The 57,482-nt window shown below is 73.0% G+C and carries 47 protein-coding genes and 1 tRNA gene (2 of these 48 cut by a window edge); 28 read left to right on the plus strand and 20 right to left on the minus strand.

What is annotated here, in order from left to right; genetic code table 11:
- Together ACIQTO_RS21000 and ACIQTO_RS21005 are read left to right on the plus strand one after the other, a co-directional pair.
- Positions 1–5,488: the 3' portion of an RHS repeat-associated core domain-containing protein gene (locus tag ACIQTO_RS21000; protein WP_402389979.1), read on the plus strand. 1,568 nt of this gene lie to the left of the window's left edge; 5,488 of the gene's 7,056 nt are visible here — the last part of the coding sequence; its start codon lies off the left edge, out of view; it ends in the stop codon at positions 5,486–5,488.
- Positions 5,489–5,556: 68 nt separating this feature from the next.
- Positions 5,557–5,916: a hypothetical protein gene (locus ACIQTO_RS21005; RefSeq protein ID WP_402389982.1), complete on the plus strand. Its 360-nt coding sequence runs from the start codon at positions 5,557–5,559 to the stop codon at positions 5,914–5,916.
- Positions 5,917–6,028: 112 nt separating this feature from the next.
- On the opposite strand, the gene ACIQTO_RS21010 is transcribed toward ACIQTO_RS21005, so the two are convergent.
- Entirely contained in the window at positions 6,029–6,457 is a 429-nt protein-coding gene (locus ACIQTO_RS21010; protein ID WP_402389984.1) for a hypothetical protein, read from the minus strand.
- 64 nt (positions 6,458–6,521) lie between these two features.
- On the minus strand, positions 6,522–6,920 hold the full coding sequence (locus ACIQTO_RS21015) for a YybH family protein (protein ID WP_402389987.1): 399 nt from the start codon (positions 6,918–6,920) through the stop codon (positions 6,522–6,524).
- 48 nt (positions 6,921–6,968) lie between these two features.
- Between ACIQTO_RS21015 and ACIQTO_RS21020 the strand changes: the two genes are divergently transcribed.
- The 4 genes from ACIQTO_RS21020 to ACIQTO_RS21035 all read left to right on the plus strand — a co-directional run bounded on the left by ACIQTO_RS21020 (position 6,969) and on the right by ACIQTO_RS21035 (position 10,805).
- Complete coding sequence (locus ACIQTO_RS21020; protein ID WP_402389989.1) at positions 6,969–7,343, plus strand: winged helix-turn-helix transcriptional regulator; 375 nt, start codon at positions 6,969–6,971, stop codon at positions 7,341–7,343.
- A gap of 91 nt (positions 7,344–7,434) precedes the next feature.
- Complete coding sequence (locus tag ACIQTO_RS21025; RefSeq protein ID WP_402389992.1) at positions 7,435–7,980, plus strand: hypothetical protein; 546 nt, start codon at positions 7,435–7,437, stop codon at positions 7,978–7,980.
- Positions 7,981–8,149: 169 nt separating this feature from the next.
- Entirely contained in the window at positions 8,150–8,686 is a 537-nt protein-coding gene (locus tag ACIQTO_RS21030) for a hypothetical protein (RefSeq protein ID WP_402389995.1), read from the plus strand.
- A 154-nt stretch (positions 8,687–8,840) separates the two neighbouring features.
- Positions 8,841–10,805: an alkyl/aryl-sulfatase gene (locus ACIQTO_RS21035; RefSeq protein WP_402389998.1), complete on the plus strand. Its 1,965-nt coding sequence runs from the start codon at positions 8,841–8,843 to the stop codon at positions 10,803–10,805.
- Between the two features lie 73 nt (positions 10,806–10,878).
- On the opposite strand, the gene ACIQTO_RS21040 is transcribed toward ACIQTO_RS21035, so the two are convergent.
- On the minus strand, positions 10,879–11,430 hold the full coding sequence (locus ACIQTO_RS21040) for a GNAT family N-acetyltransferase (RefSeq protein ID WP_402390001.1): 552 nt from the start codon (positions 11,428–11,430) through the stop codon (positions 10,879–10,881).
- A 20-nt stretch (positions 11,431–11,450) separates the two neighbouring features.
- On the minus strand, positions 11,451–12,158 hold the full coding sequence (locus tag ACIQTO_RS21045; protein ID WP_402390003.1) for a TetR/AcrR family transcriptional regulator: 708 nt from the start codon (positions 12,156–12,158) through the stop codon (positions 11,451–11,453).
- A 133-nt stretch (positions 12,159–12,291) separates the two neighbouring features.
- Between ACIQTO_RS21045 and ACIQTO_RS21050 the strand changes: the two genes are divergently transcribed.
- The 3 genes from ACIQTO_RS21050 to ACIQTO_RS21060 all read left to right on the plus strand — a co-directional run bounded on the left by ACIQTO_RS21050 (position 12,292) and on the right by ACIQTO_RS21060 (position 16,365).
- A complete protein-coding gene (locus ACIQTO_RS21050; protein ID WP_402390006.1) occupies positions 12,292–13,818 on the plus strand; it encodes an APC family permease in 1,527 nt (508 codons plus the stop codon).
- A gap of 93 nt (positions 13,819–13,911) precedes the next feature.
- A complete protein-coding gene (locus ACIQTO_RS21055) occupies positions 13,912–15,549 on the plus strand; it encodes an amidohydrolase (RefSeq protein WP_402390009.1) in 1,638 nt (545 codons plus the stop codon).
- Positions 15,550–15,675: 126 nt separating this feature from the next.
- Complete coding sequence (locus ACIQTO_RS21060) at positions 15,676–16,365, plus strand: SDR family NAD(P)-dependent oxidoreductase (protein WP_402390011.1); 690 nt, start codon at positions 15,676–15,678, stop codon at positions 16,363–16,365.
- Between the two features lie 212 nt (positions 16,366–16,577).
- Here ACIQTO_RS21060 and ACIQTO_RS21065 read toward each other — a convergent pair whose 3' ends face one another.
- Both ACIQTO_RS21065 and ACIQTO_RS21070 read right to left on the minus strand, forming a co-directional pair.
- Positions 16,578–17,459: a carbon-nitrogen hydrolase family protein gene (locus ACIQTO_RS21065; protein ID WP_402390014.1), complete on the minus strand. Its 882-nt coding sequence runs from the start codon at positions 17,457–17,459 to the stop codon at positions 16,578–16,580.
- A 6-nt stretch (positions 17,460–17,465) separates the two neighbouring features.
- Positions 17,466–19,073 carry an APC family permease gene (locus ACIQTO_RS21070; protein WP_402390017.1) on the minus strand — a complete coding sequence of 536 codons (1,608 nt, stop codon included), beginning with the start codon at positions 19,071–19,073 and terminating at the stop codon, positions 17,466–17,468.
- 124 nt (positions 19,074–19,197) lie between these two features.
- Here ACIQTO_RS21070 and ACIQTO_RS21075 point away from each other — a divergent pair, with 124 nt between their 5' ends.
- Positions 19,198–19,812: a TetR/AcrR family transcriptional regulator gene (locus tag ACIQTO_RS21075; protein WP_402390020.1), complete on the plus strand. Its 615-nt coding sequence runs from the start codon at positions 19,198–19,200 to the stop codon at positions 19,810–19,812.
- A 212-nt stretch (positions 19,813–20,024) separates the two neighbouring features.
- Here the strand turns inward: ACIQTO_RS21075 and ACIQTO_RS21080 are convergent, their stop codons facing one another.
- Positions 20,025–20,483: an ATP-binding protein gene (locus tag ACIQTO_RS21080; protein WP_402390023.1), complete on the minus strand. Its 459-nt coding sequence runs from the start codon at positions 20,481–20,483 to the stop codon at positions 20,025–20,027.
- Positions 20,484–20,615: 132 nt separating this feature from the next.
- On the opposite strand from ACIQTO_RS21080, the gene ACIQTO_RS21085 reads away from it, so the two are divergent.
- From ACIQTO_RS21085 to ACIQTO_RS21110, 6 genes are all read left to right on the plus strand, one after another.
- Complete coding sequence (locus ACIQTO_RS21085; RefSeq protein ID WP_402390026.1) at positions 20,616–21,488, plus strand: helix-turn-helix domain-containing protein; 873 nt, start codon at positions 20,616–20,618, stop codon at positions 21,486–21,488.
- Positions 21,489–21,490: 2 nt separating this feature from the next.
- A complete protein-coding gene (locus tag ACIQTO_RS21090) occupies positions 21,491–21,676 on the plus strand; it encodes a DUF397 domain-containing protein (RefSeq protein WP_402390028.1) in 186 nt (61 codons plus the stop codon).
- A 161-nt stretch (positions 21,677–21,837) separates the two neighbouring features.
- Positions 21,838–22,803, plus strand: a complete 966-nt coding sequence (locus tag ACIQTO_RS21095; RefSeq protein ID WP_402390030.1) for a DUF4331 family protein — start codon at positions 21,838–21,840, stop codon at positions 22,801–22,803.
- A gap of 129 nt (positions 22,804–22,932) precedes the next feature.
- On the plus strand, positions 22,933–23,766 hold the full coding sequence (locus tag ACIQTO_RS21100) for a DUF1206 domain-containing protein (RefSeq protein WP_402390034.1): 834 nt from the start codon (positions 22,933–22,935) through the stop codon (positions 23,764–23,766).
- A 128-nt stretch (positions 23,767–23,894) separates the two neighbouring features.
- On the plus strand, positions 23,895–24,086 hold the full coding sequence (locus ACIQTO_RS21105) for a hypothetical protein (protein WP_402390036.1): 192 nt from the start codon (positions 23,895–23,897) through the stop codon (positions 24,084–24,086).
- 99 nt (positions 24,087–24,185) lie between these two features.
- A complete protein-coding gene (locus ACIQTO_RS21110) occupies positions 24,186–24,539 on the plus strand; it encodes a cupin domain-containing protein (RefSeq protein WP_402390240.1) in 354 nt (117 codons plus the stop codon).
- Positions 24,540–24,627: 88 nt separating this feature from the next.
- On the opposite strand, the gene ACIQTO_RS21115 is transcribed toward ACIQTO_RS21110, so the two are convergent.
- The 3 genes from ACIQTO_RS21115 to ACIQTO_RS21125 all read right to left on the minus strand — a co-directional run bounded on the left by ACIQTO_RS21115 (position 24,628) and on the right by ACIQTO_RS21125 (position 26,251).
- Entirely contained in the window at positions 24,628–24,855 is a 228-nt protein-coding gene (locus ACIQTO_RS21115; protein WP_380572260.1) for a DUF6458 family protein, read from the minus strand.
- Between the two features lie 57 nt (positions 24,856–24,912).
- Positions 24,913–25,587, minus strand: a complete 675-nt coding sequence (locus ACIQTO_RS21120; protein WP_402390040.1) for a hypothetical protein — start codon at positions 25,585–25,587, stop codon at positions 24,913–24,915.
- A 130-nt stretch (positions 25,588–25,717) separates the two neighbouring features.
- Complete coding sequence (locus ACIQTO_RS21125; RefSeq protein WP_402390042.1) at positions 25,718–26,251, minus strand: hypothetical protein; 534 nt, start codon at positions 26,249–26,251, stop codon at positions 25,718–25,720.
- A 243-nt stretch (positions 26,252–26,494) separates the two neighbouring features.
- Between ACIQTO_RS21125 and ACIQTO_RS21130 the strand changes: the two genes are divergently transcribed.
- Together ACIQTO_RS21130 and ACIQTO_RS21135 are read left to right on the plus strand one after the other, a co-directional pair.
- The gene (locus ACIQTO_RS21130; RefSeq protein ID WP_402390045.1) at positions 26,495–27,256 is read left to right on the plus strand and encodes an alpha/beta fold hydrolase; all 762 of its coding nucleotides are present in this window, start codon (positions 26,495–26,497) and stop codon (positions 27,254–27,256) included.
- Between the two features lie 115 nt (positions 27,257–27,371).
- Positions 27,372–27,836 carry an OsmC family protein gene (locus tag ACIQTO_RS21135; protein WP_402390047.1) on the plus strand — a complete coding sequence of 155 codons (465 nt, stop codon included), beginning with the start codon at positions 27,372–27,374 and terminating at the stop codon, positions 27,834–27,836.
- A 36-nt stretch (positions 27,837–27,872) separates the two neighbouring features.
- Here ACIQTO_RS21135 and ACIQTO_RS21140 read toward each other — a convergent pair whose 3' ends face one another.
- Positions 27,873–31,046 (minus strand): putative bifunctional diguanylate cyclase/phosphodiesterase, encoded by a 3,174-nt coding sequence (locus ACIQTO_RS21140; RefSeq protein WP_402390050.1) that lies wholly within the window; start codon positions 31,044–31,046, stop codon positions 27,873–27,875.
- A gap of 345 nt (positions 31,047–31,391) precedes the next feature.
- On the opposite strand from ACIQTO_RS21140, the gene ACIQTO_RS21145 reads away from it, so the two are divergent.
- Entirely contained in the window at positions 31,392–34,775 is a 3,384-nt protein-coding gene (locus tag ACIQTO_RS21145) for an amino acid adenylation domain-containing protein (RefSeq protein WP_402390053.1), read from the plus strand.
- Positions 34,772–35,539, plus strand: a complete 768-nt coding sequence (locus ACIQTO_RS21150) for a leucyl/phenylalanyl-tRNA--protein transferase (protein ID WP_402390056.1) — start codon at positions 34,772–34,774, stop codon at positions 35,537–35,539. Before ACIQTO_RS21145 ends, ACIQTO_RS21150 begins: the two co-directional genes overlap by 4 nt.
- Before the next feature lie 72 nt (positions 35,540–35,611).
- Here ACIQTO_RS21150 and ACIQTO_RS21155 read toward each other — a convergent pair whose 3' ends face one another.
- The 7 genes from ACIQTO_RS21155 to ACIQTO_RS21185 form a co-directional block, all read right to left on the minus strand.
- Positions 35,612–36,103 (minus strand): PH domain-containing protein, encoded by a 492-nt coding sequence (locus ACIQTO_RS21155; RefSeq protein WP_402390059.1) that lies wholly within the window; start codon positions 36,101–36,103, stop codon positions 35,612–35,614.
- Positions 36,104–36,306: 203 nt separating this feature from the next.
- The gene (locus ACIQTO_RS21160) at positions 36,307–37,452 is read right to left on the minus strand and encodes an FAD-dependent monooxygenase (protein ID WP_402390062.1); all 1,146 of its coding nucleotides are present in this window, start codon (positions 37,450–37,452) and stop codon (positions 36,307–36,309) included.
- A gap of 95 nt (positions 37,453–37,547) precedes the next feature.
- Complete coding sequence (locus tag ACIQTO_RS21165; RefSeq protein ID WP_402390065.1) at positions 37,548–38,162, minus strand: GTP-binding protein; 615 nt, start codon at positions 38,160–38,162, stop codon at positions 37,548–37,550.
- 3 nt (positions 38,163–38,165) lie between these two features.
- Positions 38,166–38,591, minus strand: a complete 426-nt coding sequence (locus tag ACIQTO_RS21170; RefSeq protein WP_402390067.1) for a DUF742 domain-containing protein — start codon at positions 38,589–38,591, stop codon at positions 38,166–38,168.
- 7 nt (positions 38,592–38,598) lie between these two features.
- Positions 38,599–39,030, minus strand: a complete 432-nt coding sequence (locus ACIQTO_RS21175; RefSeq protein ID WP_329490371.1) for a roadblock/LC7 domain-containing protein — start codon at positions 39,028–39,030, stop codon at positions 38,599–38,601.
- The gene (locus ACIQTO_RS21180; protein WP_402390070.1) at positions 39,027–42,272 is read right to left on the minus strand and encodes a nitrate- and nitrite sensing domain-containing protein; all 3,246 of its coding nucleotides are present in this window, start codon (positions 42,270–42,272) and stop codon (positions 39,027–39,029) included. The genes ACIQTO_RS21175 and ACIQTO_RS21180 overlap by 4 nt, the downstream gene beginning before the upstream one ends.
- Positions 42,273–42,560: 288 nt before the next feature.
- Positions 42,561–45,629: a hypothetical protein gene (locus ACIQTO_RS21185; RefSeq protein WP_402390073.1), complete on the minus strand. Its 3,069-nt coding sequence runs from the start codon at positions 45,627–45,629 to the stop codon at positions 42,561–42,563.
- A 282-nt stretch (positions 45,630–45,911) separates the two neighbouring features.
- Here ACIQTO_RS21185 and ACIQTO_RS21190 point away from each other — a divergent pair.
- A tRNA-Glu gene (locus tag ACIQTO_RS21190) sits at positions 45,912–45,980 on the plus strand.
- Positions 45,981–46,003: 23 nt separating this feature from the next.
- Here the strand turns inward: ACIQTO_RS21190 and ACIQTO_RS21195 are convergent.
- Positions 46,004–47,410 carry an MFS transporter gene (locus tag ACIQTO_RS21195; RefSeq protein WP_402390076.1) on the minus strand — a complete coding sequence of 469 codons (1,407 nt, stop codon included), beginning with the start codon at positions 47,408–47,410 and terminating at the stop codon, positions 46,004–46,006.
- 133 nt (positions 47,411–47,543) lie between these two features.
- Between ACIQTO_RS21195 and ACIQTO_RS21200 the strand changes: the two genes are divergently transcribed.
- Positions 47,544–48,194, plus strand: coding sequence for a helix-turn-helix domain-containing protein (locus ACIQTO_RS21200; protein ID WP_402390079.1), 651 nt, complete (start codon positions 47,544–47,546; stop codon positions 48,192–48,194).
- Positions 48,195–48,288: 94 nt separating this feature from the next.
- Here ACIQTO_RS21200 and ACIQTO_RS21205 read toward each other — a convergent pair whose 3' ends face one another.
- Positions 48,289–48,807, minus strand: a complete 519-nt coding sequence (locus ACIQTO_RS21205; RefSeq protein WP_402390082.1) for a GNAT family N-acetyltransferase — start codon at positions 48,805–48,807, stop codon at positions 48,289–48,291.
- 638 nt (positions 48,808–49,445) lie between these two features.
- Between ACIQTO_RS21205 and ACIQTO_RS21210 the strand changes: the two genes are divergently transcribed.
- From ACIQTO_RS21210 to ACIQTO_RS21235, 6 genes are all read left to right on the plus strand, one after another.
- On the plus strand, positions 49,446–50,696 hold the full coding sequence (locus tag ACIQTO_RS21210) for an aminotransferase class I/II-fold pyridoxal phosphate-dependent enzyme (RefSeq protein ID WP_402390085.1): 1,251 nt from the start codon (positions 49,446–49,448) through the stop codon (positions 50,694–50,696).
- Positions 50,693–52,297 carry a carboxyl transferase domain-containing protein gene (locus ACIQTO_RS21215; RefSeq protein WP_402390088.1) on the plus strand — a complete coding sequence of 535 codons (1,605 nt, stop codon included), beginning with the start codon at positions 50,693–50,695 and terminating at the stop codon, positions 52,295–52,297. Before ACIQTO_RS21210 ends, ACIQTO_RS21215 begins: the two co-directional genes overlap by 4 nt.
- A gap of 8 nt (positions 52,298–52,305) precedes the next feature.
- On the plus strand, positions 52,306–54,444 hold the full coding sequence (locus ACIQTO_RS21220) for an acetyl/propionyl/methylcrotonyl-CoA carboxylase subunit alpha (RefSeq protein WP_402390090.1): 2,139 nt from the start codon (positions 52,306–52,308) through the stop codon (positions 54,442–54,444).
- A 127-nt stretch (positions 54,445–54,571) separates the two neighbouring features.
- Complete coding sequence (locus ACIQTO_RS21225; RefSeq protein WP_402390093.1) at positions 54,572–55,834, plus strand: ATP-grasp domain-containing protein; 1,263 nt, start codon at positions 54,572–54,574, stop codon at positions 55,832–55,834.
- On the plus strand, positions 55,831–57,129 hold the full coding sequence (locus tag ACIQTO_RS21230) for an MFS transporter (protein ID WP_402390096.1): 1,299 nt from the start codon (positions 55,831–55,833) through the stop codon (positions 57,127–57,129). Before ACIQTO_RS21225 ends, ACIQTO_RS21230 begins: the two co-directional genes overlap by 4 nt.
- A 299-nt stretch (positions 57,130–57,428) precedes the next feature.
- Positions 57,429–57,482 carry the 5' end (the start) of a helix-turn-helix transcriptional regulator gene (locus tag ACIQTO_RS21235; protein ID WP_402390099.1) on the plus strand. It continues 762 nt past the right edge of the window, so 54 of the gene's 816 nt are visible here — the first part of the coding sequence; its start codon is at positions 57,429–57,431; its stop codon lies off the right edge, out of view.

Below are 57,482 nucleotides of genomic sequence, written 5' to 3' on the forward strand. Positions count from 1 at the left end.
CGCCCCCGAGACCAACTGGTACGCGCGCGGCGGCGGCCAGAACCCGGGCGCGGGGGTGAACACCCTCTACACCCGTGGCGGCACTCTCGCCTCGATCGGCTACGGCCAGCTGGACTCGGACCAGATCGCCGCCGGCGGTGCCTACCAGCCCGCCTCGAAGATCGACTTCGAGACGGGGGAGCGGTGCTTCGGCGCCAACTGCGACCCGTCGCAGCGCACCTCGGCGAACGCCGCCTACTGGCCGGACGTGCCGCTGGACAAGCAGTGCGTCCAGTCGGGCGTCTGCTCCAACACCGGTCCGAGCTACTGGTCCACGAAGTGGCTGAATACGATCACCACCAGTGTCCGCTCCGGTGGGACGTACCGTCCGGTGGACGGCTACGAGCTCGTGCACAGTTTCAAGACGCCCCAGAACTCGACCGAGAACACCATGATCCCGTGGCTGGAGTCGGTCCGCCGGATCGGCAAGGACACCTTCAACGGTCCTGGGGAGAAGGACCTTCCCCAGGTCACCTTCGCCAGTGCGATGCTGCCCAACCGCGTCGACGGGCTCGTGCCGGCACGCCCGCGGTACAACCGCCCGCGCATCGAGGTCATCACCACGGAGACCGGCGGCACCGTCTCGGTAAGGTACGCGCTCGACTCGTGCTCCCGCACCGCCGGCCGGATGCCCGCGTCCGCCGACACCAACACGATGAGCTGCTACAACGTGAAGTGGTTCGACGCGGGCATCAAGGTTGCGGCCGACGACTGGTTCCTGCGCTACCCGGTCGAGTCCGTCACCGTGGACCCGAACGGCAACCTCGTCCAGGGCTCGGTGCCGAAGACCACCACCTACGCGTACGGTCCGGCCGCGTGGCACCGCAATGACGGGGCCCTGGCCGACTCCGACTACCGGACGTGGGATCAGTTCCGCGGCTACGCGAGTGTCACTGCGGTGACCGGCTCCGGCACGGACGGCGCCAAGTCGAAGTCCGCCACGTACTACTACCAGGGCATGGACGGTGACCTCAGGGCGAACGGCCAGACCAGGACCGCGACGGTGGCCGGTCCGAAGAGCGGCGCCCAGGCCGACAAGGACTGGCTGTCGGGGCGGGTGCTGGAATCGGACAGCTACACCGATGCCGGGGCCGCCGTCACCGATCCCGTCGGCTACACGGTGAGCACCAGCTCCGGTGAGCAGCCGACCGCCACGCACGCTCGCAGCGGCCTGCCGGACCTGGTGGCCCGCTACGCGGCGACCACCTCGACCGCCGTCAGCACGGTGAAGACCACCGGTGGCACCCGCAGTACGTCCACGGTGACCAAGACCGACAAGGACTTCAACAACCGGGTCAAGTCCTCGCTCAGCACGGCGGACGGGACACCCGACGTCTGCACCCGTACCGGCTACGCGGTCGGGAGCAACCCGCAGATGACGGGTCTGGTCGCCGAGGTCCTGACCGTGTCCGGCAGCAACGCCTGCGACGTCACGCCGACCGCGGCCAACACGGTCTCCGGCAGCCGTGCCCTCTTCGACGGCGCGGCCTTCAAGGTGGCCGGCACCAAGGGTGAACCCACGGGCGCTCAGGTGCTCGACCGCTACGACGGCTCCGGGGCGGCCCAGTACGTGACCAGCGGAGCCCGCACGTACGACGTGTACGGCCGCGTGGCCACCGTCACCGACCTGACCGTCTCCGACAGCGCGAACCCCAACGGCGCGGTGGTGACCACCGCGTACAGCTCCGCCAACCCGGGTGAGCTGCCGAACCGCACGGTGACCGGAACTCCGGCACCGGCCGGCGCCCCGGATGCCGGTGCCCGGCGTGAGACCACGGTGACGTTGAACCCGGCCCGGAGCCTGCCGATCACCACCACCGACCCCAACGGCCGCAAGGTCACCCAGTCCTACGACGCGCTGGGCCGACTCAAGGCGGTGTGGACCCCCGGCCGCGATGCCGCGCTGAGTGCCAACTACACGTTCGACTACGCGGTGAACGGCACCTACGCGCCTTCGACGGTCAGCAGCAACACGCTTCGCTCAAGCGGCAAGTACGGCACCGCCACACAGATCATCGATGGTCTCGGCCGGGTGATCCAGACCCAGGGCCCGGCGGCGATTTCCGCCTACCACGGGCGACTGATCACGGACACCTTCTACGACTCGCAGGGCCGCGCCAACCAGGCCTACAACAGCTACTACGAGGACACCAACGGCCCCGGCACGACCCGCTGGAGGCCGGACGGCGCGATGGTGCCGAACCGGACGGCCACCCAGTTCGACGGCATGGGTCGACCGGTCAGCACCCAGGTCATCGCCCTCGGCGTGCTGCAGTCCACCACCACGACCGCCTACCCGGGCGCGGACCGGGTCGATGTCACCCCGCCCGCCGGGGCCACCGCGACCAGCACCGTCACCGATGCCCGGGGCCGTACCGCGCAGCTCTGGCAATACCGGACGCCGACCGCGACCGGCAACCCGGCCGACGCGGACGTCACCAACTACACCTACACGCCGAGCGGTCAGGCCGCGACGCGGGTCGACGCGGCCGGTAACTCCTGGAGCTACGGCTACGACCAGCGCGGCCGCCAGATCCGCGCCGACGACCCGGACACGGGCGTGTCGACCCGCGGCTACGACAGCGCCGGCCGGCTCGCCTCCACGACGGACGCGCGCAACCAGACCGTCGCGATCACCTACGACCTGCTCGGCCGCAAGACCGGTACCTACAACGGCACGGTCGCCCCGACCAACCAGCTCACCGGCTACAGCTACGACACCGTGGCCAAGGGCCAGGCCGCCTCGTCGACCCGGTACGTGGGTGGTGCGGGTGGTGCGGCGTACACCAAGGCCGTCACCGAACTGGATGCGGCCTACCGGCCGAGCGCGACGACCGTGTCCCTTCCCGGAAGTGAGATCGGCAAGACCGGGCAGGTGACCTTCGGGTACCGAGCTTGGTACGACGAGATCACCGGTGCGTTGGAAACGGAGAACCGAGCCGCCGCCGGAACCCTGGCCGACGAGTCGATCACGTACAACTATGAGGACTACGGCCTACTGCACGACATCGGCGGTGCCGGGGTCGGTTACCTCCGCCAGGCCGACTGGGACGCTTACGGGCGCAACATCCGCTCCACGATGAACCCGTGGGGCACCCAGATCGTCACCACCAACACCTATGACGAGCCGACCGGCCGCCTGCTGAACCAGTACATCGACAAGCAGACGGCGGCCACCGGCTCCGTCCAGAACACCGCCTACGCCTACAACCAGGCCGGCCAGATCACCGCGATCAGGGCGATCCCGAACAACACCCCGGCCGCGACCGACCTGCAGTGCTTCAGCTACGACTACCTGGGCCGTCTCACCACCGCGTGGAGCGACACCGGGCAGCTCAACCAGCCGACGCCCTCGCTCGGCGGGCAGGGCAACTGCGCCAACGCCACCCCCACCAGTGGGGCGGTCGCGCCGGCGAAGACCACCGTGGGCGGCGGCGCCGCCTACTGGCAGGACTACGGTTACGACCTGGCCGGCAACCGTACCAAGCTGATCAATCACGACCCCGCCGGCGACCCGGCCAAGGACCTGAAGGTCGACCAGACCTTCCCGGCCCCCGGCACCCGGAACACGCCCACCGCTGCCGCCGGCACGGGTGGCGGCACCGGTGGTCCGCACGCGCTCGCAACCGGTAAGGCCACCTTCGGCGTCGCAGCCGGTGTGCAGGGAACGGACGAGTACGACGCGGCCGGCAACACCACGAAGATCAACAATCCTGGTGGCAGCAAGGACCTCAAGGCGGGGTTCGTGCTCAACTCCGGTGAGTCGGTGCGCTCCAACAGCGTCCAGCTCGCCATGCAGGCCGACGGCAACCTGGTGCTCAGCTCGCTGCGCACCGGGAAGGCCATCTGGTCCACCAACACCCAGGACCACCCGGGTGCCTGGGCGATCATGCAGGACGACGGCAACTTCGTGGTCTACGACCCGCAGCGCGTGCCGCTCTGGTCCTCCAAGACCTGGGTCGGCACCAACAGCGGCTACTTCGCCAAGGTGCAGGACGACGGCAACTTCATCATCTTCACGTCGAGCTGGCAGGCCAAGTGGAGCAGCTCCACCTGGAACGCCGTCGATGCCGCCAACGCCACCACGCTCACCTGGGACATCGAGGGCAAGCTCGCCTCACTCACCCAGGGCACGGCCACCACGACGTACGTCTACGACGCGGACGGCAACCAGTTGGTGCGCCGCAACCCGGGCAAGGTCACGGTCAACCTCGGCGGCGGTGACGAACTCTCCTACGACACCAGCACCGGGACCAGCACCGGTGCGCGCTACTACAACATCCCCGGCGGCATCACCCTGGTCCGCGAGGGCCCGGGCAAGCTGGCCTACCAGTTCTCCGACCATCATGGCACCAACTCCCTGTCCATCGACTCCGCGACCACCAACGAGTCCCGCCGCACCTTCGACCCCTTCGGAGCCACCCGCGGCCCCGGCTCCCTCGCCACCCCCTGGTCCGGCGACAAGGGCTACGTCGGCGGCCTCAAGGACGACGCCACCGGCTTCACCAACCTGGGAGCCCGCCAGTACCAGCCAGGCACCGGCCGCTTCCTGAGCCCGGATCCCCTGATCCTTCCCGAGGATCCGCAGCAGTGGAACGCCTACGCGTACAGCAACAACAACCCGGTCAACAAGACCGACCCCACTGGCATGGCTCTCGAGGAGTGCGCAAGTGGGATGGCCAAGTGTTCGAACATGGGCACCAAAATCGAGGGTGACGGCCCGAACTACCAGAAGATCACCCAACAGATCCAGGCAGAGGCGCCCGCGCGGAAGGCTGGATACGTGAAGTTCCTGGTGGCCACGGGGCTGCAGCCGGGGCCGGGATGGGCTGGCAGCCTACCGTCCAATATCGAGGAAGCGAAGAAAGCTGCGCGCAAGGCCTATGGCCTTGAGCTGGAGAAGGAATATCGGAAGAATACTAACTTCAAGTACGACCCGAAGCCGGGAGAGGACCCGATCCCAGGATCGGAACCGTACAATAAGGACTGGCTTGGAAGGGCCAAAGCGTCCGAGCTGAGGGTCTGCGCTCTGGAGCTTGGCACGGCCTGCTACGACGCGTATAACATCTTCAGCTGGTCTGAGGACACAGTCCAGAAGCGCGAGTTCCCCGCCGGCGAGGGAGACTCGCCCAGAGTGAACGCGTTTCGGCATTTCATCTGGCAAGCCATGCTCACAATCGCCTGCGGACGTCAGGATGCTGAGATGGTCGCAGATGCCCATGAGGCGTACGGCCCGAGGGATGGCCATAACTACAATGATCATCTGTCCGACCTGGTGAACAATAAGTATGGCCGGAAGATGGGGGAGAAAATCGCCGCGGATCACCCAGGGGTCGCGTGGCCGGCACTTGAGAGTGTGGTGCTCGACGAAGCCAGAAAGTACATAGCCACGGGGGATTTCGCACGCCCCAGTGACTTCGAGCCTACTCAGAACGGAGGTGTGGAGTGATTGGATTTCTCAGGCCACGTCGAGCACGGTCCACCCGCGGAGGGGTGCGTGTGCTGGCGGTCTGTCTGATGTCCGCTCTGCCGTTGACGGTTTCGTGCGCGGCGGAGGTCGAGGGTGACGCCCCGGTCGTCGGGTCATGGAAGTCGAGTGTCGGCACGATCCAGTTCCTGGACGATGGCACGCTAGGGGAGGCGAGCTTGCTTCCTGCGGCGTGCCGCGGCTCGTCGTCGCCCGTAGCGGTCGCGTTCACCGGTACCTGGCGTCACGGGAAACTTGATGATGCCGGACCTGGTGCGGTCGTCGAGCTGGCCTCCGCCGCCGGTGACCTGAAGTGCGAGCGGTTCTTCCAGTGGTTCAAGTACCAAGGTCAGGAGCGCCTGCAGCTGACCGGTGTGGATACCGGGAACGATCCGTTCGTGCGGCAGTAGTTCGGTGGCCGCGAAGAACTGGTAAGCCTGTGTTGGGAGATTGATTGCTGCCTGCGACGAGAACTCCCGGTTCTCGTCGCAGGCCGTATCTGCAGGAGCCCGGTAAAGGGTGTCAGGCTCGCGCGTTCGGGCAGATGATTTCGTGGACGGCGGTCACGATGCGAGCTCCTTGCTCCTTGCTGAGGAAGAAGCTTCCGTCTCCTGCGAAGTCGGACATCGTGTACTGGAGGGTGCTCGCGTCGTCCGATCCTCCGCTGATTTCGGTGCAGACGCTTTGAGCGTCCAGCCCGGGAGTCCCGTAGCTCCTCAGTTCGGGTTCGATTTCTGCCAGAGCCTTGGTCAGCCGTGAGACGGTGGCGGCGTCGGGCGGGGGCCACAGCTTTACGGCGCGGGTGGTATTCGGAGTCGGGGTGGCGTTCGGTGAGTCTTCCGGGCGTCCCGGTCCTCGGTGGTCGTAGAACCACGCGGCCGACGAGATGACCGCTACCGCTGCCAGTGCGGTGGTGAGGGCGACGACTATCTGATGGATGCGTGGCTGCATGGCGACATGCTTGCAAGGTGGAGCGCGGAAGGGAACGGTGTTTCCGGCGCGATGGCGACGGTGTTCAGCCGGTCGCCGTGCCGAAGGGGTTGTCGATGATGTAGCGCCAGCGGCCGTCGGGGTCGCGGCGGGCGACGTCGGTGGCGGTGCCTTCGAGGTGGACGGGGGTGCCGTCGGGGCCGGGGCCGTCGATGGTCCAGTCGACGATGAGGAGGGCGATGTCGTCGGCGACGTAGGTGTGGCGGGGGTGGACGGTGATGGGGAGGCCGAGGGCGAGGAAGTCGGTGTTGGCGTGGGTGAGTTCGGGGCCGGTGACGGGGTGGCCGGGGGTGGGGACGAAGACGGCGCCCGGTGCGTAGACCCGGGCGACGGCCAACGGGTCGCCGGAGTTGAAGGCGGCAGCGAAGACGGCCGGGTGTTGTGAGGCGTCGGTGGTCAGGGGGACAGTGGTGGGATGGGTCATGAGGGCAGTGAAGTCGGCGGCCGCGTAGGTCACCAAACGGAAAGGGGCGTGGGGCAGCGGAGTTGGGACGTTGAGTTGGTCCCGGACGCGGACGGGCGGACGGCGCGTCCGGAGGCGGGGTGTCCGGTGGAGGTGGCGTTGGCGGCGGTCGCGGGGCGTTGGACCACGCTGGTGCTGCGCGAGCTGATGCATGGTCCGCTCTCCTTCGGTGAACTGCGTTCCCGGTTGCCGGAGATCAGTCCGAAGGTGCTCGCCGACCGGCTCCGGGTGTTGGAGGAGCGTGGGCTGGTGGTGTGCGAGCGCCGGCGCGGGTTCCCGGTGCGGACGAGCCACCGGTTGACGGAGACCGGGCGCGCCCTGCGTCCGCTGTTGGTGGAGCTGTACCGGACGGGGATGGCGATCGGGGCGTCAGGGGCGCCGTGACCCGGGTCTTCGGCGCGTGCCTCACCCGCTGACGGGATCCGTCCGGGTGATGTGATGGGGGCGGCGGATTCCGAACGAGGTGGGGGAAGCAGTGGCGGACCGTAGGAAGGCGCTCGTGGTGGCGAGTGTGGTGTTGCTGCCGGCGACCGTGGCCACCGGCTGCGACGGTGGCCACGCCGCGACCGGTGCGACGGCCGAGGCCTCGAAGGCCCCCGAGGTCCACACCGATGCCGAGCCGCTGGCCGGGGCTGTGCCGAAGCTCGGCCGGATCGTCGAGGCGCACTGGCAGGAGGAGGTCCTCGGGGTCTCGGACAGTCGGGCGATCGGTCCCACCGACTATCGGGTGAGTGCCCTCCTGCAACTCGGTCCCGGTGCGGTGGCGGCTCTCACGGAATCCATGCAGATGACGGCCGTCGTCGTCGGGGACGGGCCGGAGCGTGTCGCCATCCCCGCCGGACTCGCCGGCTTCGTGCCGGCCGGGGTGCGGTGGCTCCACAGCGGGGATCTCGATCGCAGCCTGGTGCGGGCGGACAGCGGGGAGCTCTACTTCGACCTGGCCTCGGACACCGCCTACCTCTCCGCCGTCAACCTGCACGCGGCGAAGTCGTCGAGCTCGCCGGCGTCCGCTTCGCCATGACCCGCGGCGCCTGCCGTGCCTGCGACGCGTGCCGTGCCCGGGGTGCGGTCCGGGCGCTCGACCCCTACCAGGGTACGGGGTCGGAGTTGGCTCCCTGGTGTGACGATGGCGGGTGGCCCGAGAACTAGCGTTCCCTCATCAGGCCAAGCCTTCGTGAGGAGCAGTTCCGATGACTTTCGCACCCGCACCCGCACCCCCGCTCGCCGCATTGGTGGGTGCCGGACGCACGGTGGATCGGCTGCTCGGCAGTTACACCTGGCGCCGGTCGGCGTACGCCCTGGCGTCGCTGCCGGTGGGCCTGGTGTCGCTGCCGCTGGCACTGCTGGGCCGTTCCGCCACCGCGTACCGGCTGCAGCGTGGCCTGGCGGTCCGGCTCCTGGGCGCCCCGATCGTCGAGCCCTCCCGCGGACGGCTGGTGCGGAGCCTGGTGCACGGCGTGCTCGCGGTTCCGCTGCAGTTGTTCGCCGCCCTGCTGACCGGGGTGCTGTGGGGGGACTTCCTGGCGCGCGGGCTCTGCTACCCGCTGGCGGAGTGGGGCCAGGACGTGTCCAAGGCCTGGGGCGGCCCGACCATGGCGGGTGCCTGGGCCGCGCACTTCGCCGTCGGGCTGCTCACCCTGGCGATCCTGCTGCCGGTCGTCCGGCTGCTCACCGCCGGCCAGGGCCGGCTGGCCGTTCGGCTGCTGGGCGCGGGCCGGGAGGGCTGACGCGTCGCGGTCACAGCCCGGCCGGCGACGAACACCGGGCTCATCCGGCGGCGGGCTCTCGGCTGTCACCCGATCGGCCTACAGGCCTTGCCGGGCCCCGGGGGGCGGGAAAGCCTGGGGCGCAGGCAGAGAGCCCGAGACGAGGAGCGCCGTCATGGCCCGCACGCCCGAGCACGCCATACCCGAGGACGCCGCACCCCAGGACGCCGTACCCAGCGAGGCCGGCCCCAAGGCCGCCACGCCCGCGACCGCCGCGGTGAACCGGGCGGCGGTCGCGCAGTACGCGATGGAGGACCGCCGGGACTTCGCCGACGCGGACCGGGGGCTGATCGCGCCGTTCCCGGACCGGTTGTACGCGGCGGACGGGCGGGTGATCTTCGATGCGGCGCGGTTCGACTACCTGTCGGACGACGCGCCGGCTCCGGACACCGTCAACCCGAGCCTCTGGCGGCAGTCGCAGCTGATCCGGCGCGGCGGGCTGTACAAGGTGGTCGACGGGATCTACCAGGTCCGCAACAACGACATCGCCAACCTCACCGTGGTCGAGGGCACGGACGGCCTGGTGGTGGTCGACTGCATGGCCTCGGTGGAGGCCGCCACGCAGGCGATGGGCATGATCCGCGAGCACGTGAGCGACAAGCCGGTCGCCGCGGTGATCTACACCCACACCCACATCGACCACTACGGCGGCGTGAAGGGCGTGGTGGATCCGGCGGACGTCGCCTCGGGCAGGGTGCCGATCATCGCTCCCGGCACCGTCGCGTCCTTCGACAAGCACGCGCTGGGCGAGAACGTCATCGCGGGCAACGCGATGTCGCGCCGCGCGTCCTACGCCTTCGGCAGCCTGCTCGACTACAGCGCGACCGGGTGCGTCACCTGTGGGATCGGCATCACCACCGTCCCCGGGGTCACGGTCTCCTACCTCTCGCCGACCGATCCGATCACCGAGACCGGCGCCAGGCGCGAACTCGGCGGGCTGGAGTTCGAGTTCCTCTACGCCCCGGACACCGAGGCGCCCGAGGAGATGCACATCTGGATCCCGCAACTCGCGGCGCTCACCTGCGCGGAGAACGCCAACCACTCCCTGCACAACATCCAGACCCTGCGCGGGGCGCGGACCAGGGACGCCCGCAACTTCGCCCGCTACCTGGACGAGACGCTCCAGCGGTGGGGGGACGACGCCGAGGTCCACTACGGTCCGCACACCTGGCCGGTGTGGGGCAACGAGGGTGTCGTCGATCTGCTGGAGTCGCAGCGCGACACCTACAAGTACATCCACGACCAGGCGCTGCGGCTGGCCAACAAGGGGTACACGCCGCTGGAGGCGGCCGAGGAGATCGAGCTGCCCCCGGCGCTCGGCCGGGCCTGGCACAACCGGGGGTACCACGGCACGCTGCACCACGACGTCCGGGCCGTGTTCACCAAGGAGTTGGGCATGTGGGACGGCGACCCCGTCTCGCTGCACCCGCACCCGCCGGTGGAGTCGGCGCGGCGGTTCGTCGAGCTGATCGGCGCCGAGCAGGTCCTGGCCGAGGGGCGGCGCGCCTTTGCGGCGGGCGACTACCGCTGGGCCGCGCAGATCCTGCACACGCTGGTCTTCGCCCGCCCGGAGGACCGCGCGGCGCGCGAGCTCCAGGCCGACGCCTACGAGCAGTTGGGCTACCAGGCGGAGGGGCCGCAGTGGCGCGGGATCTTCCTGACCGCCGCCAAGGAGCTGCGCGAGGGCGTCCAGCCGGCCACGTTCGCGACCGCCAGCGAGGACACCGTGCTGGCGATGCCGATCGACATCCTCTTCGACTTCGTCGCCGTCCACGTCATCGGCGACCGGGCGGCCGACGCCGACCTGTCGATCGGCTTCCACTTCACCGACCGCGACGAGTTCTGGAGCATCCGCGTCCACCGCGGCGTGCTCAACGCCCGCCAGGGGGCGGTCCCGGACGCCCCGTTGACCGTCTCCGGGCCGAAGGCGGCCCTCGCCGGGGTGCTGCTCCGCCCGGCCGCCGCCGGGAAGCTCGCCGCGAGCGGGGCGGTGAAGTTGGTGGGCGACGAGCGCCTGCTGGAGGAACTCGCCTCGCTACTGGACGAGTTCGACCCGAACTTCCCGATCGTGACGCCTTAGCCGGTCGGTCGGGCCGGGATCAGCGGGCCGAACCGACCCCCTCCGCCCGTGGCCGGGCGGTCAGGCCGGGCGGTCAGGTCGGGGCGGCGTAGCAGTGCACCGTCACGGTCCGGGTCGGGCTCCACCGCTGGTCGACGCTGCCGAGCAGGCTCCAGCCCAGGCGTTCGTAGAGGGCGGCGGCCGCGGTGTCGGAGGCCAGCACGTCGAGGACCGGATGCAGGGCGCGCTCCTCGGCGTCCCGGACGGCGCTCGCCATGAGGCGGGCGCCGATCCCGTGGCCGCGGGCCGTGGGGGAGACGAAGAGGCGGCTGATCACCGCGGTGTCCTCGGCGGGGGCGCCGGCGCGCAGGCTCCACAGGGCCGGTGCCGCGTCGTCCGGCCCGCTGCGGGTCAGGGCGATGTGACCGGCCACGTGGCCGCCCAGGTCCGCCACCCAGGCGCCCAGCAGGGACGGCTGCGTCAGCCACTCGCCGGGCTGCTCGGGCCAGTTCGACGGGTAGGCGTCAGTGGCATGGACCGCGGCGAGCACCTCGACGCACGCGTCGAGGTCGGACGGGTCGCGTCGCCGGATGCGGCCGGTCGGAGTCGGAGTCGGAGCCGGAGTCGGAATCGGAATGTCGTCCACCGGAGCATGAAAGCACGGGGCTACGCCCGGTGTGCCGCGAGCCGGGCGGCGGCGGCCTCCAGGAGCAGGTCGAGGGCGAAGGGGTAGCCGCTGCGGTCCATGTCGGTGATCAGCAGGTCGGCGGTGGCGGCGATGTGGGGGTGGGTGTCGGGGCCGAGGCGGCCGTAGCGGACGCGCCAGACGGCGAGGTCGGCGGCGCGGGCCGGGCCGGGGAGGGCGAGGGCGGCCGCGTCCTGGGCGGCGAAGGCGAGGGCCTGGTCGATGAAGGCGTGGTAGACCCGGACGGCCTCCGGGTCGGGGAAGCCGGCGGTGCGCAGCACGCCGAGGATGGTCTCGACCGCCCGTATCTCGTTGTCCCGCCCGGTGGTGCGGTGGGCGGCGAGCAGGGCGGCCTGGGGGTGGGCCTGGTAGGCGGTGTGGACGCGGGCGCCGATCTCGCGCAGGTCGGCGCGCCACTCGCCGGTGAGCCGCAGGCCGTGCTGGGCGCGGCCGATCAGCTCGTCGGCGACGGCCAGCATCAGGTCGTCGGTGTTGTGGAAGTACCGGTAGACGGCGCTCGGGTCGGCGCCGAGCGCGGCGCCGAGGCGGCGGACGGTGAGGGCGGCCGCGCCGTGCTGGCCGATCAGTCGCAGGGCCGTGTCCACGATGACCTGCTCGGACAGCACGGTGCCCTGCTTGGTCGGTTTACGGCGCCGGCGTTGCGGTTCGGGGACCACGCGTTCCGTCATGGCGGGGAGCCTAGGGCATCCTCGCTTATGACAACAGCATTGACGTGAGTGGACGGCCAGGCTTTCATGGCCGCCACGGCCGGACAGGTACCGGCCGCCACCCCTTCCCCCCCACGATCAAGGCGGTGATCCGTTGGCAACGACGGTCAAGGACTCCGGCGGCTCCCCGAGAGTCGGCGCGCCCACCCCCGCGGGCCCCATGCGCAAGTCCGTCGGTGTGGTCGGCGGGGTCGTTCTCGCCGCCTCCAGTACCGCCGCGACCAGCAGTATCGGCATCGGGCTCGGCCTGATGGCCGGCGTCGTCGGCCTGCACCTGCCGGCCATCATGCTGCTGGCCTTCCTCCCGGTGCTCGGCATCGCCGGGGCGTACGGGCGGCTCAACCGCGTCGATCCGGACTCCGGCAGCAGCTACACCTGGGTCGGCCGGGTCCTCAACCCCTGGCTGGGCTTCCTCACCGGCTGGGTGAACACCGTCGGCACCGTGGTGTTCATGGCCTACACCACCACCGTGACCGGCTCCGCGCTGATCCAGCTGCTCGGCCAGGCGCACCTCCGCTCGGTGGCCGGGCTGCGGCTGGACGCGGACTCCACGCTCCAGGCCACGCTGCTCGGGATGGTCGTCCTGGTGGCCGCCGCGCTGGTCGCGGTGCGCGGCCTGGAGCTCGCGGCCCGGCTGCAGAAGTACCTGCTGATCTTCGAGTACGTGGTGCTGCTGGCCTTCTGCGGGTACGGCCTGTTCGCCGGTGACCAGCCGTTCTCGCTCGACTGGTACAACCCCTTCGCGATCCCCTCCATGGACGCGCTCGCCCAGGGCATGGTGCTGGCGGTGTTCTGCTACTGGGGCTTCGAGTCGGTCTTCAGCATCGGCGAGGAGGTCCGCGAGCCGGGCGACGCCTCCCGGGGCGGCTTCATCGCGCTGGTGGTGATGCTGCTGCTCTTCCTGCTCGCCGGTACCGCCTTCCAGCGCGTGCTGCCGATCGACGAGCTGGCCGACAACGGCGCGCACGGGCTCACCTACCTCGGCGAGAAGCTGGCCCGCCAGCCGCTGGCCGCCCTGCCGCTGATCGCGCTCACCTTCTCCGCCGTGGCCTCGCTGCAGGCCTCCGTCATCCCCACCGCCCGGGGCATGTACGCGATGGGCCGCGACGGCACCCTCGGCGCGGTCTGGACCCGGATCCACCCCCGCTACGGCACCCCGGCCGCCGGCACCCTGCTGATCTCCGGCGCCGCCATCGTGCTGGCCGTGCTCTCGCTGGTCATCCCGACCGTGAACGACCTGATCTCGGCGACGGTCAACGCGATCGGCATCGTGGTGGCGCTCTACTACGCGCTCACCGCCCTGGCCGCCGCGGTGCGGTTCCGGCACCTGCTGCGCACCGCTCCGCTGGAGGGGCTGCGCGCCGTCGTGGCACCGCTGCTCGGCGCGGCGGTGTTGTTGGCGGTCGGTGGGTATCTCTGCTGGATGCTCTACGACTCCGCCGACCACTTCGAGCTCTCGGCCGACAACGGCTGGTTCGGCCTGTCCGTGCCGGTGCTGATGATCGGCTCCGGGCTGGTGGCCGCCGCGTGGTCCCGCTTCTACCGCAAGTCCGCCTACTTCGACCGGACCGCGCCCGCCGACCCGACCCCCGTCGACCCGAACCCGGACCCCGCCGCCTGACTCCGCCGCCCGACCCCCGCCGACCCCCGCCGTCCCACCGCCGCCCCGACCCCGGCCGGACCCCCGGCCGCTGAACCACCAGGAGCACCACCCATGCCCAAGGCCGACCTGGTCTTCACCAACGGACCCGTCCACACCGGCGACCCGGCCCGCACCCGCGCCACCTCGCTGGCCGTCACCGGTGAGCGGATCACCGCCGTGGGCCACGACGAGGTCCGCGAGCTGATCGGCCCCGGCACCGAGGTCGTCGACCTGGGCGGGCGGCTGCTGATCCCCGGCTTCCAGGACGCGCACATCCACGCCGTCTTCGGCGGCGCGGAGCTGGCCGAGTGCGACCTCACCGGGACGGTCGGCGCCGACGAGTACCTGCGCCGCGTCGCCGCGTTCGCCGCCGCCCACCCCGACCGGGAGTGGATCACCGGCGGCGGCTGGTCGATGGAGAGCTTCGAGGGCGGGCTGCCCACCCGGCAGCTGCTCGACTCCGTCGTCCCCGACCGCCCGGTCTACCTGGTGAACCGCGACCACCACGGCGCCTGGGCCAACACCCGGGCCCTGGAACTGGCCGGCGTCACCCGGGACACCCCCGACCCGGCCGACGGCCGGATCGAGCGCGACCCGGACGGCACGCCGAGCGGGACGCTCCAGGAGGGCGCCACCGGCCTGGTCGCCCGGCTCGTCCCGCCGACCGACGCGGCCGGTCGGCTGGCGGGCCTGCACCGGGCGCAGGAACTGCTGCACTCGCTCGGCATCACCGGCTGGCAGGACGCCCTGCTGGGCGTCTTCAACGGCCAGCCGGACCCGTCGGACGCCTACGCGGCGGCGGCCGCCGCCGGGACACTGACCGCGCGGGTCACCGGGGCGCTCTGGTGGGACCGTGCCCGGGGGGCCGAGCAGATCGCCGAACTCGTCGCCCGGCGCGAGAAGTTGACCGGTGGCCGGTTCCGGGCCGGCTCGGTGAAGATCATGCAGGACGGCATCGCCGAGAACTTCACGGCCGCGCTCACCACCCCCTACCTGGACGGCTGCGGCTGCGCCACCGCCAACTCCGGTCTCAGCTTCGTCGACCCCGCCGCGCTGTGCGGCTACGTCACCGCGCTGGACGCGCTCGACTTCCAGGTGCACTTCCACGCGCTCGGGGACCGCGCGGTGCGGGAGGCGCTCGACGCGATCGAGGTCGCGCAGGGCGCCAACGGCCGGCGCGGCAACCGGCACCACCTCGCCCACCTCCAGGTCGTCCACCCGAGCGACCTGCCGCGGTTCGCCCAGCTCGGCGCGATCGCGAACATCCAGCCGCTCTGGGCCGCCCACGAGCCGCAGATGGACGAGCTCACCATCCCGTTCCTCGGCCCCGAACGGGCCGCCTGGCAGTACCCGTTCGGCGGTCTGCTGCGGGCCGGTGCCACCCTCGCGGCCGGCAGCGACTGGCCGGTCAGCAGCCCGGACCCGATCGCCGGTCTGCACGTGGCCGTCAACCGGATGGAGCCCGAGGCGACCGACGGCCGGGTGTTCCTGCCCGAGCAGCGGCTGGACCTCGCCACCGCCCTCGCCGCCTACACGGCCGGCACCGCCCATGTGAACGGCCACGACGACGCGGGCAGCCTGCGGGTCGGCAACCTCGCGGACCTGGTCGTGCTGGACCGCGACTTCTTCGCCGCCCCGGCCGAGGAGATCGCCGAGACGAGGGTCGAACGGACGTACGTGGGCGGCGCGTTGGTGTACGCGAAGTCCTGATCCCGTACCGCGCCGTACCGGTCGTCCCGGTGCGGCGCGGTCGTGCGTGCGGGCGTGCGTGCGGGCGCGGTGACCGCGTCGTAAACCAGTGGTCGGCGGCACCGCCCCGGAGAGAGGCTGTGCCCCATGACGACAACCTTGATCACCGGGGCCAACAAGGGCCTCGGCCACGAGACCGCCCGCCGCCTGATCGCCGCGGGCCACACCGTCTACCTGGGCGCACGCGACACCGAGCGGGGCACGGCGGCCGCGGCCGGGCTCGGCGCCCGGTTCGTGCAACTCGACGTCACCGACGACGTGTCCGTCGCCGCCGCCGTGGCCACCGTCGAGGCCGACGGCGGCCTCGACGTCCTGGTCAACAACGCCGGAATCGAGGTGCGGTCACCGGAGGGCGGGATCATCGGCGCGGCGGAGCTGACCGCCGACGTGCTGCGCGAGGTGTTCGACACCAACGTCTTCGGCCTGGTCCGGGTGACCCACGCCTTCCTGCCGCTGCTGGAGCGCTCCGCCGCGCCGGTCGTGGTCAACGTCAGCAGCGGCCTCGCCTCGCTGACCCGGGCCGGCCACGGCTACCCGGGGGCCGCCTACCCGGCCTCCAAGACGGCGGTCAACATGCTCACCGTGCAGTTCGCCAAGGCGTTCCCGCTGATGCGGATCAACGCGGTGGAGCCCGGCTACACCGCGACGGACCTGAACCGGCACGCGGGCACGCAGACCGTCGAGCAGGGTGCCGAGATCATCGTCCGGATGGCCCAGCTGGGGCCGGACGGTCCGACCGGCGGCTACTTCGGAGCGGCGGGCCCGCTGCCCTGGTAGGAGCCGGAGACGGTGGGGCCGTGGGGGACGAGCGCGTGCGACGTGGGAAGTCGGCGGGTCCGACTTCCCACGTCGCCTCCGGGGGCCGGGGTTTGGGCGGACGCGGACGCGGGGGACCGGGGCGGGTGGCCCGTCGGACCGGGTGGTGAGCGCCCGGCCCATCCGCGCTGCGGGGAGGGCCGGGTCGCCCGGGCGGGGGCGGGGCCCCCGGGCTACGCCTCCTCCTCCCGCAGCCAGTCCGGGGTGCGGAAGGTGCCGCCGTACATGGGGAGTCGGACGGTCTCGCCGTAGCGGGCGAGCTGGGCCCACGGGCGGTTGAGGCCGGCCGAGCCGTGGCGGCGGACGCGGGTGACGGCGTCCAGGTCGAGGACGTCGACCAGGACCTCCTCGCCGGAGCCGGCCTGTTGGCGGACGATGCCCTCGGGGTCCACGACGACGCTGCCGCCGACGCCGGCCGGGTCGGCCGCGTTGACGTTGACCACGTAGACCTGGTTGGTCCAGGCGTTGGCGCGGGCGCAGACCAGCTCCATCTCCCGGTCGCGGGTGGTGGTGAGGGTGGGCTGGATGACGATCTCCGCACCCAGCCAGGCGAGTTGGCGGTAGGTCTCGGGGAACGAGCCGTCGTAGCAGATGGCCAGGCCCACCCGGCCGGTGCCGGGGATCTCGAAGACGGTGAACTCGTGGCCGGGGGCGGTCTGTTCGTACGGCTGCCAGGGGAACACCTTGCGGTAGCGGGCCGCGATCACGCCCTGTGGGGAGACGGCGATCGCGGTGTTGTAGACGCGCCCGTCCGCCGGGTCCCGCTCGAAGAGGCTGCCGGGGACGAGCCAGAGGCCGGTTTCCACGGCGAGCGCGCAGATCCGGTCGGTGAGCGGGCCGGGGACGGTGACGGCGGCGTGCTCCATCCAGTCGGCGGGGGCCGGCCGCAGGAGCGGGCCCTCGGCGGCGAGCAGCAGCTCGGGGACGACGACGAGCTGGACGTGCGGGAAGAGCGCGCGCGTCGTCCGGACCTGGTCGGCGAAGCGCTGCCAGCCGGCTTCGAGGTCGTGGGGGACGGGCGAGGTCTGCAGGGCGGCGATGGCGAGCGTGCGCATGGTGGCTCAGTCCTCGGTCTGGGTGGTCTGGGTGGTCTGGGTGGTCGGAGCGGTCCGGGCGGTGCCCAGGTCGGAGGTCAGGTCGGAGTCCGGGTCGGTGACCGCGGCGGGGGTGTCGGTGACCGTGAGCCGGGCGACCGTCGTGCGGCCGTCGCGGAAGAATCCGGGCAGGCGGGTGCGCACGACCAGCAGCGCCACCACGCCCACAGCGACGGTCCCGACGCCGAGCAGGAAGACCCCGCCCACGCCGTGGAAGGAGGTGCTGCCGTACGCCGGGTCGACCATGTCGGCGGCGCTGCGGACGAAGGCCGCGAGCATCAGCAGCCCGCCGAGCAGCGGCAGCACACCGCGCAGCAGCAGGTCACGCGGGGAGTCGCGCAGCCGGTCGCGGAAGTACCAGACGCAGGCCAGCGCGGTCGTGCCGTAGTAGCCGGCGATGAGCAGGCCGATGCAGAGGATCGCGTCGCCGAGGAAGTGGCTCGACACCAGGCTGAGCAGGACGATCAGGCCGGCCGCCGACGTGCCGAAGAAGACGGTGCCGAAGCCCGGGGTCAGATGGCGGGGGTGGATCCGTGCGAAGGCGCGCGGCAGGGCGCCGTGCGCGGCCATCGAGAGGGTGCCCCGCGAGGTGCCGACCAGGCAGGTGAGGAGCGCGGACGCGGCCGAGACGCAGACGGCCAGCTGCATCACCCGGGCGAGGGCCTCCCCGAGGACGGGCGGGGCGAGGGCGGCGAGGACGTCGTCGGCGTTGGCCGGGTTGCCGAGTCCGAGGCCGTCGGTGCCGGAGCCGGCGAAGGAGAGCGCGGCGAAGGCGGTGAACAGGTACGTCCCCAGCAGGACGAGGGTGGAGATCACGGCGGCCTGGCCGGGGATGCGGCCGCTGTCGCGGGACTCCTCGTTGGTGGTGATCAGGGCGTCCCAGCCCCAGTAGATGAACAGGCAGAGCAGGACGGCCTGGGCGAACGGCCCGAACCCGTCGAAGCCGAACGGGTCGAGCCAGCTCAGCGACGGGGTGGCGGCGCCGGGCCGGGCGAGGGCGGCGGCGCCGAAACCGAGCAGCGCGAGCAACTGGAGCCCGAGCAGCGCGTACTGGACGGCGGCCGCGACGTGCAGGCCGCGGTAGGCGATCGCGGTGAGCCCGGCCAGCAGCAGGACGGCGGTGACGGTGACGGCGGCGGTGCCGTCGGCGAGCGCGTGCAGACCGAGGAGGGCCAGCAGGTAGCCGGCGCTGACCTTGGCGAGGGCGGTCATCGCGATGACGGTGGCGGCCTGCGCGACCCAGCCCCCGGCGAGCCACCCGGCGGCCGGGCCGAAGGCACGGGTGGTCCAGACGAAGGTGGTGCCGCAGTCCGGCATCTCCCGGTTGAGCTCGCGGAACGCGAAGGCGGTGAGCAGGACCGGCAGGAAGCCGAGCAGCAGCGCGGCCGGGGCGAGGTCTCCGGCGACGAGCGTCACGAAGCCGAGGGTGACGGCGATGCTGTAGGCCGGGGCGACGGAGGAGAGGCCGAGCGCGATCGAGGCGGCGAGGCCGACCGAGCCGGTGCGCAGGCCCTTCCCGGCGGGGGTCGGCAGCGGGGACGGTCTGACGTCGGTGCTGGGAGGGTCGGTCGTCACGGCGGGCTCCTGGGGGGCGGAGAGTTGTTAAACGCAGATTTAAGAGATTGCCCGTCGCATCCGTCAAGAGGGGAGGAGGTATCGTTAAATCTGAATACAACAGAAAGCTCGGAGGGAGCAGGGAGTGGCAGCCAGGAAGGGCAGCGGCAAGGAGGCCCGCCGGGCCGAACTGGGCGCGGCGGTGCAGCGCGCCCTGATGGTGCGCGGCCTGGAGGGCCTGCGGCTGCGCGACATCGCGGAGGAGGCCGGGGTCACGCCCGCCGCCGTGCTCTACTACGGGGACCTCGACGGCCTGGTCCACGAGACCTACCAGCAGGCCATCGAGCGCTACAGCCAGGGGCGCGAGAAGGCGGCGGACGGCTACGCCGACGCCCGCGACAAACTGAAGGCCTGCATCGACCACGGCGTCGCCACCGGCCCCGAGGACGCGCTCACCAGGCTGCTCTTCGAGTACTGGCCGCGCTGCCTGCGGGACGCCAAGGCGGCCGCGCTGGACAGCGCCTTGACGGAACGTCAGATCGCCGTCTACTCGGGCATCCTGGTCCTCGGCGAGGCCCAGGGCCACTTCCTCCTCCCGGACCCGCCGCGTCTGCTGGCCGCCAACTTCGTGGCGATGGAGGACGGTTACCAGATGGAGGTGCTGGCCGGCCGGCGTACGCGCACCGAGGTGATCGGCGCGCTGTACTCCTACGCCCGCGCCGTCACCGGCCACGATCCGGGTGCTCGGGCCGACGGCTGAACGGACGGTGTGGAGTGGGAAGTCGGCCGGCCCGACTTCCCGCTCCGGCTTCAGGGGGACGGGCTCAGGGGGATGGGGTCGGTGGGACGGTGGCGTGAAGGGTCGCCGGGGCCGGCGGCTCGTGGGGTCGGACGGGCAGGGCCCAGGCGGTGAGGGCGAGGAGCAGGGCGAGGGGGAGGAGGGTGAGCGCGGCGGCCTGAACCGTGCGGTGTTCAGACCGCACGGGGGAGGTCGAGTTCGGCCCAGACGGTCTTGCCGTTGGGGTGGCGGGGGATGCTGCCCCAGCGGTCGGCCAGCGCGGCGACGAGCGTGAGACCGCGACCGGACTGGGAGTGGGCGGCGCAGGAGGCGGGCACGGCGGGGTGCCGGTCGCCCCGGCAGTCGGACACCTCGATGCGCAGCGTCGTGCCGCCCCGCGGTGTGGTGGTGAGGGTGAGGGCGAGCTCGAACCGGCGGCCCGGCACGCGCCCGTGGGTGCTGGCGTTGGCGGCCAGTTCGGCGACCACGAGCAGCGCGGAGTGGAAGGCATCGGTGGCGAGGGAGTTGAGACCCCAGGCGGTGAGCTGCTGTCTCGCGATCCGGCGGCCGATCGAGGCGCCCTTGGGGGAGGCGGTGAGCAGCGCACTGTGGGTGCGGGTGGTCGCTGTGTCGAGGGGAATTTCGGACTTCATGTGACAAAGCCTGGTGGCTCGGAAGTACCCTGACCATGCATCCGGTAAGTACGGAGAGTGGCTGTCCGGGCGCGGAGTGTCGGCCTGTCGGTGGGCTCAGGATTAACCGATCGAAACGACGGGGTGGTTGCTGTGGTTCGCGATGAGCGGGTGGCTTTCGAGGACGGCGAACTTCCGGAGGGGTCGGAGGGGGTCGCGGAGTTCTTCAGTGCGGTGGGAAAGCAGATCAAGATCTTCCGTGAACGAGCCGGTCTGACGCAGCGCGAGATGGCCGAAAGGATCGGCTACGGCGAGGACATGGTCGGGGCGGTCGAGCGCGGGCGACGCACCCCGAGGGTGGAGTATCTGACGGCAGCCGATGAACTCCTTGGGGCTGGCGGGGTGCTCAAAGCGGTTGCGGATGACGTCATGAAGGCGAAGATCAGAGTAAGTACGCGGCACCCGGCGTGGTCCAAGGCGTTCACCAGCGAAGAAGCGCAGGCCGTGGAGATCCACGACTACAGCACGCTGGACGTTCCGGGACTGTTGCAGACAGAGGCACATGCCCGGGCGCTGTACGAGATGCGGAAGCCGGTGCTGCCGGACGACAAGGTCGAGAAGTGGGTTGCGGCACGAATGGCACGTCAGGAGGTCCTGACGCGTGCGCCACTGTCCATGATGAGCTGGGTGATCGACGAGAGCGTGCTTCGACGGCCCATGGGTGGTTGGGGTGTGCACGAGGGGCAACTCCGGCATCTGCTCAAGGTCGGCCAGATGCGAGGCCTCGAACTGCAGGTGATGCCGCTGGAGCGAACCGAGCACGCGGGCATGGGTGGCTCGTTCATTCTGCTGATGCCGAAGGGGCGGCAGCAGATTGCCTTCGTCGAGGTGCAGCACGTCAATAGGTTGATCACGGATCCTGAGGAAGTCCGTATCATGGCCGCACGGTACAGCAGCATCAGGGCGCAGGCGCTCGGCATGGGGGAGTCCCTGGCCTTGATCGAGAAGATGCTGGGAGAACGGTGAGCATGGCCGAGCTGACATGGTTCAAGAGCACCTACAGCGGAAATGAAGGCACCGCCTGCGTCGAGATCGCTGAGACGCCCGAGGTCATCCACGTCCGTGATTCGAAGGACAAGAGCGGACCGCAGCTGGCGTTCGAGCCGGCCGCGTGGCAGGCATTCGTAGAGTTCGCCGCTTCTGCGGACAGCTGACGTCCACTCCTCTCTGAATACCCGTCACACCGGCCCGGCCGTCCGCCAATCGGCGGACGGCCGGGTTCTGTACGGGTGGCCTCCCCCTCTTGTACGGGCCCCGCTGGTAGCAACAGAGCCGACAGCCAGGGGGGAACGCAGAGACGAGGTAGCCCAGCGCCATGTCCCACCACCTCAGCGGTCCCAACCTCCGCTCTCCCCGGGGCGACGCCCGGCTCGACCTCACCGACCTGTTCGCGTTCCCGGCGGCCGACGCCTCGGGCCGGACGGTGCTCATCATGAACGTGAACCCGTACGCGCCGACCCAGGCGAAGGAGTTCCACCCGAACGCCGTCTACCGGATCAACATCGACAACGACGGGGACGACCAGGCGGACGTCGCCTACTCCTTCACCTTCTCCGACCCCGAAGCCGGTGCCCAGACCGTCACCGTCCACCGGGCCACCGGCGAGGCCGCCCGCAAGCACGAGGCCACCGGTGACGTCCTCTTCGCCGACGTCCCGGTCGCCTTCGGTGACGCGCCCGACGTCGTCGAGGCCAACGGCTACAAGCTCTCCGTGGGCCTGCGCAGCGACCCGTTCTTCGCCGACCTCGAAGGGATCGTCAACAACTTCACCTGGACCGGCAAGGACGCGATGGCCGAGGCGAACGTCTTCGGCATCGCCCTGGAGATGCCGGACGCCGAACTGGGGCCGGACCCGACGATCGGCGTCTGGGCGCGGGTCAGCCTCCACCAGGACGGTCAGCTGATCTCCGTCGACCGTGGCGCCCACCCCTCCCTGACGGCGTACTTCAACGCCGAGGAGGTCAAGGACGCCTACAACACGGGCGAGCCGTCCGACGACTGGGCGAAGTACCGCGAGCCCTGGACGGCCGTCCTCCAGCACACCGGCGACTACACCGCCGACGCCGCCACCGAGACGCTGAAGCTCGTCCTGCCGGACATCCTGCGCTACGACCGCTCCCGCCCGGCGATCTACCCCAACGGGCGGACGCTGGTCGACGACGTGACCTCCGCCCGGCTGGCCATGGTCTCCGGCGGCAAGATCACCAGCGACCACATCCCCCCGCACGTCGACCTGCTCCCCGTCTTCCCCCACCTGGGCCACCCGCACCCGTCCAGCTGAAGCTCCGGGGCTGCCCGGGTCGAACGGGCAGCCCCGTCACCCCGGCTTCGGACGCGTGTCACGGGGGCGGGCGGGCAGACGCCCCGGCAGACCGGGCGCGGACGGCGCCCGCCGGTGAAGGGGGCCGACGTGGCCGCAGGAGCGCACGGAAGGACGGCGGGCGGGGGACCGGCTGCCGGCGACACGGCGGACCGCGCACTGAGCGGTGCCGGGCGCGCGGGGTTCACGGCCCGGGGCGTCGTCTACGTCCTGGTCGGCTACCTGGCCCTGCGGATCGCCTTCGGCAGGGGCTCCGACGAGGCCGACCGCGAGGGCGCGCTGCGCACGGTGGCGGACGGGCCGTTGGGCCGGGCGGTGCTCTGGCTGCTCGTCGCCGGCTTCGCGGGCATGGCGCTGTGGCGGGCCGGTTCGGTGGTGTTCGGGCGCGGCAAGGACGGCAAGCCGGGCAAGCGGGTCCTGAACGTCGGCCGCGCGCTCTTCTACGGCGCCGTCTGCTGGGGAACCGCGGCGTTCGCGCTGGGCCGTGGCGGACGGTCGAGCAGCGACGACACCTCCAAGGACTGGACGGCCTCCGCCCTCGGTCTGCCGGCCGGGCGTCACCTGGTCGGCGCGGCGGGCCTGGTGCTCGCCGGGATCGGCGTCGGTATCGCCGCCCGGGCCCTGCGGCGCCGCTTCCTGGACCGGCTGGACACGGCGGCGATGGGGCCGCGCACCCGGACGGCCGTCACCGTCTGCGGTGTCGCCGGCAACACCGCGCGCGGCCTCGTCTTCGGGGTGGCCGGCGCTTTCGTCGTCACCGCCGCCGTCCGTTACGACCCGCAGCAGGCCAAGGGCCTCGACGACACCCTCCGCAGCCTCGCCACCACCCCGGCCGGCCCCTGGTTGCTCGCTCCGACCGCCGCCGGCCTGCTGCTCTTCGGCGCCTTCTCCTTCGCCTCCGCCCGCTGGCGGCGCCTCTCCTGACGACCCGCACCGCCCACGCCGCCGCTCGGAGGGGAGCCATACCCCCCATCACCCACCGTGCCGTTCACCGGTGCGGAACCCGGTCGCCGTGGCCCGGCGGTGTGCGGCGATACTCCAGCATGAGCAGAATGGCGCAGGTCATCGTGCTGGCGATGTACGCGGACGAGGTGATGGAGCCGCTGACCCAGCGGTACCTCGGCCCGGCACCCGCGACCCACGCATTCCCGCCCAGCCCGGGATACCTCTGGCGGACGGACGTCGGCGGCGCTGTCCCGGCCGGGTTCTCGACCCGCCCCCAGGACCCGCGACCGGCCTGGTAGCGGCCCGGCGGCCACCGGGCGGGTGCCGGTGCGCGGAGACACCGCGTCACAGAACAGCGCCGGTGCCAGACACCCGAGGGCGAGGAGACCCTCTTGGAGATGTTCCGTTTCGACCGTGCGGAGAAGGTCGTCGACCGCTTCGACAGCGTGGGCGCCACCGCGACCCCGGTCGCGGCCGGGGAGGGGGCTGTCCATCCGACCTGTCTGGCCGTCGAGCCCGGTGGGACGATCGGCGCCCATCCGGCTCCGGTGGCGCAGCTGTTCCTGGTGATCGCGGGGGAGGGCCGGGTGGCGGGCGCCGACGGGCGGCGGGTGTCCGTCTCGGCCGGTGGCGGTGTCCGGTGGGAGCCGGGCGAGGTGCACACCTCCGGCTCGGCCACCGGCCTGACGGCCCTGGCCGTGGAGGGTCCGTCGCTGCTCCTCGCCACCCCGGGCCGACGCGCGGCCTCCTGAGGGCCGCCCCGGCTCCGGCCGTGCTCGTGAACGCCCTTGTGCCGCCGGGCGCGTGGGGGCGTCCGGCGGCACAAGGGCGTTCACCGGGTCAGGCGCCGTCGTAGTAGCGGCGCTCTTCGACCACCGGGTCGACCGCACGCGAGCCCACCAGGCGGCGGCGTCGCAGCGCGCGGGCATAGACGACCAGGCCGAGCAGGCCGGCGACCATCAGGACGACCCCGACGACGTCGAGGTTGACCCCCGACAGGTGCCAGTCGACGGCGAAGGCGAGGATCGCGCCCAGGGCGAACAGGATGATGCAGCCGCCGATACCCATGGCGGTCTCCTTCCCGTGCTGGGGGCGGCCGGACGCGGCCGCCCCGGGTGGGGTCGGTCAGGTGAGCAGTCGGTCCAGGACGGTGCGGTAGTCGCGCATCGCCAGCCGCAGCTGCTCGGTGCGGGCCCCGGCCTCCTGGTCCGGGGTGCGGCAGCCCTCGCGCAGGTCCTCCAGCCGTCGGCGGACGGCCTCGGCGATCAGGTCGGCGGTGCGGCCCACCAGGCCGTCGGCGGCGGCGACGGAGCCGGCGGGATCGTCCACGAAGGCGATCTGGGCGCGCTCCCAGTCGGCCCGTGCCTCCTGGACGGCCTGTGCGTCCAGCCAGGGGCCGAGGCCGCCGGCCGGTCGGCCGGGGGCGGTCGGCGCGACGGTCTCACCGGTGGGGGTGGTCGGAGCCTGCGGCATCAGCGGCGGGGCGGGCGGCGCCGCCGGGGCGGCGGGGACGGCGGCCGGGGCAGGCGGTTCGGGCTCGCGGACCGCCGGGAACACCTGGAGCGCGGCGCCGTCCGGCCGGTCGTCGGCCCGGGTCCGGCCGGGTGCGGGTGCGGGCTCGTGGCCGGCGGCGTGCCGGGGGTTGCCGGACCGGGCGGGCCGTTGCTCCGGCCCGCCCGCGGCCCGGTCGCCCGGGCGCGGTCCGGCGTGGCGCGGGTCGGCGCGGTGGACCCGGCCGTGACCGGTCCGGTCGTCGTCGCTCGGGCCGTTTCCGCTGCGGTGCTGCTCGATTCGGGTCATGTCTCCTCCTCGGACTGACGTCGTGCGGATGCCGTAGGAACAGCGGCCGTAGGAACAGCGGCCGTACGAAGACCGGCCGTACCGATGCCGACCGTGCCGATCGGACCGCTGCCGGACGGCTGGAAGCCGGTCAGTGCCGGACGGGTACGCCGCTGTGCTCGTCGTGGAGCAGCGCCACGACCAGGTCGCGGACGGCGATCACGGAACGGCGCAGTTCCTCGCTGTCGGCGCCCGGGTCGTCCAGCGTCCGGCGGGCGTCGCGGTAGGCGGGCACCCGGGCGGCGTGGTCGACGGAGAGGAGCTCCGGACGGTCCTCGTCCGGGTAGCCCAGGTCGGTGAGCAGGGAGTCGAGCAGCCCCGCCGTGCGGACTGCGGACTGGCGCGGATCCTCGACGAACAGGGCCTGCAGGCCGCGCAGTTCGGCCAGGTAGCGGTCCCGGTCGGTGGCCTCGACCGGGACGGTCTTCACCCGGCGGCGCAGCGCCAGCCGGTCGGTCAGGTCGTGTTCGGCCGCGCGGACGTCGCCGTCGTGGGCGAGGACGGCGCGGTCGTATTCCGGCCCGAACCGCGCGCGCAGCCTGCGCGAGCGCAGTCGGGGAGCCAGGACGGCGAAGAGTGCGGCCGCGGCGACGACCGCGACGACGACGATCTGGAGAGCCTCCATCTCCGCTCCTTTCGGGGGCGGTCCGCCGGTGCGGCCGCCGGGCCCTCGCCTTGCCCGTCCGGCGTGCGGCAAACCCCCGCGACACCCGGGAGTTGTCGCGCCGTCGGCCGCCGGAACGGCCGGGTGCCCGGCCGCGGGAGGTCTCGGGTACGGTTCCCGTGCACATGATCGACTGTGTTACCTCGACCGCCTGTGCACATCGACCGCCTGTGTCCGGGCGGCGGCCCGAAAGGTCATCCACCCATGCGCTTCCTCGCGGAGACGGCCTCGGACGGGGTCTCGCAGCGCCGCTTCACCCTCGGCGACGTCCCGGGCGTCCTCTGGTCACCCGCCGCCGCCGTCGGCGGCCGCCCGTTGGTGCTGCTGGGTCACGGGGGCGGCGGGCACAGCCGGACCCTGGCGATGGCGGCGCGCGCCCGCCGGCTGGTGACGGAGTACGGCTTCGCGGTCGCGGCCGTGGACGCGCCCGGCCACGGCGACCGGCCGCGCACCGCGCGGGACGAGTGGTTCGAGGCGGAGATCGGGGCGTTGCTGGCGGCGGGCGAGCCGTTGAGCCCGGGGATCGCCGGGCACACGGCCGCCCTCGCGGCGCGGGCGGTGCCGGAGTGGCGGGCCGTGCTGGACGCGGTCCGCGCGCTCGACCCGGTGGGCGCCGAGCACCCGGTCGGCTACTGGGGGCTGTCGCTGGGCAGCGTGATCGGCCTGCCGCTGGTCGCGGCCGAACCGCGGATCGCCGCCGCCGTGGTGGGCCTGGCCGGCGACGACTCGCTGACCGCCTCGGCGGCCCGGGTCACCGTTCCGGTCCGGTTCCTGTTGCAGTGGGACGACCGACTGGTCCGCCGCGAGGCGGGTCTCGCGCTGTTCGACGCCCTCGGCTCCCGGGAGAAGACGCTGCACGCCCATCCCGGGGGGCACGGGGACGTGCCCGCCGCGGAGTCGGAGCAGGCGGAGCGGTTCCTCGCACGCCACCTCCGCGCGCCCGGTTCGGCCCCCGGAGCCCGGTGAGCCCCCCCGCGCCCCCCGAGCCTCCCGCCCCGGAGCCGCGTGCCGGGCACCGGCGGCCGTGCGGGAGAGTGGGGGCGTCACAGGGCAGGACCGGATCCGCAGAAGAGGGATGACGATGGAACAGCAGCAGCCCGAGCGCGGGCTCGTCGTGGTGAGCGAGAACGGCGTCGGCCGGTACGGGCAGCGGGTCCGGGCCGGCCGGCACGAGCTGGTGGCCGACGAGCCGGCGCCGGCGGGCGAGGACAGCGGGCCGAACCCCTACGACCTGCTGCTGGCCGCGCTCGGCAGCTGCACCTCGATGACGGTGCGGATGTACGCCGAGCGCAAGGGCTGGCCGCTGGAGAAGGTGACGGTCGCGTTGCGCCACGAGCGGGTGCACGCGAAGGACTGCGCGGAGTGCGAGAGCGGGCACGGGCTCGTCGACCGGATCACCCGGGAGATCCGGCTGGACGGCGCCCTCGACGCCGAACAGCGCCGGCGCCTGCTGGAGATCGCGGAGAAGTGCCCGGTGCACCGGACGCTGACCGCCGGGGTGGTGGTCAGCACCACGGAGGTACCGCCGGAGGGCGCGCGGGCCTGATCCGGCGTGCCCCGCGCCGGCCGGCCCGCCGGCCCGTCACGTCCGCCGGACGCCCGCCAGGTCGGCCTCGCCCCGGACCAGGGCGCCGGCCTGGTCGGGCGTCAGCGGCCGGGCGAAGAGGTAGCCCTGGCCGAGCGGGCAGCCCATGGCGGCGAGCAGGTCGCGCTGTTCGGTGTTCTCGATGCCCTCGGCGATGACCTGGACGCCGAGCGTGTCCGCGATCCTGGTGATGCCCTCGACCAGCGCGTACTGCTGCTTCGACATCCCGAGCCCGTCGATGAAGGACTTGTCGATCTTCAGGATCGAGATCGGGAACTCCCGCAGGTAGGAGAGCGAGGAGTACCCGGTGCCGAAGTCGTCGATCGCGATGCCCAGGCCCAGGTCGGCCAGCGTGCGCATGTCGGTGTGCACGCGTTCGTCGCGGCGCATCAGGACCGACTCCGTGAGCTCCAGCACCAGCCCGTTGGGGTCGATTCCGGAGGCCCGGATCGCTCCCCGCACGACGTCGACGAAGCCGGCGTCACGGAACTGCCGGGCCGACACGTTCACGTTGACCCGCAGCGGGGGCCGCCCGTCGGCGCGGCGGCGGTCGGCGGTCAGCCGCTGCCAGCCGGCGGCCTCGTGGGCGGCGCGTTCCAGGACCCAGGCGCCGAGCGGCACGATCTGGCCGCTCTCCTCCGCGAGCGCGATGAACTCGTCCGGGAGGACCATGCCGCGGCGGTCGTGCGGCCAGCGGACCAGCGCCTCGAAGGCGACCAGGTCGCCCGTCGCCAGGTCGACGATCGGCTGGTAGTACAGCTTGAACGCCGATTCGGCGATCGCGGTGTCCAGGTTCTCGTTCAGTTCGTGCCGCTCGACCAGGCCGGCCTGCAGCGCGGGCTGGTAGTGGCACCACTGGCGCTTGCCGGCCGACTTCGCCGAGTACAGCGCCAGGTCGGCGTGGGTGAGCAGCTCCGCCGCGTCCACGCTGTCCTCGGTGGTCGCCACGCCGATGCTCGCCGTCACCCGGACCGCGCCCGCGCTCAGCTTGAAGGGTTCGACGAACGCGGCCAGCACGCTGTCGGCGATCGAGCCGACGTCCGCCGGACGCACCGCGTCCTCCACCAGCACCGCGAACTCGTCGCCGCCGAGCCGGGCCGCCGTGTCGGAGGTGCGCAGCGCGGTGGAGACCCGCAGCGAGACGGCGACCAGCAGCTCGTCGCCGACCGCGTGGCCCTGGGTGTCGTTGACCACCTTGAAGTCGTCCAGGTCGATGAAGAGGACGCCGGTGACCGCGCCGCTGCGCTCGCCCCGGGAGAGCGCGTGGCCGACCCGGTCCTGGAAGAGCACGCGGTTGGCCAGGCCGGTGAGGGAGTCGTGGAAGGCCCGGTGGGTGAGCTCGCGCTCCATCTGCCGCTGCTCGGTGACGTCGCGCAGGGTGAGCACCAGGCCGCCGACGGTCGGATCCCCGCGCAGGTCGTTGCAGCGGACCTCGGCTTCGATGGGCGTGCGGTCCTGGCGCAGCAGGCGCCAGTGCTCGCGCTGCGGCTCGCGGTCGTTGCCGGAGCGGGTGCCGCTGCCGTCCAGGCCCCGCATCCGGGCCAGCGCGCTGCCGACGGCGCGGCTGTCCTCGGGCGGGACGAGGTCGGTGATCAGCACGCCGTCCAGGTCGGAGTAGCCGAGCACGCGCTCGGCGGAGGAGGACGCGTAGCGGACGCCGTCGTCGGTGTTGAGGATCAGGATGACGTCGCTGGCGCTCTGCACCAGGGTGCGGAAGTAGGCCTCGCTGTTGCGGCGGGTGATCTCCTGGCTCAGCATGACCCGCTCGACGGCCAGCGCGGCCTGGGCGGCCAGGATCTCCAGCGAGCTCCAGAGGCTGGTCAGCTCCTGCTCGGTGCCGGTGACGATGAGGGCGCCGATCAGCGGGTCGCCGGAGGGGCGCTCGGCCAGGGTGAGCGGGCAGAGCAGGGCGCAGGGCATGCCGTCGAAGCGCGCGGCGAGGTCGGTGCCGATGTCCTCGACGGGGAGTAACCGGGTCTCGCGGACGGCCGCGAGGGCGAGCACCTCGTCGGAGTCGGAGCCGTCGCGCGCGTGGTGCTGGGCGGGGCCGCGCTCGGCGTGCCGGATGTGCAGGACGCCGGCCTCGCTGACCGCGAGCAGGGCGACGTGTCCGAGCTCGGTGGGCATCAGGGTGGAGGCGGCGGCCTGGACGGCGTCGGCGACCTCCTCGACCGTGACGGCCGCGGTGAGCGAGGCGCCGGCCTCGCGCAGGACCCGTTCGCGGGCGATGGCCTCCCGCCGGGCGCTCACCACGAGCGCGAGGCGGGCCAGCACCAGCAGGAAGAGCAGTGCGGAGAAGGCGCCGATCACCCCGGCGTTGTGGGTGTTGCCGTTGATCGACTCGACGATCAGGATCGTCGGCGCGACGAGCGAGGCCGCGGCGAGCAGGGCGAGCCGGCCGCGGCCGAGGTCCACCTGTTGGCTGGGGACGGGTTTGGTGAGCTCGACCATCGAGGGGTGCAGGGCGGCCGCGCCCCAGGCGGTGTAGAAGGCCGCCCAGCCGAGGTCGACCGGGGTGCCGATGTGCCAGTTGCCGTGCAGCAGGATCAGCCCGTACAGGATGTCGGAGATCAGCAGGCCGATGGTCCCGACGGTGAGCAGTTGGAGGGCCCGGCTGCCGCCGCCGCGTGGCACCAGCAGGCGCAGCAGCAGGGCGAGGACCACCACGTCGCCCAGCGGGTAGGCGATCGACACGGCCTTCTGGAACCAGCTGAGGTCCGGGTTCCGGGCGTAGGGGAGGATCAGGTAGATCCACGCGAGCAGCGCCAGGCCCATGGTGAGGATGAGGGCGTCCAGCAGGCTGGCGCGGTCCTGATGGGCCGTCCGCCAGCGGATGAAGCCCAGCACGCCCGCCGCGTACAGCAGGTACTCGGCGAGGTAGAAGCCGTCGGCCACGGAGGGGAAGGGGCTGCCCAGGTGCAGGAACTGCATCTGGACGACCTGGACGACCTCGCCGGCGGTGAAGCTGAGGTTGGCGAGTGCGAGCAGGTACCAGAACAGCGGGTGCGCCGGGCGGTTGAGGTGCACACCGATCACGATGGCCGCGACGCCGCCGAGGCCGATGCCGGTCCACCAGATGATCCGCTGGGTCGGGTTGCTGTAGTAGATGCAGGTGAACAGCACCATCCACGACAGGTAACAGACCATCAGGCGTTGTCGCCGACGTGTCAAGGAGGCTACCTCCTCCGCGACATCACCGCGCCGATCCGGCGGTGACTTCGGGTGGGGCGGATCCCGCGGTGCGCAGGTCCGCTCGTTCTGCTCGGAGTTGGGCTCGGAGTTCTGGGGGTTGGGCTCGGGAATCGCCACGGAGGCGTCGTGCGGGGCCTCCGGCCGGGGGTGCCCACAGTTTTCGGGCAGCGGCCTCGTGCGTCCGGTGGCTTGCGGCCGGACGTTCGAAATAGGCCTTGAGTGCGTATAGTCGGAAATGTCGCACCTCCCAGCATTCTGCCGCCAACGCACGAGGTCAAGCCGGTGGACGATGCAGTCGACAGCGCACAGGGCGCACGTTCGGATGTGAGTTCCGGACGTCACGCCGTGGTGCGGAACGAAGACGGTCAGTACGCGATCTGGCCCGGTGACTTCACCGTGCCGGGTGGCTGGCGCACGGTGTTCGGCCCGGCCTCCCGCGAGGAGTGCCGGGCCCACGTCGAGCGTGAGTGGCGCTGGGGCGGCTTAGGCCTCCCGGGGCCCGGCGGGGCCGGTCGCGGACCGTCCCGGGCCGGGTTCTCGGACACCGTGCACGGGCTGTTCCGGGCCCGCGCCGCCCATGATCCGGACGCGATCGCGGTGCTCACCGAGAACGGCGAGCTGAGCTACCGCGAGCTCGACCGGCGCAGCGACCGGCTGGCCGCCGCGCTGCGCGCCCGGGGCATCGGGCCGGAGCGGGTGGTGCCGGTCTGCCTGGAGCGCGGCGCGGACCTCGTGACGGCCTGGCTCGGCGTGCTCAAGGCCGGCGGGGCGTTCCTGCCGCTGGATCCGGCCCACCCGCAGCGGCGGCTCGCGCAGCTCGTGGAGGACTGCCGGGCCGCGGTGGTGGTCGCGGCGCGCGGCCGGCGGTTCGCCGGCGCCCCGGCGATCGCGGTCGACGGACGGGCGGACGGCGAACCGGGCGCGGGCACGGGTACGGACCCGGGCCCCGACCCGGTGGCGGACACGGCCGCGCCCGACGACCTCGCCTACCTGATCTACACCTCCGGCACCACCGGCACCCCCAAGGGCGTGCCGGTCACGCACCGTTCGCTGGTCTTCACGCTGGACCGGGTGATGCGCGCCTACGGGCTCACCCCGCGTGACCGGGTCCTCCAACTCGCCGCGCTGGGCTTCGACACCTCGCTGGAGCAGGTCTTCGCCACGCTGCTGAGCGGCGCGACACTCGTCCTCGGCGGCGCGCGGACCTGGGCGCCGACCGAACTGGTGCACCGGATGGGCGAGCTGGAGCTGACCGTCGCCGACCTCACGCCCGCCTACTGGCACCACGTGCTCGCGCTGCTCCCCGAGGGGGGTCCGGCCCCCGCGGGCCTGCGGCTGGTCGTGGTCGGCGGGGACACCGTGCACACCGACGACTGCCGGGACTGCCTGGCCCGGCTGCCCGGGGTCCGGCTGGTCAACGCCTACGGGGTGACCGAGGCGGCCGTCACGTCCGCGCTCTGCGAGATCACCGCGGCCGTGCTGGGGCCGGCGGGCGGGGTCGGGGCCGGCGCGGCCCCCGTCCCGATCGGCAAGCCGCTGCCGGGGGTGCGGCTGCACCTGCTGGACGCCCGGCTCAGCCCGGTCCGGCCCGGCGAGAAGGGCGAGATCTACCTCGGCGGCCCCGGTCTGGCCCGCGGCTACTGGCGGGCCCCCGGGCTCACGGCCGAGGCCTTCCTGCCCGATCCCTACGCGCCCGTGCCCGGCGAGCGGATGTACCGCACCGGCGACGCCGGGCGCTGGCGGGCCGACGGCCAGCTGGAGATCCTCGGCCGCTTCGACGACCAGGTCAAGGTCCGCGGCTACCGGGTCGACCCGGCCGAGGTGGAGTCGGTGCTCGCCGCCCACCCGGAGGTGCGGCAGGCCCGGGTCGCCGCCGACGGCAGCGCCGACGGCGCGCACGTCCTGACCGCCTACTACACGCTCGCCGGGCGGGACGGATCCGGCGCCCAGGCCCGGCGCGCCCGGATCCGCGCGTACCTGGCCGAGCGGCTGCCGGACTTCATGGTCCCGGCCGACTTCGTGCTGCTCGACAGCATGCCGCTCACCGCCGCCGGCAAGATCGACCGGCGCCGGCTGCCGCGCACCGCGCCGCAGCTCCAGCGGCGCGCGAGCGGCGACGGCGACGGCGACGGCGGGAGCACGGTGGAGGCCCGTGGCGCCGGCACCCGGGCCGACGTGGCCGACCGCGCCCGCCGCGGCGCCGGCGCGCTCCTCGACGGCGGCGGCAGCACCATCGAGCCCGCCGTCGCCCACCTCTGGTCCGAGCTGCTCGGCGTCGAGGAGGTCGGACCGGCCGACGACTTCTTCGCCCTCGGCGGCAACTCGCTGCTCGCCATGGAGATGCTGGCCCGGGCCCGGATCATGTTCGGCATCGACGTCACCCGGATCCGCCACCTCACCCGCTCACTACTGCGCGACGCCACCCTGCGGGCCTTCGCGACCGCCACCCAGGCCGCCCGCTCCGGCGGCAACGGCTTCGGCGAGGCGGCCGTCGACTGGCGGGCCGAGGCCGAACTCGGCACCCCGGTCCGGCAGTCCTGGCGCCCCGCGCCCTCGCGCGCCGAGCCGGCCGAGATCCTGCTCACCGGTGCCACCGGCTTCTGCGGCGCCCACCTGCTCGACGCCCTGCTGGACACCACCCGGGCGCGCGTCCACTGCCTGGTCCGCGCCCCCGACGAGGAGCACGCCCTGGAGCGCATCCGCGGCGCCCAGCAGCGGTACCTGGGGCAGGACGTGCTGGACAGCCGGGTGGTCCCGCTGGTCGGGGACCTCGCCGAACCGCTGCTCGGGCTGTCCCAGCACCGCTTCCAGTCGCTCGCCGAGAGCCTGGACGCGATCCACCACCTCGGCGGGCAGGTCAACTTCATCTACCCCTACCACCAGCTGCGCGGTCCCAACGTCGGCGGCACCCGGGAGATCGTCCGGCTGGCCGGACACTCGCGGGGCATCCCGGTGCACTACCTCTCCACACTCGCCGTGCTCGCCGGCTTCGGCCCGGCAGGCGTCGGCGAGGTGACCGAACGGACGCCGCTGGCCCACCCGGAGCGGCTCGCGGTCGGCTACGTGGAGAGCAAGTGGGTCGCCGAGCAGCTGCTGCACAACGCGGCGGCGGCCGGGCTGCCGGTCACCGTGCTGCGGACGAACGACGTCACCGGGGACCTCGCCACCGGGGTGATGAACACCGGGACGGAGATCTGTGCCCTGATCAAGTACATGGCCGACAGCGGGAGTTGCCCGGACGTCCGGCTGCTGCTCGACTTCGTCCCGGCCGACCGGTTCAGCCGGGCCGTCGCGCACATCGCCCGCCACGCCCCCGCGATCGGCGAGGTCTACCACGTGACCTCGCCGCGCCCGGCCCTCCTCGCCGACCTCGCCGACCGGCTGCGGGCACGCGGCCACCGGGTGGAGCGGGTCCCGTACAAGGCCTGGGTGGAGGACCTGGTCCGGTTCGCCGCCGGGCACCCCACCCACCCGATGACCCCGTTCGTGCCGCTCTTCGTGGACCGCAGTCCGGGCACCGACCTCTCCATCAGCGAGATGTACTTCCGCCCGACGTTCCCGCTGTTCGACCGGGCCAACACCGAACAGGCGCTGGTGGGCAGCGGGATCGACCTGCCGGCGGTGGACGACGCGTTACTCGACCGCTACCTGGAGCAGTTGACGGCGGAGGGCTTCCTGACGCCTCCGGTCGGGGTGGTTCGCCGGTGAGCGGGCCGGGCGCGGTGTTCGAGCGGCTGGACGTGCACCGGGCGCCGGGGGACGGCCCGGTGGCGTTCGGCGCGGAGCTCGGGGCGGACGTGCTGTTGGCGGCCTACGGCCGCGGACTCTTCCCGATGCCCGCCGACGACTACGCCAGCGCCTTCAACGAGGCCCGGTTCGAGGAGGCGGTGGCGGCGGGGGAGGTGGCGTTGTTGCCCGGCGGCGACGACGACCCCTACGCGCTCGCCTGGTGGTCGCCCGACCCCCGTCCGGTGATCGCCCCGGACGGGGTGCGCGTCGGGAGCCGGCTCGCCCGGCGGCTGCGGAACGGCCTGCGGTGGCGCACCAGCGCCGACCGGGCCTTCCCGCAGGTCCTCGCCGCCTGCGCGGAGGGGCGCCAACCGCCTTGGCTCACCGCGCGGTTGCGGTCCTCGCTGCTCGAACTGCGGGAGCGCGGGGCGGCCCACAGCGCCGAGGTCTGGGAGGGTGAGGAGCTGATCGGCGGGGTCTTCGGGGTCAGTGCCGGGCCCGTGCTCAGCCTCGACTCGATGTTCCACCGCCGCGCCGACGCCGGCCGGGTCGCCGTCGCCGACCTCGCCGCCCGCTTCGCCGCAGCCGGCGGCCGCCTGCTGGACGCCCAGTGGGACACGCCCCACGTCCGCACCCTCGGGGCCGGCCTCGTCCCGCGCGAGCGCTACCTCGCCGAACTCGCGGCCCCGGCGGACGTCGGCCCGCTCGCCACCGAGGTGCTCCCGGCGGCCCGGCTGGGCTGAGCCGCGTCCCGGCGGCCGGCCGGGTCGTTGGTCGGCCGGCCGACCGGGCCGCTGGTCAGCCGGTGGTACCGCTCACGCGGTCGATCCGGCGTCGTCGGGCTGCTGCCGGTGCCGGGTCAGGAGCTCGGTCAGCCGGGCCACCTCGCGGTCCACCACCACGTGCTTGTCGTCCACGAACGGCAGCAGGACCTTCCGGCCGCCCGCGAGGTGTGCGTAGGTGAGGAACCGCGGTGCGCCCCGGCCCAGATGGGCGTTCGGGTTGGGCTGCTTGCGGATCTCCTCGATGTCGGCCCAGGCCAGCCGCCGGCGCCGGATCATCCCGCGGACCTTGATGCCCTCCGTGGTGACCACGGTCGCGGCCTGCGCGGCCGACAGGACCAGGAGCAGGCAGAGCCCCAGGATCACCAGGGTGCCGGCGCCCTTCGTCCCGGAGGAGAACTCCTCGTCGGCCCAGAGCGGGAGCAGGGCCCCGCCCGACAGCAGCAGGATGGTGAACGCGAAACCCCCGATCCGCGTGCTCGCCACCCGGTACTCGTGCGGAAGTCTCAGACTCTCGGTACTCATGCCGCCCACCCCTGACGAAGGTCGTCCCCGGACATCGACCGGTCTCGCAGTGTAGGGGCGCGGGGCGTCCGCCGACAGGGGATCGGGCCGATCGGGCCGTGCGGACCAGCCGGCGGATCTGCTTCGAACAACCAGGCCCCGCACGGGAGTTCTCGTGCGGGGCCGGTCCGGCCCGGTGGGCCGCCGTCGCTACGGGGCGGCCGTCAGTACGGCTGGACGAGGACGTGGGCGGCGCCGGGGATGCCGACCTTCAGCAGCTCGTCCTCCTCCGGGGTGGTCGGCGTGCCGGTCTCCTGCTTCAGGACCGCCCGCGAGAGGGCCTGCACCCACATCGCGCGCGGCCGGCGGCGCTCCTCCCAGGCGGCGAGCGCGGCGGCGACGTCGGTGGCGGGGTCCTCGACGGCGTCCAGGCTCTGGGCCAGCACCAGCGCGTCCTCGACCGCCATCGCCGCGCCCTGCGCCAGGTGCGGGGTGCTCGCGTGCGCGGCGTCACCGGCCAGCACCACCCGGCCGACGTGCCACGGCTCCTCCACGCTGACCTGCGAGATCCGCGAGTAGACCACCGCGGCCGGGTCGGTGACCAGCGCCAGCGCCTCGGCGACCGGGCCGCCGAAGCCGGCCAGCCGCTCGGCGAGCTGCTCGTGGGCGCGCTCCGGGTCGGGGCGGAAGTCCTCGGCCTCGGCGAAGACCGAACCCAGGTACATCAGGTCGTCGGTGATCGGGGTCAGCAGGGCCTTCGCCTTGAGGTTCCCGGTGGACATCACCACGCCCTGCACCTCGGGGGAGCGCGGCAGCGTCACCCGCCAGTTGGCGAAGCCGGTGTACTCGGGCGCGTACGCCTCGCCGTACAGGCGCCGGCGCAGCGGCGAGCCGATGCCGTCGAAGCCGACCACCAGGTCGTACCGGTCGCGGTGACCGTCGGTCAGGGTGACGTCGACGCCCGTGCCGTCGTCGGTGAGGTCGTCGATCGTGGTGCCGAAGCGGAGCGTGGCACCGGCCGCGGTGGCGGCGGCGCTCAGCACCTCGGCCAGGGCGGGGCGCGGTATGCCGTTGTTGGACGGGGCGTCACCCATCCGCGGCTGCGGGATCTTGGCGAGGGTGGCGCCGGCCGGGTCGCAGATGGTCAGCACCTCCCACGCGAAGCCGGCCGCCAGGCAGGCGTCCAGCACGCCGATCTCGCGCATCACGTGCAGGGCGTTGGAGGGCTGGATGATGCCGACGCCGAGCGCCTCCAGGCCGTCGCGCAGCTCGGCCACGTCGACCCGGTGGCCGCGCCGGGCGAGCGCGGTGGCCAGGGTCAGGCCGCCGATGCCGCCGCCGTGGATCAGTACGCGCAGGGGTGAGGTCATGACGGGGTTCTCCCAAAGGGGTCGGAACGCGAAGGAGCGGTCGGAACGGTCGGGGGGCGGCCGGTCGGGGGCAGCCGGTCCGGGTCGGGCCGGGTTCAGCCGACGGGCGAGGGCCGGGCGGCGGAGAGGTCCAACAGGTGGTCGACCAGGGCCAGCAGCAGGTCGCGGCCGAAGCCGCGCTCGCGGACGTCGCCGAGCAGCATCGGCACCTGCGGGTCGAGGTCGAGGGCGGCCCGGATCTCGTCCGGCGTCCGGGTGTTGTGCCCGTGGAAGCAGTTGATCGCGACCACGAACGGGATGCCCCGGCTCTCGAAGAAGTCGATCGAGGCGAAGCTGGTGTCCAGCCGGCGGGTGTCGGCGATGACGACGCCGCCGAGCGCGCCGTTCACCAGGTCGTTCCACATGAACCAGAAGCGCTCCTGCCCGGGCGTGCCGAACAGGTAGACCACCAGGTCGGGACTGACGGTGATCCGCCCGAAGTCCAGCGCGACGGTGGTGGTGTCCTTGCTGTCCACGCCGGACAGGTCGTCCACGCCCACGCTGGCGCGGGTCAGGTACTCCTCGGTGCGCAGCGGCGCGACCTCGCTGACCGAGCCGACCAGGGTGGTCTTGCCGACGCCGAAGCCGCCCGCGATGAGGATCTTCACGGCGGAGGGCGCGGCGGGGGTGCCGGGGGCGGAGGAGGAGGGAAGAGGTGCGGTCGGTGCCATGGTTCAGAGTCTCCGGAGTCCTTCGCGAACGGCCGTGAGCAGGCCGAGGTCCACGCCCCCGCCGGCCCGGGCCACCGACAGCGGGGCCCGGGCCAGCAGCAGGCCCTGGGAGATCAGGTCGCCCAGGAGGATCTTGGTGACCGAGATCGGCAGGTTCAGGGCGGCCGCCACCTCGGCGACGGCGGCCGGCTGCCGACAGCGGTCCAGGATCATCCGGTGCTCGGGCTGGAGCCCGCGCGGGCCCGACCGGGAGGAACCCCGGGCCAGGACGGCGCGGGCCTCGTCCGTGACGGTGGTCAGCACCGTGATCATGGTGAGGTCGTCGCGCTCGGGCGCGGTGCGGCCGCGGGTGATGGTGTACGGGCGCACCATCGTGCCGGAACCGTCGTCCTCGTCCTCGTCGGGCACCTCGCTCCAGTGCGGCATCACCGGGGCATCAACCCCGGTTCCTGGCCGCGAAGGCGTCGAAGTCGCTGCGCACCGGCGTGCTGAGCTTCTGGCCGACCTGCTGGACCAGCGTGTGCATGGCCACCGACATCACCTCGGCGTCCACCTCCTGGGAGGCGACGACGGCCAGGTGGGTGCCCTGCGCGGCGGCGATGATGAACAGCCAGACCTCGGAGAGCTCGACGATCACCTGGTGCACCGGCCCGCCGTCGAACAGCTGGCCGACGCCCCGGGCGAGGCTCTGCTGGCCGGTGGCGACGGCGGCCAGCCGCTCGGCGTCGGCCCGCTCGATGGTGCGGGAGTGGCTGACGACCAGGCCGTCGTCGGAGAGCAGCACGGCGTTCCTGGTCCCGGCCACCGAGTCGACGAGTCCGTCCAGCAGCCAGTCCAGGTCCTGGTGGGTGGCGATCGTGCGGTTCATGACTGGTCATCCGTCCTAGTGGTTCGGGGGTCCGCGGCGGGGAGGGCCCAGGGGGACGGGCCGGGCGCGGGAGTCGGGGAGCCGGTGGGGCCGGTGGGGGGCGCCGGGTGGGGGCCGCGGTCGGTGAAGGCGCTCTGCTGGGGGAGGTGGACCTCGCCGGAGTCCTGGCCGCGGGCCACCCGGGACTGCCGCTGGAAGGCGCCGATCGCCGCGCCCGAGCGGCGCGGGGGGCGCTGGAACGCGCCGGCCGACCCGATCGGCGTGCCGAACGAGCCCGGCATGCCCGGAGCGCCGGTGACGCGCTCGGCGGCGGCCTCCGGCGGCGGTGGCGGCACGCGCAGCTCGGCGGCCAGGCTGGCCTGGCGGACCCGCTGCGGCAGCGGCGCCTGCCCGCCGGCCGGCTCGCTGAGCGGCACCGTGGAGGCGTACTCGCGCCGTTCGGCGAGGCGGTAGTGGTCGGCCGGGCGGTACTGCTCGTCGGCGTACGGGGCCTCGGCGGGCGACACCGTGGCGTAGGCGATGTCCGGGTAGGCGGGCGTGGGCGCCTCCTGGGCCGGGGAGCCCTGGGCGGCCGGTGTGCCCGGGGCGTCCGGTGTGCCCAGGGCGTCGTAGGCGTCGTGAGCCGGTCCGGCCGGTGCGTCGTACCCGGTGGTGCCGGCGGCCGACGGGTCGTACGAGCCGCCGTGGGCGTCCGCGCCGTACCCCTCCGTGCCGTAGCCGGTGGTCCCGTACCCGTCCGCCCCGAGGGCGTCCGGGGCGTACCCCGTCGTCGGGTACCCGGCCGTCGGGTACCCGTCCGTGCGGTACCCGGTGGTGCCGTACTCGACCCCGCCGTGGCCGTCCGCGACGTGGCCACCGGTGCCGTACCCGCCGGTGCCGTACCCCTCGCTGCCGTAGCCGGCCGTGCCGTCGACCGGGGAGCTGTGCTCGACCGGCTGCTCGGGCGTCGGCGGCTGGATGTACTCGACGTGCGCGAACGCCTCGGCCGGGTTCGGCGCGGCGGCCGAGGGGACCAGCACGGTCTCCGGCGGCTCGATCGCCGGCGGCGCCGGCGCGACCGCCGTCGCCAGGGTGGCCTCGGGGTCCGTCGGCGCGCCGTGGTCCTGGCCCGCGGTGAGGGCGGTCAGCCCCGTCTTGCGGGTGCGCCGGGCGAGCGGGATCGGCTCGACCGGGGTGGCGTCCGGCAGCCCGGCGTCGCCGTCGATGACCAGCTCGTCGGGCACGAGCACGACCACCCGCGTCCCGCCGAAGGCCGACGGCCGGAACTCGATCTTCAGATTGGAGTTGGCGGCCAGCCGGGAGACCACGTAGAAGCCGAGCCGGATGTCGTCCGCCCGGGCCAGCACGTCCATCCGCGGCGGACGGCTCATCAGCTCGTTGGCCGCGTCGTACTGCTCCGGGTCCATGCCGAGACCGCGGTCCTCGATCTCCACCGCGAGCCCGCGGCCGACCATCGCGGCCCGGACCTCGACCGGCGTCGGCGGCTTGGAGAAGCTCGCCGCGTTCTCCATCAGCTCGGCGATCACGTGGGCGACCGGGCCGACCGCGCGCTCGTTGAGCCACGGGTGGCCCTCGACGTCGAGCATGATGCGCCGGTAGTCCTGCACCTCGCTCTGCGCGGCCCGCAGCACGTCCAGCAGCGGGACGGGCTTGCGCCAGCGCCGCTGGGGGTGGCCGCCGGCCAGGATGACCAGGTTCTCCTCGTAGCGGCGCAGCCGGGCGGTCAGGTGGTCGAGGTCGAACAGGCCCTCCAGCACCTCCGGGTCCTCGTGCTTGCGCTCCAGCTCGTCCAGCTTGCGCAGCTGCTGACCGATCAGCAGCTGGGTCCGGCGGGCGATGCGCTGCAGCAGCCGCTCGAAGCCGCGGTGCTGGTCGGCCTGGCGGACGGAGGTCTCCAGCGCGGAGGTGCGGGCCAGGTTGAGCGCCTGGCCGAGGCGGGACAGCTCGTCGGTGCCGTTGCCGTGCGGGTCCGCGGTGATCGCCCGGCTCTCGGCCTCGACGTCGACCTGCTCGCCCCGCGAGAGGCGCTCCACGACCTCGGGCAGCGTCCGCTCCAGCTCCTGGGCCTGGGTGTGCAGGACCTTGATCCGGCGGCGCAGCGAGCGGGTCAGCCGCCAGCTGGTGAGGATCACCGCGACGACCGCGATCAGGCCGATGACGGTGGTCAGCACGAAGGCGGTGAGCAGGGAGAGGAACGAGCCCTTGCCGACCTCGACGATGCCGTCGGTGCGGGTCTCGATCGCCTTCACCAGCTGCGGGTTGAGCTGGTCGAGCGCCTGACGCCACTGGTCCTGGGAGGCCGGGAGCTTGACGGCCCCGCTCGGGTCCGCCGGGGTGGCCCGGAGCAGGGACTGCTCCACGGCGGCCTTGGCCTGCCAGGCCGGGCCGGCCATGAGGTCCTGCCAGGCGCCCGCCTCGCCGGCCGGGATGTACGGCACGACCTGCACCTCGAAGAGGTGCTCCTGGGCGCCGATCGACTGCTGGACCAGCTGGTAGTCGGCGGCGGTGAGCTTGCCGGACGGCCAGCCGCGGGCCAGTACGGCGTCCTCGCGGGCCAGCATCTCCTTGGCCCAGAAGGCGTCCACCAGGGTCTTGGAGATCCAGGTGACCTCGCCGTTGTCGACGTGGCTCAGGGCGGTGAACAGCCGCAGGTCGACGGCGATCAGGTCGGTGTAGTAGGCGAAGGCGGTCTGCTGGTCGACGGCGGCGCGGTCGATCGCGGCCCGCTGCTCCGTCAGCTTGCCCATCGCCTGCCGCGCCTCGGTGACCGCGTCGCGCACCTCGGCGGGCGCGCTGTCGGCGGTCTCGCCGGAGAGCACCTGGAACTGGCGCACCGCGTCGTCGGTGAGCTGGCGCTGGCGGCGCAGCGCGTCGGTGACGCTGCCGGGCCGGGCGAGCGCCTCGGCGCTGAGCCGGCGCTCCTCCTGGAGGTTGTAGTAGACGTGGTTGGACGGCTGCCCGGCCTTCTGGGCCAGCAGGCCCTGGGCCGCCTGGCGCTGGAAGTCGAGGAAGGTCTGGCCGCTGGTGACCGCCCAGAGGGCGGCGAGGGCGAGACTGGGGACGACGGCCAGGACGAGCAGCGCCGTCCGCAGGGACAGGCGCGGACGCCTGCGGGGGGACTTCGGCGTCGGGGGCCGCCGATTCGCACGCGCGCGCAGAGCTGACTCCTTGGGACTGGCGGCCGGCCTGGTGGGGTCGAACCGTCCGGGGGCACGAGCTTTTGACGAAGCGATACTAGTCATACGGTGTGATAGGAGTGAAAAGCCGTTCGCTGCCTGGACGGTGTGCGCACACAGCCTTAACACACTGTCATCGCGCAGTTAATGATCAGTGAACGAAGGGGCCGTGCGGGGGAAGGGCCCGCGCCGGTTCCCGTGGCAGGCCGTCAAAGGCCGTGATCGTGTGCGGAGCGTGCTCCCCGGGTGCCTTCCCCGGGCGCCTTCCCCGGGGGCCCTCCCCGCGCGTCTCCCCGCCCGCGGGCCCTCCCCCCGGTCGCGGCCGTGACCGGAGGGAGGGCCCGCGGAGTGCGGTCAGCCCCAGGTGCCCACCAGGGGGAGGTCGCCGGTGTCGCCGAACTTCGTGCTGTAGACCACCAGGTCGCTGTCGGCGGCCCGGCCGAAGAAGGACCGGTCGCCCGGGCGGTAGACGCCGATCGTGTCGGTGCCGCCGCCGTCCCAGTCGCCCTTGACCGGGACGTCGTCGGGGTTGCCGAACTTGACCGGGGGCCGGATGTGCTCCGTCTCGTTGGAGTCGTTCAGGTAGAAGTACTGGGTGGTGGGGTCGTACACCGCGACGGTGGTGGTGCCGTTGCCGTCCCAGTCGCCCACCAGCGGGGTCCATCCGGGGTTGCCCAGCTTGATCCGGTAGCGGAAGTTGACGTTGTCGTCCGTGAGGTAGAAGGTCTGGTCGTCCGGCCGGTAGACGCCGATCGTGCTCCGGCCCTGCCCGCTCCAGTCGCCGGCCAGCGGGATGTCGCCGGTGTTCCCGAACTGGACGGTGACGGCGGGCGTGAGGTTGTCGTTCGACAGCACGAACGTCCGGGTGTCGCGGTGGTAGACGCCGACGGTGTCCACGCCCGGTCCGCTCCAGTGGCCGGTCAGCGGGACGTCGTCGGCCCGGTGCTCGCCGCCGAGCACGGACGAGCCGAGGAGGACGCCGTTGTGGGCGGCCTCGCTGAAGGTGCCGTCCGAGCGCCGGTACGCGCCGACGGAGGAGGCCGGCTTCGTGGGCGTCGCGTTGACGACGGCCGTGCCGATGGCGCGCTCCGTGGCCACGGTCAGCGGCATGGAGTTCGGCTGGTCGGGGCCGAGCCAGCGGAAGTTCTGCAGGTAGACGACGCGCGGGTCCTGCGCGGCCACGGCCCGGTAGCCGGCGTTGAACGCGGCCACGCTCGCGTCCGACGGGCAGTTCCCGTTCATGGAGAGGGACTCCGGGAACAGCATCAGGTGCTGGTCGGGCGAGCTGAGGATGCGCTTCAGCTGGGCCAGTTCGTCCTGGACGGCCCCGCGCCCCACGCAGTAGTCGTCGAAGCCGACGATGTCGACGCCCCGGGGCACCGGGTGGTCGGAGTTGAGGTGGTACCGGTCGTAGCTGAGGATCAGCAGCTTGCCCGGGAAGGCGCTCCTGAGCTGGTCCGCCTGCGTCTGGACCTGGGCGGCGGTCAGGCCGCGCCAGTAGGCCTCGTCGGTCAGGTCGACGGCGGCGATCTTGTCCATGTTCGAGCCGATGCTCCGCACGAGCCCGGCGAGGTTCCGCGCGGCGTCCGGGTTCGGGGTCAGCTTCTCGGGGTCGTCGGTGCGCCTGATGACCATCTCGTTGTTGACGTCGATGGTGCAGGACGCCGGCAGGCACTGGTCCAGGAAGTCGACCCGGGGATCGGTGCCGCGCTGGTAGCCGTTGAAGTTGGTCCACGGTGCCACCTCGGGCGCGTGGTTGGTCCCGAAGTTGGGGTCGTCCGGGTCGCGGATGTCGTAGTACCCGTAGTGGCCGAGGCCGCCCAGCATCGAGATCCGCAGGTCGTCCACGGTCGTGACCCGGCCGGCCGCCGAGTGGTGCGCCCCCAGGGACACGTACCCGTCGCGCGGCAGCTCGGCGGCGGTCCGGCCGGCGAACACGGTCGCGCCGTTCACCGTCACCGTCGCCTGCCGTGCCGCTCCGCTCGCCACCGCGACCGACACCCGGTAGGAGCCGGTCGCCGGGCTCACCGGGGCGAGCGCGGTCGCCGCGCCGCCCTGGTAGAGGGCCAGCGCGCCGTCCGCCTGCACGCGCAGGCCGATCGCCACGTCCTCGGCGTCGACCGCGCCGGTGCCGCCGGAGGCGTTGCCGACGGCCAGCGAGGCCCAGTCCTGGACCGAGGTGCTGCCGGCCACCGGGGTCAGCACGGCCTGCACCGTGTAGGAGCCGGTGGGCACGTCCGAGGTGGCGGGCTTGTTCAGGCGCACCGCCGCCGTGCCCCCGGGGAAGGAGAGCACGTTCGGGTGGGCCGGGCTGTTCACCCGCACCGAGCCCGCCGCCGGGGTGCGGGCCAGGCCCTTCACGCCGGAGACGGCGCTGTAGTTGCCGGAGACCAGGCCGGGCTGACGGGCGCCGAGGTCCTGGTTGAGCCCGAAGTCCGCCGTGGCGGCGGGCGCGCCGTCGAAGGTGTCGACCAGTGTCCCGGCGCTCGTGGTGGCACCGGTGTCGACCTTGCTGACGCTCAGGCCGTGGCCCGCGCCGTCCCCGAAGGTGGTCACCCGGTCCGGGGCGGAGAGGTAGGCGCCGAGGGAGAGGAAGGCGCTGCCCGGCCAGCGGGTGACCGAGGCCGGCGCGGTGACGGTGAACGGCGTGCCGTTCACCGTCAGCACGACCGCCCGGTCCGTGCCGGTCGACACGGTGAGCGAGACGGCGTACCGGGCCGTCGGCGTGACCGACCCGGACCAGAACGGCGTCTCGCCGCCCCCGCCGTGGAAGAGGTTCAGCCGGCCGTCCGAGGCGACGGTCAGCCCGAGGTCCACGTCGTTGCCGGTGACGTAGCCGGTGCCGCGGTGGCCGCGGCTGAGGACGATCGAGCCCCAGTCCCCGTCGCCGGTGTCGCCGACGACCGGGTCGACCACCGTGGTGACCGTGTAGTGGCCGCTCGCGTCGGCGACGGCCGGGGCACCGAGCATGACGGCGGAGAGGCCGCGCGCGAAGACCAGCCGGTCGGGGTGGTCCGGGTGGCTGACCTGCACGTGGTCCGGCGTCGGCGGGGTCACGGTGTCCCAGCGGCCGGAGGTCCGGGTGTACGAGATCCCGTGCAGCCCGGACGGCGGAGACTGACGGGCGTCGAGCTCGCGGTTCAGCCCGTAGTACGGCGCGGTGTCGAGCGCGGTGGTCTGCTGGAAGGTGTCCGTGAAGCCGCGCGAGGCGGTCAGGTCCGCCGGCGCCGGCGGACCGTCGAGGGCGGCCGCCGGCGCGGCGCCGAGGCCCGCGGGCAGCAGGGCCAGGGCGAGCGCCGAGGCGGTGGACAGCAGGGTCCGGCCCAGGCGTCGGCCCGGCCCTCCCGTCCGATCTCGGGTCGTCCCGGCTAGGGCCGTTCCGGCTCGGTCCGTTCCGTCTCGGGCCGTGAAGTGAGCGTGCATCACCGAGTCTGTCTCCCGGGTGAAGGAACGGCGGAGCGGTCGCGCCACCGGGGGAGCGGACACGCGGAACCACAGCGGCACGGCGGCCTCCCCCGGGGCGGATCCTAGGGCGCGTGTGCGAACGGCCGTGCGGAAACGGCGGCGCGGGGCCGGCCCGGGGTGGGGGTTGCCGCGTCAGGGGGCCGTTGGTGGCCCCGATTTCGTCTTTCGATCATCCGTTGGTAGTTTCTTCCCTGTCGGCGGGACAAGATCGCGGAAGTGATCGAATGCCCGGCCGGTCAGGCGTCGGTGGTGCAGTGGTAGCACGCCCGCTTTCAGCGGGAAGGGTTCGTTCGATTCGGGCCCGGCGCTCGGTTCGGCAAGGGCGGGAGTCGTCATCGGCTCCCGCCCTTGCTGTCGTTCCCGGGGCCCGAGGCCCGTGCCACGGCGACGAGGAACAGTCCGCACGCCGTCACCAGCAGCCAGCCCGGCCGTGACGCACCGGCCAGGCCGTCCGGCGCGACCCCGGTCACCAGACCCCCCGCCACCGCGATGCCGATCGCCGCGCCGACCTGACGCGCGGAGGAGGTGATCGCCCCGGCCACGCCGGCCCGGTCCGCCGGCAGACCGCCGATCGCGGTGTTGGTGATCGGCGCGTTGGCGAATCCGAAGCCGACCCCGATGAGCAGGTAGGCCGCCAGGAACAGGGGGACGCTGGTGTCCCGGCCGATCCCCACCAGGCAGAGGCCGCCGGCGGCGATGAACCCGCCGGCCAGCAGCAGCGGACGGCGCGGCCCGAGCCGTGCCACCAGGGCGCCGGACCACGGCGCGCAGACGGTCGCCCCGAGTGCCATCGGCAGGGTCGCCGCCCCGGTCTCCAGCGCCGTCCAGCCGCGGGCATGCTGGAGATAGAGCGTGTTGAGCAGCAGGCTCACGTTCAGCGCGACGAACAGCGCCACGGCGCCCAGGGCCGCCAGCGCGAACGGCGCCCGGCGGAAGAGTTCGAGGTCCATCAGCGGCTCGGGCCGGCGCCGCTCGACCCGGACGAAGCCGGCCGTGGCCAGCGCCGCCACGGCGCAGCCGGCGAGCGCCGCGGGCGAGGTCCAGCCGATCCGGGGCGCCTCGATGAGGACGGCGACCGCGCTGCCCAGGGCCAGGACGAGCAGCGACTGGCCGGGCAGGTCGAGCCGGCGGGCGCGCTGTCCGTGCGACTCCGGCACGAACACCGCGACCAGGACGAGGGCGGCGAGGACGACCGGCACGTTGATCCAGAACACCGAACGCCAGCCGAACGCCGCGATCAGGGCCCCGCCGGTGACCGGCCCCGCCGCCATGCTGAGCCCGAAGACGGACGCCCAGACGCCGATCGCCCGGGCCCGCTCCCGCGGGTCGGGCATCGCGTTCACCACGATCGCCAGGGCGACGGGGCTGAGCATCGAGGCCCCGACCCCCTGGGCGGCCCGGGCCGCGACGAGGAGGCCGGGCGACGGGGCCACCGCGCAGGCGAGCGAGGCGAGGCCGAAGACGGTCAGCCCGACCCGGAAGACGCGCCGCCGCCCGAAGCGGTCCGCGAGGGCGCCGGCGGAGATCAGGAGGCCGGCCAGGACCACGGTGTAGGCGTCCACCACCCATTCCAGGCCGCCGGTGCCGACGCCCAGCCCGCGTCCGATCGCGGGCAGGCCGACGTTGACGATGGTGGTGTCCAGGCCGACCAGGAACATGCTCAGCGCGCAGACGGCCAGCACCGTCCATCGTCGTCGGGTGCTCAACGCGGGGCGATCAGTCAGGATTGTCGTGGTCACGGGCCCACCTTCGGTTCGGTATCGTCTGCGGCGCCATGCTCGGACCGGGCGGCAGCACCGGCCCAGGGACTTTGCGAAGACCGCAAAAACCGACCCGGCCCACCCGAGGGACCGGATGGACCGGAGGTACCCGATGAACCGCACCGACCCGGTGGACCCAGCTGACCCGGTGGACCCCGGCGCGGCCGCGGACGCCGACGTCGAGGGGATCCTCGCCGGCATCGGACCGCGGCTGCGGGTCCTGCGGCGGGCCCGCGGGCTCACCCTGGAGGCCCTGGCCGAGGCGACCGGGATCTCGGTGAGCACGCTGTCGCGCCTGGAGTCGGGCAAGCGGCGCCCGACCCTCGAACTGCTGATCCCGCTCGCGCGCACGCACCGCGTCGCCCTGGACCAGCTGGTCGCGGCACCGGCCACCGGTGACCCGCGTCTGCATCTGACGCCCCGTCACAAGGGGCGGGGCAACGTCCTGGTGCCCCTGACGCAGTACCCGGGCCGGCTCCAGGTCTTCAAGCAGGTGCTCGCCCACCGGGAGCCGAAGCTGGTGACCCACGGCGGGTACGAGTGGCTCTACGTGCTCGCCGGCGAGCTGCGCCTCATCCTCGGCGAGCGCGAATTCACCCTCCGTCCGGGCGAGGTGGCCGAGTTCGACACCGTCGAGCCGCACTGGTTCGGTCCCGCCGGTGCGCACGCGGTGGAGATCCTGCACCTGTTCGGCCCGCACGGCGACCAGGCCGTGGTCCGCACCGGCCCTTCCGCGCCCGGCCGGTTCGCGCCCGGCCGGTGAACGTCGGGCCGCCGGCCGCCGGGTGGTGGCGCCAAGTCGGCGCCGCCACCCGGCAGTTCCGGGTGCATCCCGGCCGGGGCCGGGCCCTGCCCGGCTAGCTGCCGAAGGCCGCGGCCCAGCGGACCGTCCCCGACGGCAGCGGGTGCCGCCGGTCCAGGCTCAGCGCCATCCACGCCTCGTCGGGTGCCTCGACACCGAGGACCAGCCCGTGCGCCGAGGCACGGACGAAGCCGAACCGCGGGTAGGAGGACGGGTGTCCGCGCAGCACGACGAAGCGCTCGCCGCCGCGCCGGGCGGCGTCGAGCGCGGCCAGGACCGCGGCGGAGCCGGCGCCGGAGCGCTGGTGGTCCGGGTGCACCGAGACCGGGCCCATGGCGAGCGCCGGGACGTCGCCGATGAACGCGCGGCTCAGCACCACATGGCCGACGGGGGTGCCGGCCGGGTCGGTGGCGACGAAGGAGAGGCCGTCGATCCAGCCTTCGCCGCTGCGGAGCGCGGCGAGCAGATCGGCCTCGGCGGGCCGGCCGAACGCCGCGCGGGTGAGGGCCTGGACGGCCGGGACGTCGGCGTCGGTCTCGGGACGGGTGAGCCAGGAGGAAGCGGAGGAGGACATCGGTAACCCTTGGATGAGGGGCCCGGCGCACCGCCGCGGCGCCCCGCGGTGCGGGGAGCGGTAGCGGTCAGACCAGGGCCCGGGGGGTGCGAACGGTCGTCCGGGCGCCGCGCAGCACAGGCGCGGCCGTCGTCACCGTGGCCACCGTTCCACCTCCTTCGTCCCGCTCGTCGTCCTGGGTCCGGTACGGACCCGGTCGAACGTAACACGGGCGGCCGGGCGGCCGCCCCGGTTTTCCGGCGGGGCCGGCCGGGGTGAGCCCCGCCATCCGGCCCGCGTCAATGGCGACCGACCGGCAAAGAATTTCCGGTCGACCCGTCGAATGGCGGTCTGTCCAGTTTTGCGAGGCGGCAAAAATCTTCCGGTTGACAGTCGTCGCAGCATATTGAATTCTTTCAATCACCGGGGCGGCGCGCAGCTCTTCGGTCCTCTTGCCAGTGACTCCGGGGGCTTACGGGGCAAGTGGTGCAGGGAACACTGGATCAAGCCAGCGGCCGGCCGACCGAGTCCGGCCCGTTCGGACGGACGACCGTACGCGGTTTCCACGAGTACGCCTGATCACCCGGAATTGACGATGCCGATAAAGGCCCGGTCTTGGGTCCGGTATTACCGTACCGAAATTCAACAAGGAATCTGGCGTGCACTCATACATGAACATCAAGAAGTCCGCGCGAATCAGCCACGACTTCTGGGAGGTCACCGCCGAGGCCGGGATGTTCGACATCGTGGTGTCCGGCCTCGGTGACGGGCGGCACCGGACGCTGGCGGACGACCACGAGTTCGTGAACATGTCCTCCTACTCCTACCTCGGCCTGGACACCCACCCGCGGATCGTCCGGGCGGCCGCCGACGCGGTGCTCGCCGAAGGGGCGCTCAACAGCTCGACCTCGCGGATGCGGATCCGGTTCGGCTCGCTGCGGGACGCGGAGACGGCGCTCTCCGAGCTCTTCGACGTCGAGGCGGTGACGGTGGCCTCCTGCGCCGCCGCGGCCTGGGCGAGCCTGCCGCTGCTGGCCTCCGGGCTGCTGACGGACGGCGTCCCGCCGCTGATGGTCTTCGACAAGAACGCGCACTTCTGTCTCAACGCGATGAAGCCCGCGGTGGCCGACGAGGCCGAGATCGTCACCATCGCCCACAATGACGTGGACGCGCTGGAGGACCTCTGCCGCAAGCACCCGCAGGTCGCCTACGTCGCCGACGGCGTCTACAGCACCGGCGGGGCCGCGCCGATCCCCGAACTGCTGCGCCTCCAGGAGAAGTACGGGCTCTTCCTGTTCTTCGACGAGGCGCACGGGGTCTCCACCGTCGGTGAGCGCGGCCGCGGCGTGGTGCTGGAGGCGATGGCGGCGAACGGCGGGATGAACGACCGCACGCTGATCATCACCTCGCTCAACAAGGGCTTCGGCGCCTCCGGCGGGGCGATCTTCCTCGGCCGCAACGGCTCGCGGCAGCGCCGCGACACCGCGCTGCGCAACGGCGGCCCGCTGATGTGGTCGCAGCGCATCAACACCGCGGGCCTCGGCGCGATCATGGCCTCCGCGGAGCTGCACGACTCCCCGGAGCTCAAGGAGCTCCAGCGGAAGCTCCAGGACAACATCACGCTCTTCGACTCCCTGGTGGAGACCTCCTTCCACGGTGACGGACTGCCGATCCGCTTCGTGGACATCGGCTCCGAGGACGCGACCATCCGGCTCGCCGGGTCGCTGCTGCGGCGCGGCTACTACACCTCGCCGATCTTCTTCCCGGTGATCGGCCGGGGCAAGGCCGGGCTGCGCCTGATGCTGCGCGCCAACATGGCCGAGGCCGAGATCCGCGACTTCTGCGGTGCGCTGAACGACGGCCTGGGCGCCGAGGCGGCGCGCGAGCCGGGGCAGGAGCAGCCCCGATGACGGCCCTGCGTTCGCACATCGACTCCTCCGCCGAGGTGTTCCGGCGCAACGCCGCGGCCTTCGACGAGAAGCGGCAGGTCATCGCCCGGGCCCGGGCCGCCGCGATCGCCGGCGGGGACGAGCGCTCGCGCCGGCGCCACACCGAGCGCGGCAAGCTGACCGCCCGTCAGCGGGTCTACCAACTCCTCGACCCGGGCACGCCGTTCATGGAACTCGGCCAGCTGGCCGGGCACGAGGTCTACGAGGAGCACGTGCCCTCGGCCGCGCTGGTCACCGGCATCGGCATGGTGAGCGGCCGCCCGGTGGTGGTCTTCGCCAACGACGCCACGGTCAAGGGCGGCAGCTACTTCCCGCTGACCGTGGAGAAGCAGCTCCGGGCCCAGCTGGTGGCCCGGGAGAACGGTCTGCCCTGCGTCTACCTGGTGGACTCCGGCGGCGTCTACCTGCCGCTCCAGGAGCAGCTGTTCCCCGGCGAGTACCACCTCGGCCGGATGTTCCGGAACATCGCCGAGATGTCGGCACTCGGCCTGCCGCAGATCGCCGCGGTGATGGGCAGCTGCACGGCCGGTGGCGCGTACATCCCCTCGATGTGCGACGAGACGGTGATCGTACGCGGTACCGGCACGGTCTTCCTGGGCGGCCCGCAGCTGGTGCGCGCCGCCACCGGCGAGGTGGTGGACGCCGAGACGCTGGGCGGCGCCGACCTGCACACCCGGGTCAGCGGGGTGGCCGACCACCTCGCCGAGAGCGACGAGCACGCGCTGGCGATCATCCGGGAGATCATGGCGCGGGACGGCCGCCCGGCCCTCGCCCCGCCGCCGCGGACCCCGCGGCCGCCGCTGTACGACCCGGCGGAGCTGCCCGGCATCGTCAGCGCCAGCCTGCGCGAGCACATCCCGGCCCGGGAGATCCTGGCCCGGCTGCTGGACGGCAGCGAACTCACCGAGTACCGGGCGCGGTTCGGCCCGACCATCGTGTGCGGCACCGGGCACATCGGCGGCTACCCGGTGGGCGTGGTGATCAACGACGGGGTGCTGTTCCCGGAGAGCGCCCAGAAGGCCGCCAACTTCATCGAGCTCTGCACCCAGCGCGACATCCCGCTGTTGTTCCTGCACAACATCAACGGCTTCATGGTCGGCGCCGAGTACGAGGCCGACGGCATCGCCAAGCACGGCGCCAAGCTGGTCAACGCGGTGTCCACGGCCAAGGTCCCCAAGTTCAGCCTGGTGATCGGCGGCAGCTACGGCGCCGGCAACCTCGCCATGTGCGGGCGCTCGATGGGTCCGCGGCTGATGGCCATGTGGCCGAGCGCCAAGTCCACCGTGGTCGGCGCCGAGCAGACCGCGACGGTGATGGCGCTGATCCGCGGCGACCAGCTCGCCAAGGAGGGCAAGGTCCTCTCCCCCGAGGAGGAGGAGTCGATCCGGCGCCCCATCATCGAGACCTACGAGCGCCAGTCCCACCCGCTGTACTACGCCGCCCGGATGTGGGTGGACGCCGTGGTGGACCCGACCGAGACCCGTGAGTGGCTGGCGCTCTGCCTGGCCATGTCGGCCGACGCCCCCAAGCAGGAGACGCGCTTCGGCGTGTTCAGGATGTGATGACGGAAATGATCAAGCGTGTGCTGATCGCCAACCGCGGCGAGATCGCCCGGCGGATCGCCCGCACCTGCCGCCGGCTCGGCGTCGAGTACGTCGCGGTCCACTCCGACGCCGACCGCGCCTCGGCCCACCTGGCGGGCGCCGTCGAACGGGTCCGGATCGGCCCCGCCGCGGCCGCCGAGAGCTACCTGGACGTCGGCGCGCTGGTCGATGCCGCCGTCCGGACCGGCTGCGACGCCGTCCACCCCGGCTACGGGTTCCTCTCCGAACACCCGGGCTTCGCGGCGGCGGTCGCCGAGGCCGGGCTGGTCTGGGTCGGCCCGGACGCCGCGACGATCACCGCGATGGGCGACAAGTCGACCGCCCGCGCGCTGATGGCCGCCGCCGGCGTCCCCGTCCTGCCCGGCTCCGGGACGGCCACCGAGTCGGAGCGGGAGATCCTGGCCGACGCCGAGCGGATCGGCTACCCGGTCATCCTGAAGCCCGTCGCCGGCGGTGGCGGCAAGGGCATGCAGGTGGTCCGCGCCGCCGCCGACCTGCCCGCGGCGGTGGCCGAGGCGGTCCGCCTGGGCCGCGGCAACTTCGGCGACGGCCGGCTGCTCGTCGAGCGGTACGTGGAGCGGCCCCGCCACATCGAGGTGCAGGTCTTCGGGGACGCGCACGGGAACGTGGTGCACCTCTTCGAGCGCGAGTGCTCGCTGCAGCGCCGCCACCAGAAGATCGTCGAGGAGGCACCGGCCGCCAACCTGCCCGAGGCCGTCCGGGCGGAGCTGCTGGCCGCGGCCGTCCGGGGCGCCCGGTCGCTCGGCTACGTCAACGCCGGCACCTTCGAGTTCATCCTGGACGCGACGGACCGCTGCTACTTCCTGGAGGTCAACACCCGGCTCCAGGTGGAGCACCCGGTCACCGAGGAGATCACCGGCGTCGACCTGGTGGAGTGGCAGCTGAGAGTCGCCGACGGCCAGCGGCTGCCGCTCGAACAGCACGAGATCACCGCCACCGGCCACGCCGTCGAGGTCCGCGTCTACGCCGAGGACCCGGCCGACGGGTTCCGGCCCGCACCGGGCCGGGCGGCCGCGGTCCGCTGGCCGGCCGGGATCCGGGTGGAGGCGGCGTTCGACGACACCGGGTCGGGGTACGGCGGGGCCGTGCCCGACGGCGCGGGTCCGGTCCCGCTCGGCGGCGGCCCGGCCTTCGACAGGGGTGCCGCCTTCGGTGGCGGTGGCTTCGACGGGGGTGCCGCCTTCGGTGGCGGCGCCGAGGTCCCGGCCTTCTACGACCCGATGTTCGCCAAGCTGATCGCCCACGGCCCGGATCGCCCGAGCGCGCTGCGCCGACTGCTCCCCGCCGTCCGCGACACCGCCCTGCCCGGGCTGACCACCAACCTCGGCTTCCTCGCCGAACTCCTCCAGGCGCCCGCCGTGGTCGCCGGGCGGATGGACACCCACCTGGTGGACACCCTGGTCGCCACCGGACGGCCGGGGCCGGGCGAGCCGTCCGGGCCCGCAGGCCGCGACGACCGCGTCCTGGCCGCCGCGGCCTGCGCGGCGGCGATGCAGCTCCCGCCCGTCGGCGAGGCCCCCGCCTCGCCGTGGTTCGGCGCCGTCGGCCCGTTCGACCGCCACCGGCTGGACCCGGTCGCGCCGTTCGGCCGGGTCGTCCTGCGCCACGGGCGGCGGACGGTGCGGGCCGGACTGGCCGGGCGCCGCGGCGGCGCCGTCGACGTCCAGGTGGAGTCCACGCCGTTCACCGTCACCGTGGCCGCCGTGCCGGGGCACCCGGGACTGTTCCGGGGCACCGTCGGCGACCGGCGGTGGACCGGCCTGCGCGGCCCCGGCGGCTGGGAGCTCTCCGTCGACGGGCACCGGGTGGCGCTGGCCGCCCAGAGCTTCGCCGAGGGCGGCTCCGGGGCCGCCGACAACGCCGTGAAGTCGCTGATGCCGGGCACGGTGGTCGGGCTGCTCTGCGCGGTCGGCGACCGGGTCGAGGAGGGGGACGCCCTCGTCATCGTCGAGGCGATGAAGATGGAGAACCGCATCCTCGCGCCCTTCTCGGGCGTCGTCACCGGGATCCGGTGCGCCGTGCGCGACCTGGTCGCGACCGAGCAGGTGCTGGTCGAGCTGGAGGCCGCCCCCGAAGCCGCCTGAGCCGGCTCCGCCGGCTTCCGCCGAACCCCCACGCCCAACCCCACCGCCCACCGCCCGCACGACCCCGCGTACCCGCGTACCCGTTCGCCCGATCCACCCCCGCACCACGCACGCAAGGAGCCCTCGTATGCCCGCAGAACCCACCCCCCCGAAGCTGCTGCTGGTCGGCGGGGTACGGGCGGTTCCGCTCGGCCTCGACATGGCGAAGCTCGCCCTGGACCAGGCCCACGCGCGCGGGCTGCGGACCCACCTGACCAATCAGGAGGCCGTCCTCGCCGCCACCCCCGGAGTGGTCGAACAGGCCGGCGCCGTCTCGGCGGTGGACTTCGCCACCCCAGGCGAGGCCGCCGCCTGGGCGCGCGACCGGGCCGCCGGGGGCGAGCGCTTCGACGCCGTCCTCGCACTCCAGGAGATGGCCCAGGTGGCCGCCGCCGAGACCGCCGAGGCGCTGGGCCTGCCGGGCAACCCGGCCGACGCCGTCCGGCGGGTGCGCACCAAGGACGACTGCCGGACGGCACTGGCCGCCGCCGGTTTCCGGCAGCCCGCCGTCCGGCTCTGCGCCGACGCCTCGGAGGCGTCGCTGTTCCTGCACGGCTCCACCGGGCCGTGGATCGTCAAACCCCGTGACGCCATGGGCAGTACGGGCGTGAGCCGGATCACCGGGCCGGACGGGTTGCCGGCCGCGATCGCCCTGCTCCCCGGACAAGCCCCCTTCCTGGTCGAGGAGTTCGTCCAGGGCGCGGAGTACAGCGTCGAAGGCCTCTTCCTCGGCGGTGAGCCGGTCGTCCTCGCGGTGACCGAGAAGGAGAAGGTGGAGCCGCCGTTCTTCGTCGAGGTCGGCCACATCCTCCCGGCGGAACTCCCCGACGCGCAGCGACAGGAGATCGAGCGTCAGGTGAAGGCGGCGCTCGCCGTCCTGGGCCTGCGCACCGGCGCCTTCCACGTCGAGCTCTGGCTGAGCCCGGACGGCATCGTGCTCGGCGAGGTGCACGGCAGGTTCGGCGGCGACTGGATCCACCGGATGCTCGCCCACGTCGTCCCCGGCCTGGAGCTGTTCGGCCTCATCTACGACGACCTGCTCGGCCGCCCGCGCGCCGACGCCGCGCCGGCGGCGGCCCGGGCCGCCGCCGCCCGCTACCTCACCCCGCCGCCCGGCCTGGTCACCGCCGTCGAGGGGTGGGCGGAGGCCGCCGGCCACCCGGACGTGCTCTACGCCGACCTCGCGGTCGCGCCCGGCGGCACCGTCCGCCCGCTGCGCACCTCCGGGGACCGGGTGGGCGTGATCGTGGTCGGCGCCGACACCCCCGACCAGGCCCGAAAGCTCGCCCGCGAGCTGGCCGACTCCGTCCGCTTCACCGTGGAGCCCGTCCGCACGGTGGAATCCGCATGACGCGCACGGACACCCCGACCCGGGCCGCCGGGCTGCTGGGCCGGCTGACCGCCGCCCTGCTGCCCTCCTCCCGGCAGGGCCGGATCATGGCCGCCGGCACCACCGTGGACGCGGTCGCCAACGGCCTGTACCTGGCCACCGCCACGCTCTACTTCGTCCACTACCTGGACATCTCGGCGGTCGCGGTCGGCACCGCGATCGCCGCCGCCAACATCGCCGGGCTGCTCAGCCCGCTGGTGTTCGGGCCGGTCGCGGACCGGTTCGGCGCGCGCCCGGTCTACGTCGCGCTGACCCTGGTCCGGGGGCTCGGCTTCATCGGGTACGCCCTGGTCGGCAGCTATGCCGGCTATCTGGTCGTCACCTGTCTGACCATCGCCGCCGCCCGGGCCTGCTCGCCGCTCCTCCAAGTGATCGTCGGCGAGTTCGAGGGCGCCGCCGAGCGGACGAAGACGATGGCCTCGCTGCGCGCCATCACCAACATCGGCCTCACCGCCGGCTTCCTGCTGGCCGCCCTGGTGCAGGCCGCGCAGTCCCGGGCGGCCTTCGTCGCGCTCTTCCTGTTCAACGCGGCCGCCTTCGCCGCCGTCGCCCTCGCCGTGGTGCGGGCCGGCCGGGTGGCGGGGTCGGCGGCCCCGGCACCGGCTGCCGCGACGGCCGAGGCCGGGGTGCCGAACGGCTCGCCGTACCGGGACCGGCGGTTCCTGCTGGTCACCGCCGCCAACGCGGTGCTGATGCTGCACGACTGCGTGCTCTTCATCCTGCTGCCGCTCTGGGTGGTGGAGCGGGCCGGGCTGCCGGCCAGTGCCAGTTCGGGCCTGCTGGCGATCAACACGGTGCTGACCGTGGTGCTCCAACTCTCGGTGGCCCGCTTCGCCCAGGGGCTCGCCAAGGCACTGCGGATGCTCCGGATCGCCTGCCTCTTCCTGGTGCTGGCCTGCGCGTTCTTCGCCTTCGCCGACGGCCGCGGCAAGGCCCTGGCGCTGGCGGCCGCGGTGGTGGCCGTCGCCCTGCTGACCGTCGGGGAGAACCTGCACGCCGTCTCGCGCTGGGAGATCTCCTACGAGTTGTCGCCGCCGGCGGGCCGCTCCCGCTATCTCTCGCTCTTCAGCACGGGCATGAGCGCGCAGCTGATCGTCGGCCCGTTCCTGGCCACCGGCCTGCTGCTGCCGTCCGGCGCGGTCGGCTGGGTGCTGCTCGCCGCGCTGTTCGCGGGCGCGACCACCGTCACGGTGCTCGCCGGCCGCACCGCGCCGCAGTCCCCGCCGGCCCTTCCCCAGGAGCCGCTGACCGGCTGATGTCACTCTGCGTTGCTTGAACGAGCACAGCCAAGGAAGTACAGTCCCCCTAGAGCGTGTCAAGGGCCACGCGGGCACACCGGGGGGTGGACTCCATGCTGCAGTGCTCCGTCACGTTGTTCCCCGGTCTGCTGCGCCGATGTCGGTCGTCCCACTGAACCCAAGCTTCAGCAAAGGGACTTGTCATCGCCGAGCGGGCCGACGAACAACCGGCTCCTCCGGCTCTTCGGGCTGCCCGAACTTCGACACGTCCCCCCGGGACCGTCATCGTCGAATGCAGGAACAGACCGGAGTGAGTCATGGTGCTGCGCGAGGCACTGAGCATCCCCATCCCTCTCGACCACGAAGAGTCG

The sequence above is a fragment of the Kitasatospora sp. NPDC091207 genome, assembly GCF_044768625.1.
GTDB lineage: Bacteria > Actinomycetota > Actinomycetes > Streptomycetales > Streptomycetaceae > Kitasatospora.

Bases quoted from the DNA above. Each gene is read 5' to 3' on its own strand.
- ACIQTO_RS21095 (WP_402390030.1), top strand. From the start codon at position 21,838: ATGTCCCACCACCTCAGCGGTCCCAACCTCCGCTCTCCCCGGGGCGAC.
- ACIQTO_RS21155 (WP_402390059.1), bottom strand. From the start codon at position 36,103: ATGAGTACCGAGAGTCTGAGACTTCCGCACGAGTACCGGGTGGCGAGC.
- ACIQTO_RS21175 (WP_329490371.1), bottom strand. From the start codon at position 39,030: ATGAACCGCACGATCGCCACCCACCAGGACCTGGACTGGCTGCTGGAC.
- ACIQTO_RS21065 (WP_402390014.1), bottom strand. From the start codon at position 17,459: ATGCGCACGCTCGCCATCGCCGCCCTGCAGACCTCGCCCGTCCCCCAC.
- ACIQTO_RS21230 (WP_402390096.1), top strand. From the start codon at position 55,831: ATGACGCGCACGGACACCCCGACCCGGGCCGCCGGGCTGCTGGGCCGG.
- ACIQTO_RS21130 (WP_402390045.1), top strand. From the start codon at position 26,495: ATGCGCTTCCTCGCGGAGACGGCCTCGGACGGGGTCTCGCAGCGCCGC.
- ACIQTO_RS21005 (WP_402389982.1), top strand. From the start codon at position 5,557: ATGTCCGCTCTGCCGTTGACGGTTTCGTGCGCGGCGGAGGTCGAGGGT.
- ACIQTO_RS21060 (WP_402390011.1), top strand. From the start codon at position 15,676: ATGACGACAACCTTGATCACCGGGGCCAACAAGGGCCTCGGCCACGAG.
- ACIQTO_RS21030 (WP_402389995.1), top strand. From the start codon at position 8,150: ATGACTTTCGCACCCGCACCCGCACCCCCGCTCGCCGCATTGGTGGGT.
- ACIQTO_RS21080 (WP_402390023.1), bottom strand. From the start codon at position 20,483: ATGAAGTCCGAAATTCCCCTCGACACAGCGACCACCCGCACCCACAGT.
- ACIQTO_RS21160 (WP_402390062.1), bottom strand. From the start codon at position 37,452: ATGACCTCACCCCTGCGCGTACTGATCCACGGCGGCGGCATCGGCGGC.
- ACIQTO_RS21120 (WP_402390040.1), bottom strand. From the start codon at position 25,587: ATGACCCGAATCGAGCAGCACCGCAGCGGAAACGGCCCGAGCGACGAC.
- ACIQTO_RS21135 (WP_402390047.1), top strand. From the start codon at position 27,372: ATGGAACAGCAGCAGCCCGAGCGCGGGCTCGTCGTGGTGAGCGAGAAC.
- ACIQTO_RS21110 (WP_402390240.1), top strand. From the start codon at position 24,186: ATGTTCCGTTTCGACCGTGCGGAGAAGGTCGTCGACCGCTTCGACAGC.
- ACIQTO_RS21055 (WP_402390009.1), top strand. From the start codon at position 13,912: ATGCCCAAGGCCGACCTGGTCTTCACCAACGGACCCGTCCACACCGGC.
- ACIQTO_RS21225 (WP_402390093.1), top strand. From the start codon at position 54,572: ATGCCCGCAGAACCCACCCCCCCGAAGCTGCTGCTGGTCGGCGGGGTA.
- ACIQTO_RS21125 (WP_402390042.1), bottom strand. From the start codon at position 26,251: ATGGAGGCTCTCCAGATCGTCGTCGTCGCGGTCGTCGCCGCGGCCGCA.
- ACIQTO_RS21105 (WP_402390036.1), top strand. From the start codon at position 23,895: ATGGCGCAGGTCATCGTGCTGGCGATGTACGCGGACGAGGTGATGGAG.
- ACIQTO_RS21035 (WP_402389998.1), top strand. From the start codon at position 8,841: ATGGCCCGCACGCCCGAGCACGCCATACCCGAGGACGCCGCACCCCAG.
- ACIQTO_RS21180 (WP_402390070.1), bottom strand. From the start codon at position 42,272: ATGACTAGTATCGCTTCGTCAAAAGCTCGTGCCCCCGGACGGTTCGAC.
- ACIQTO_RS21045 (WP_402390003.1), bottom strand. From the start codon at position 12,158: ATGACGGAACGCGTGGTCCCCGAACCGCAACGCCGGCGCCGTAAACCG.
- ACIQTO_RS21165 (WP_402390065.1), bottom strand. From the start codon at position 38,162: ATGGCACCGACCGCACCTCTTCCCTCCTCCTCCGCCCCCGGCACCCCC.
- ACIQTO_RS21010 (WP_402389984.1), bottom strand. From the start codon at position 6,457: ATGCAGCCACGCATCCATCAGATAGTCGTCGCCCTCACCACCGCACTG.
- ACIQTO_RS21115 (WP_380572260.1), bottom strand. From the start codon at position 24,855: ATGGGTATCGGCGGCTGCATCATCCTGTTCGCCCTGGGCGCGATCCTC.
- ACIQTO_RS21090 (WP_402390028.1), top strand. From the start codon at position 21,491: ATGGCCGAGCTGACATGGTTCAAGAGCACCTACAGCGGAAATGAAGGC.
- ACIQTO_RS21185 (WP_402390073.1), bottom strand. From the start codon at position 45,629: ATGCACGCTCACTTCACGGCCCGAGACGGAACGGACCGAGCCGGAACG.
- ACIQTO_RS21215 (WP_402390088.1), top strand. From the start codon at position 50,693: ATGACGGCCCTGCGTTCGCACATCGACTCCTCCGCCGAGGTGTTCCGG.
- ACIQTO_RS21200 (WP_402390079.1), top strand. From the start codon at position 47,544: ATGAACCGCACCGACCCGGTGGACCCAGCTGACCCGGTGGACCCCGGC.
- ACIQTO_RS21220 (WP_402390090.1), top strand. From the start codon at position 52,306: ATGATCAAGCGTGTGCTGATCGCCAACCGCGGCGAGATCGCCCGGCGG.
- ACIQTO_RS21015 (WP_402389987.1), bottom strand. From the start codon at position 6,920: ATGACCCATCCCACCACTGTCCCCCTGACCACCGACGCCTCACAACAC.
- ACIQTO_RS21205 (WP_402390082.1), bottom strand. From the start codon at position 48,807: ATGTCCTCCTCCGCTTCCTCCTGGCTCACCCGTCCCGAGACCGACGCC.